Origin of the sequence: endosymbiont of Lamellibrachia barhami, from assembly GCF_011947365.2 — a bacterium.
GTDB lineage: Bacteria > Pseudomonadota > Gammaproteobacteria > Chromatiales > Chromatiaceae > QGON01.
Window position 1 is genome coordinate 3,001,094 of record NZ_JAAVSH020000001.1, and the last position, 55,288, is coordinate 3,056,381.

General features: G+C 54.8%; 48 protein-coding genes and 2 pseudogenes (1 of these 50 only partly in view). 38 read left to right on the top strand and 12 right to left on the bottom strand.

Annotated features, from left to right (window positions below):
* From G9Q73_RS13685 to G9Q73_RS13715, 7 genes are all read right to left on the bottom strand, one after another.
* Window positions 1-440: the start of an aspartate kinase gene (locus G9Q73_RS13685; RefSeq protein ID WP_177420269.1), read on the bottom strand. Its footprint begins 790 nt before the window's first position; the window shows 440 of its 1,230 coding nt (coding positions 1-440); it begins with the start codon at window positions 438-440; the stop codon falls past the left edge of the window.
* A 102-nt stretch (window positions 441-542) separates the two neighbouring features.
* On the bottom strand, window positions 543-3,170 hold the full coding sequence (gene alaS, locus G9Q73_RS13690; RefSeq protein ID WP_177421449.1) for an alanine--tRNA ligase: 2,628 nt from the start codon (window positions 3,168-3,170) through the stop codon (window positions 543-545).
* Window positions 3,171-3,614: 444 nt separating this feature from the next.
* Window positions 3,615-4,070, bottom strand: a complete 456-nt coding sequence (locus G9Q73_RS13695; protein ID WP_439654715.1) for a regulatory protein RecX — start codon at window positions 4,068-4,070, stop codon at window positions 3,615-3,617.
* Window positions 4,067-5,098, bottom strand: a complete 1,032-nt coding sequence (gene recA / locus G9Q73_RS13700; protein WP_177420270.1) for a recombinase RecA — start codon at window positions 5,096-5,098, stop codon at window positions 4,067-4,069. The genes G9Q73_RS13695 and recA overlap by 4 nt, the downstream gene beginning before the upstream one ends.
* Window positions 5,099-5,256: 158 nt before the next feature.
* A complete protein-coding gene (gene thpR, locus G9Q73_RS13705; RefSeq protein WP_177420271.1) occupies window positions 5,257-5,799 on the bottom strand; it encodes an RNA 2',3'-cyclic phosphodiesterase in 543 nt (180 codons plus the stop codon).
* On the bottom strand, window positions 5,792-6,298 hold the full coding sequence (pncC, locus tag G9Q73_RS13710; protein ID WP_177420272.1) for a nicotinamide-nucleotide amidase: 507 nt from the start codon (window positions 6,296-6,298) through the stop codon (window positions 5,792-5,794). The genes thpR and pncC overlap by 8 nt, the downstream gene beginning before the upstream one ends.
* A gap of 91 nt (window positions 6,299-6,389) precedes the next feature.
* Window positions 6,390-6,560: a hypothetical protein gene (locus G9Q73_RS13715; protein WP_177420273.1), complete on the bottom strand. Its 171-nt coding sequence runs from the start codon at window positions 6,558-6,560 to the stop codon at window positions 6,390-6,392.
* A 262-nt stretch (window positions 6,561-6,822) separates the two neighbouring features.
* Between G9Q73_RS13715 and G9Q73_RS13720 the strand changes: the two genes are divergently transcribed.
* Window positions 6,823-7,104, top strand: coding sequence for a cupin domain-containing protein (locus G9Q73_RS13720; protein ID WP_177420274.1), 282 nt, complete (start codon window positions 6,823-6,825; stop codon window positions 7,102-7,104).
* Window positions 7,105-7,757: 653 nt separating this feature from the next.
* Here the strand turns inward: G9Q73_RS13720 and G9Q73_RS13725 are convergent.
* Window positions 7,758-8,621 (bottom strand): DUF3553 domain-containing protein, encoded by an 864-nt coding sequence (locus G9Q73_RS13725; RefSeq protein ID WP_177420275.1) that lies wholly within the window; start codon window positions 8,619-8,621, stop codon window positions 7,758-7,760.
* Between the two features lie 347 nt (window positions 8,622-8,968).
* Here G9Q73_RS13725 and G9Q73_RS13730 point away from each other — a divergent pair, with 347 nt between their 5' ends.
* The 8 genes from G9Q73_RS13730 (at window position 8,969) to hyoA (ending at window position 20,301) form a co-directional block, all read left to right on the top strand.
* A complete protein-coding gene (locus G9Q73_RS13730; RefSeq protein ID WP_246345263.1) occupies window positions 8,969-9,274 on the top strand; it encodes an MBL fold metallo-hydrolase RNA specificity domain-containing protein in 306 nt (101 codons plus the stop codon).
* Between the two features lie 172 nt (window positions 9,275-9,446).
* A complete protein-coding gene (locus tag G9Q73_RS13735) occupies window positions 9,447-12,116 on the top strand; it encodes a cation-transporting P-type ATPase (protein WP_246345704.1) in 2,670 nt (889 codons plus the stop codon).
* Between the two features lie 79 nt (window positions 12,117-12,195).
* The gene (locus tag G9Q73_RS13740) at window positions 12,196-12,363 is read left to right on the top strand and encodes a hypothetical protein (protein WP_177420276.1); all 168 of its coding nucleotides are present in this window, start codon (window positions 12,196-12,198) and stop codon (window positions 12,361-12,363) included.
* 168 nt (window positions 12,364-12,531) lie between these two features.
* Window positions 12,532-14,247 (top strand): cation:proton antiporter domain-containing protein, encoded by a 1,716-nt coding sequence (locus tag G9Q73_RS13745; protein ID WP_177420277.1) that lies wholly within the window; start codon window positions 12,532-12,534, stop codon window positions 14,245-14,247.
* A 133-nt stretch (window positions 14,248-14,380) separates the two neighbouring features.
* The gene (locus G9Q73_RS13750) at window positions 14,381-14,584 is read left to right on the top strand and encodes a hypothetical protein (protein ID WP_177420278.1); all 204 of its coding nucleotides are present in this window, start codon (window positions 14,381-14,383) and stop codon (window positions 14,582-14,584) included.
* Between the two features lie 54 nt (window positions 14,585-14,638).
* The gene (locus tag G9Q73_RS13755; RefSeq protein WP_177420279.1) at window positions 14,639-15,001 is read left to right on the top strand and encodes a hypothetical protein; all 363 of its coding nucleotides are present in this window, start codon (window positions 14,639-14,641) and stop codon (window positions 14,999-15,001) included.
* 508 nt (window positions 15,002-15,509) lie between these two features.
* Window positions 15,510-15,680 (top strand): carbon storage regulator, encoded by a 171-nt coding sequence (locus G9Q73_RS13760; RefSeq protein WP_177420280.1) that lies wholly within the window; start codon window positions 15,510-15,512, stop codon window positions 15,678-15,680.
* A gap of 250 nt (window positions 15,681-15,930) precedes the next feature.
* A complete protein-coding gene (gene hyoA / locus G9Q73_RS13765) occupies window positions 15,931-20,301 on the top strand; it encodes an NACHT domain-containing antiphage protein HyoA (RefSeq protein WP_246345265.1) in 4,371 nt (1,456 codons plus the stop codon).
* Window positions 20,302-20,705: 404 nt separating this feature from the next.
* Here hyoA and G9Q73_RS19730 read toward each other — a convergent pair whose 3' ends face one another.
* Genes G9Q73_RS19730 through ftsY form a run of 3 tightly spaced genes read right to left on the bottom strand, consistent with a single transcriptional unit; the run spans window position 20,706 to window position 22,260 of the window.
* Window positions 20,706-20,945 (bottom strand): hypothetical protein, encoded by a 240-nt coding sequence (locus tag G9Q73_RS19730; RefSeq protein WP_246345267.1) that lies wholly within the window; start codon window positions 20,943-20,945, stop codon window positions 20,706-20,708.
* Window positions 20,946-20,995: 50 nt separating this feature from the next.
* Window positions 20,996-21,268, bottom strand: a complete 273-nt coding sequence (locus G9Q73_RS19735; protein ID WP_246345269.1) for an ATP-binding cassette domain-containing protein — start codon at window positions 21,266-21,268, stop codon at window positions 20,996-20,998.
* A gap of 5 nt (window positions 21,269-21,273) precedes the next feature.
* Window positions 21,274-22,260, bottom strand: a complete 987-nt coding sequence (gene ftsY / locus G9Q73_RS13775) for a signal recognition particle-docking protein FtsY (RefSeq protein WP_177420281.1) — start codon at window positions 22,258-22,260, stop codon at window positions 21,274-21,276.
* Between the two features lie 254 nt (window positions 22,261-22,514).
* Here ftsY and G9Q73_RS13780 point away from each other — a divergent pair, with 254 nt between their 5' ends.
* The 7 genes from G9Q73_RS13780 (at window position 22,515) to G9Q73_RS13810 (ending at window position 28,999) form a co-directional block, all read left to right on the top strand.
* Window positions 22,515-23,879 (top strand): M16 family metallopeptidase, encoded by a 1,365-nt coding sequence (locus tag G9Q73_RS13780; RefSeq protein WP_177420282.1) that lies wholly within the window; start codon window positions 22,515-22,517, stop codon window positions 23,877-23,879.
* Window positions 23,869-25,191: a M16 family metallopeptidase gene (locus tag G9Q73_RS13785; RefSeq protein WP_177420283.1), complete on the top strand. Its 1,323-nt coding sequence runs from the start codon at window positions 23,869-23,871 to the stop codon at window positions 25,189-25,191. The genes G9Q73_RS13780 and G9Q73_RS13785 overlap by 11 nt, the downstream gene beginning before the upstream one ends.
* Window positions 25,192-25,301: 110 nt before the next feature.
* On the top strand, window positions 25,302-25,877 hold the full coding sequence (gene rsmD / locus G9Q73_RS13790) for a 16S rRNA (guanine(966)-N(2))-methyltransferase RsmD (RefSeq protein WP_177420284.1): 576 nt from the start codon (window positions 25,302-25,304) through the stop codon (window positions 25,875-25,877).
* 79 nt (window positions 25,878-25,956) lie between these two features.
* The gene (gene coaD / locus G9Q73_RS13795; protein ID WP_177420285.1) at window positions 25,957-26,433 is read left to right on the top strand and encodes a pantetheine-phosphate adenylyltransferase; all 477 of its coding nucleotides are present in this window, start codon (window positions 25,957-25,959) and stop codon (window positions 26,431-26,433) included.
* 89 nt (window positions 26,434-26,522) lie between these two features.
* Window positions 26,523-26,777: a YfhL family 4Fe-4S dicluster ferredoxin gene (locus tag G9Q73_RS13800; RefSeq protein ID WP_177420286.1), complete on the top strand. Its 255-nt coding sequence runs from the start codon at window positions 26,523-26,525 to the stop codon at window positions 26,775-26,777.
* 28 nt (window positions 26,778-26,805) lie between these two features.
* Window positions 26,806-28,461 carry a gamma-glutamyltransferase gene (gene ggt / locus G9Q73_RS13805; protein WP_177420287.1) on the top strand — a complete coding sequence of 552 codons (1,656 nt, stop codon included), beginning with the start codon at window positions 26,806-26,808 and terminating at the stop codon, window positions 28,459-28,461.
* A gap of 238 nt (window positions 28,462-28,699) precedes the next feature.
* Window positions 28,700-28,999 carry an Lpp/OprI family alanine-zipper lipoprotein gene (locus G9Q73_RS13810; protein WP_177420288.1) on the top strand — a complete coding sequence of 100 codons (300 nt, stop codon included), beginning with the start codon at window positions 28,700-28,702 and terminating at the stop codon, window positions 28,997-28,999.
* 85 nt (window positions 29,000-29,084) lie between these two features.
* On the opposite strand, the gene G9Q73_RS13815 is transcribed toward G9Q73_RS13810, so the two are convergent.
* Complete coding sequence (locus G9Q73_RS13815; protein WP_177420289.1) at window positions 29,085-29,993, bottom strand: L,D-transpeptidase family protein; 909 nt, start codon at window positions 29,991-29,993, stop codon at window positions 29,085-29,087.
* 141 nt (window positions 29,994-30,134) lie between these two features.
* Here G9Q73_RS13815 and G9Q73_RS13820 point away from each other — a divergent pair, with 141 nt between their 5' ends.
* The 22 genes and pseudogenes from G9Q73_RS13820 to ychF all read left to right on the top strand — a co-directional run bounded on the left by G9Q73_RS13820 (window position 30,135) and on the right by ychF (window position 55,170).
* Window positions 30,135-32,264, top strand: a complete 2,130-nt coding sequence (locus G9Q73_RS13820; protein ID WP_177420290.1) for a transporter substrate-binding domain-containing protein — start codon at window positions 30,135-30,137, stop codon at window positions 32,262-32,264.
* A gap of 57 nt (window positions 32,265-32,321) precedes the next feature.
* Window positions 32,322-32,477, top strand: a complete 156-nt coding sequence (locus tag G9Q73_RS13825) for a hypothetical protein (RefSeq protein ID WP_177420291.1) — start codon at window positions 32,322-32,324, stop codon at window positions 32,475-32,477.
* Window positions 32,478-32,522: 45 nt separating this feature from the next.
* Window positions 32,523-34,298 (top strand): transporter substrate-binding domain-containing protein, encoded by a 1,776-nt coding sequence (locus G9Q73_RS13830; RefSeq protein ID WP_177420292.1) that lies wholly within the window; start codon window positions 32,523-32,525, stop codon window positions 34,296-34,298.
* Between the two features lie 6 nt (window positions 34,299-34,304).
* Window positions 34,305-35,120 carry an ATP-binding protein gene (locus G9Q73_RS20540; protein WP_369408959.1) on the top strand — a complete coding sequence of 272 codons (816 nt, stop codon included), beginning with the start codon at window positions 34,305-34,307 and terminating at the stop codon, window positions 35,118-35,120.
* Window positions 35,108-36,157 (top strand): response regulator, encoded by a 1,050-nt coding sequence (locus G9Q73_RS13840; protein WP_177420294.1) that lies wholly within the window; start codon window positions 35,108-35,110, stop codon window positions 36,155-36,157. The genes G9Q73_RS20540 and G9Q73_RS13840 overlap by 13 nt, the downstream gene beginning before the upstream one ends.
* Window positions 36,154-37,269, top strand: coding sequence for a response regulator (locus G9Q73_RS13845; RefSeq protein WP_369408899.1), 1,116 nt, complete (start codon window positions 36,154-36,156; stop codon window positions 37,267-37,269). Before G9Q73_RS13840 ends, G9Q73_RS13845 begins: the two co-directional genes overlap by 4 nt.
* 347 nt (window positions 37,270-37,616) lie before the next feature.
* Window positions 37,617-37,979, top strand: coding sequence for a response regulator (locus G9Q73_RS13850; protein ID WP_177420296.1), 363 nt, complete (start codon window positions 37,617-37,619; stop codon window positions 37,977-37,979).
* Between the two features lie 44 nt (window positions 37,980-38,023).
* Window positions 38,024-40,135: a chemotaxis protein CheA gene (locus G9Q73_RS13855; protein ID WP_177420297.1), complete on the top strand. Its 2,112-nt coding sequence runs from the start codon at window positions 38,024-38,026 to the stop codon at window positions 40,133-40,135.
* A gap of 15 nt (window positions 40,136-40,150) precedes the next feature.
* Entirely contained in the window at window positions 40,151-40,660 is a 510-nt protein-coding gene (locus G9Q73_RS13860) for a chemotaxis protein CheW (protein WP_177420298.1), read from the top strand.
* A 31-nt stretch (window positions 40,661-40,691) separates the two neighbouring features.
* Window positions 40,692-43,817 (top strand): methyl-accepting chemotaxis protein, encoded by a 3,126-nt coding sequence (locus tag G9Q73_RS13865; protein ID WP_177420299.1) that lies wholly within the window; start codon window positions 40,692-40,694, stop codon window positions 43,815-43,817.
* 41 nt (window positions 43,818-43,858) lie between these two features.
* Window positions 43,859-46,891: a methyl-accepting chemotaxis protein gene (locus G9Q73_RS13870; protein ID WP_177420300.1), complete on the top strand. Its 3,033-nt coding sequence runs from the start codon at window positions 43,859-43,861 to the stop codon at window positions 46,889-46,891.
* Between the two features lie 33 nt (window positions 46,892-46,924).
* Window positions 46,925-47,434: a chemotaxis protein CheW gene (locus tag G9Q73_RS13875; RefSeq protein WP_218649963.1), complete on the top strand. Its 510-nt coding sequence runs from the start codon at window positions 46,925-46,927 to the stop codon at window positions 47,432-47,434.
* Between the two features lie 47 nt (window positions 47,435-47,481).
* Window positions 47,482-48,240, top strand: coding sequence for a ParA family protein (locus tag G9Q73_RS13880; protein WP_177420301.1), 759 nt, complete (start codon window positions 47,482-47,484; stop codon window positions 48,238-48,240).
* Window positions 48,237-48,665, top strand: coding sequence for an STAS domain-containing protein (locus G9Q73_RS13885; protein WP_177420302.1), 429 nt, complete (start codon window positions 48,237-48,239; stop codon window positions 48,663-48,665). Before G9Q73_RS13880 ends, G9Q73_RS13885 begins: the two co-directional genes overlap by 4 nt.
* Before the next feature lie 24 nt (window positions 48,666-48,689).
* Entirely contained in the window at window positions 48,690-49,256 is a 567-nt protein-coding gene (locus G9Q73_RS13890; RefSeq protein WP_177420303.1) for a hypothetical protein, read from the top strand.
* Window positions 49,257-49,355: 99 nt separating this feature from the next.
* Entirely contained in the window at window positions 49,356-50,192 is an 837-nt protein-coding gene (locus G9Q73_RS13895; protein WP_177420304.1) for a CheR family methyltransferase, read from the top strand.
* Window positions 50,193-50,202: 10 nt separating this feature from the next.
* Entirely contained in the window at window positions 50,203-50,826 is a 624-nt protein-coding gene (cheD, locus tag G9Q73_RS13900; protein ID WP_177420305.1) for a chemoreceptor glutamine deamidase CheD, read from the top strand.
* Window positions 50,827-50,889: 63 nt separating this feature from the next.
* Window positions 50,890-51,960 (top strand): protein-glutamate methylesterase/protein-glutamine glutaminase, encoded by a 1,071-nt coding sequence (locus G9Q73_RS13905; RefSeq protein ID WP_177420306.1) that lies wholly within the window; start codon window positions 50,890-50,892, stop codon window positions 51,958-51,960.
* A 718-nt stretch (window positions 51,961-52,678) separates the two neighbouring features.
* Window positions 52,679-52,945, top strand: a pseudogene (locus tag G9Q73_RS20730) (methyl-accepting chemotaxis protein); the annotation flags it as partial.
* 423 nt (window positions 52,946-53,368) lie between these two features.
* Window positions 53,369-53,686 carry an STAS domain-containing protein gene (locus tag G9Q73_RS13915; RefSeq protein WP_218649964.1) on the top strand — a complete coding sequence of 106 codons (318 nt, stop codon included), beginning with the start codon at window positions 53,369-53,371 and terminating at the stop codon, window positions 53,684-53,686.
* Between the two features lie 109 nt (window positions 53,687-53,795).
* Window positions 53,796-54,011 (top strand): STAS domain-containing protein, encoded by a 216-nt coding sequence (locus tag G9Q73_RS19745; protein ID WP_369408960.1) that lies wholly within the window; start codon window positions 53,796-53,798, stop codon window positions 54,009-54,011.
* A 72-nt stretch (window positions 54,012-54,083) separates the two neighbouring features.
* A pseudogene (gene ychF / locus G9Q73_RS13925) lies at window positions 54,084-55,170 on the top strand (redox-regulated ATPase YchF).
* Window positions 55,171-55,288: the final 118 nt, after the last annotated feature.

Sequence of the window (55,288 nt, forward strand, 5' to 3'; positions counted from 1 at the left end):
GTCGTGATGTTGCCTTTATCGTCCACTCCCTGAAATCCGGCAATCACAACCACATGACCGGCATCAAGATCCGCTTTCACACGAGCGCTATCGATATCCTTGATCCGTGCCTTGTTGTGTGCGTTGTCCGTAAGAATTTGAACCTGGCCGCCGGTATAGGATCGGGCCTGGCAACCCACCTTATGCAGTGCCATGCAGAGCAGTGCAATGGTCACCTGCTCACCCGTCGAGACAAGCACATCCATCTCACGGGGTGAGGGAGATTCCTCGATCTCGTCGGCCAAACCAATCAGGCGATTGGTTTCTCCAGACATTGCAGAAACCACAACTACAATCTGATCACCACTTTCAGCTTTGGCCTTGATCTTTCCGGCTACTACCTGGATTCTTTCGATTGTACCGACAGAGGTACCGCCATATTTCTGGACAATCAGCGCCATATCTAAACAGTATACTTGGTGGAGTTGGCGTTACGGGTGGTACCCGCAACGGGAAAGTGCGTAATTAAACACGAAAATCACGTGGGTGAAAACCCACAGAAATCAAACGCCAGTCTTCTCACGCACCCATTTTTCGACTTGGGCCAATGCATCCGGCAGCGCTTCAGGATTATTACCACCGGCCTGCGCCATATCGGGACGCCCTCCGCCCTTGCCACCAACCTGCTCTGCCACCATCTTGATCAGATCACCAGCCTTCATCTTTCCGGTCAGATCCTTTGTGACGCCAGCGACCAGGGAGACCTTCTCCCCGCTCACAGTCGCCAGCACGATGACGGCCGAACTCAATTTGTTCTTCAGCTGATCCATGGTGTCGCGCAGAGACTTGGGATCGGCACCCTCAAGCTTGGCAGCAAGCACTTTCACCCCCCCGACTTCGATGGCGTCTGAGGCCAGATCACTACCGGCCGCACTCGCCAGCTTGGCCTTGAGCTGCTCCAGCTCTTTCTCCAGCTTGCGGTTGCGATCCAGAATATTTATGACCTTCTCTTCGATATCGTCGCGTCCTGATTTGACCAAGTCGGCCAGACGCTGAACCCGTTCCTCATCCGCCTCAACCCATTCGAGAGCACGCTGACCGGTGACGCCCTCGATGCGTCGCACGCCGGCGGCAATGCCGCTTTCGGAGGTGATCTTGCACAAACCGATATCACCCACCGCGTTGGCATGGGTGCCGCCACACAGTTCCGTGGAGAAATCCCCCATGCTCAGCACCCGAACCTCGTCGGTGTATTTCTCGCCAAACAGCGCCTTGGCACCGCTCTCTCGCGCATCATCAAGGGACATGATCTGCGTCTCGACGGGGTGATTGCGGCGGATCTGTTCATTGACCATCTGCTCGATCTCCTGCAGCTGCTCGCGGGAGATCGGCTCAAAATGGGAGAAGTCGAAACGCAGCCTCTCCGCATCAACCAGAGAACCCTTCTGCGCAACATGTTCACCCAGTACGGTATGCAGCGCCGAATGCAGCAAGTGTGTGGCAGAGTGGTTAAGCGCTGTCGCCTGGCGGGTAAAATCGTTGACCTGAGCCTTGACGGTATCACCAATGTGCAGCTCACCCTCCTCCAGCTTACCAATGTGGACAAACACACTACCCGCCTGCTTGCGGGTGTCATCCACCTCGAACAGGACGCCGTTGGCCTCGAGCACTCCCTGATCGCCCACCTGTCCACCAGACTCAGCATAGAACGGGGTCTGATCGAGAATGACCATTCCGGATTCACCCTGCGCGAGGGACTCGACGGACGCTCCGTCCCGCACCAGTGCAACAACATTGCCCTCGTCTTCGAGTTGTCCATAGCCAGTGAAAAGGGTCTCCGCATCCAGGCTAAGACTGAACTCCTGGTTGACTCCGAACTGGCTGGCGGCCCGGGCGCGCTCCCGTTGGGCCTCCATCTCACGACTGAAACCATCCATGTCGAGGGTCAGATCCCGCTCACGGGCAATATCGGCGGTAAGATCGGCAGGGAAGCCATAAGTGTCGTAAAGCTTGAAGACGGTCTCGCCGGGGATCACTGTGCTGTCGAGTCCGGCAATCACCTCCTCAAGGATCTTCATGCCCTGCTCAAGGGTTTCGGCGAAACGCTCCTCCTCTTGTTTCAGGACGCGTTTTACCTGACCTGCGGCCTGAACCAGTTCTGGATAGCTCTCTCCCATCTCGTTTACCAGCGGGTCGACCAGCTGGAAGAAAAAGGGATCGTTCTTACCCAGCATATAGCCATGGCGAATAGCGCGCCGGATGATGCGGCGCACCACAAAGCCACGTCCCTCGTTGGAGGGCATTACCCCATCCGCCACCAAAAAAGCGCAGGCGCGAATGTGGTCGGCAATCACCCGCAAAGATTTCTCTTCAAGATCGTTGCAGCCGGTGACCTTCCCCGCTGCCTTGATCAGGCTGGTGAATAGGTCTATTTCATAGTTGCTGTGAACATGCTGCAGCACAGCAGCCAAACGCTCCAGTCCCATACCGGTATCCACGGAGGGCTTGGGGAGCGGGGTCATGTTGCCATCGGCATCCCGGTTGTACTGCATGAATACCAGGTTCCAGATCTCAATATATCGGTCGCCGTCCTCTTCCTGGGTGCCGGGCGGGCCGCCCGAGATTCCCTCACCGTGGTCATAGAAGATTTCCGAACAGGGGCCGCAGGGACCGGTATCCCCCATCGACCAGAAGTTGTCGCTTTCGTAACGCTTGCCGGGCTTGTCACCGATACGGGTGAAACTGGCGGGATTGATACCGACCTCATTGAGCCAGATGTCCGCCGCCTCTTCATCCTCATCGTAGATGGTGACCCAGAGCCTTTCTGCAGGCAGACCGAGGGTTACCGTAAGGAACTCCCAGGCATATTTGATGGCATCCCGCTTGAAGTAGTCTCCAAAGCTGAAGTTGCCCAGCATTTCGAAGAAGGTGTGGTGACGTGCGGTGTAACCGACATTTTCCAGGTCATTGTGTTTGCCACCGGCACGAACACAGCGCTGGGAACTGGTAGCGCGGACATAATTGCGCTTTTCACGCCCAAGAAAGACATCCTTGAACTGCACCATACCCGCATTGGTAAAAAGCAGGGTCGGGTCGTTAATGGGTACCAATGGACTGCTGGCGACCACCTCGTGGCCGTGTTCAGCAAAATAGTCCAGGAAGGCCTTACGGATATCAGCGCTACTTTTCATTTCGGACAAGCAAAATCACCAGAAAAAAACAGCCGTTCAAGATACCAGAAAACAGACCAAAACACCCGCTTCCATGAATTTTTTCTGCCCCGCAAAAACATCGCAAAGCTGACACTCTTCCGACGGCAACTCACAAGGAAACAACCACTGAAGATATTAATGCACAACCAGCCAATTTAGCCCCGATCCATGTAGATTAGATCACCTAACCCAGGATAAACCACGCACACCATGGCGATTGCGCGCGCGGCGCACCCTATGAAAGCGCGATACCCTCAGATGATCCCGATGAAACTCATGCCTCAGAAATAGCACGGAATGTATTTATTATATTAATAAATATCATTAAGTTACAATGATAAGTTAATATATTGATTTAGTATAGGAATTGTTCAAACCCAGGAATTCCAGCTAACTGAGGCACCCAAAAAGTCCAAGCCAAGGTCAATCAAAATCAAACAGGAACTGTCGGATCAGCTCACCTGGAAAACCCCGGTATTCCAGAAAGCGCGCACGCCGAGACAGCTCCTTGCGGTCCTGAGCCGGCTCAGAACCATATTTGCGGTCGTGTACTCCTTTTAGCAGTTCCTGCCACTCACCGGAATAAACCTCCAAAAAGCCGGCAATCATGGCACCATCAATGCCCCGTTCCCTCAGTTCACGGCGAATGCGCACTGGCCCACTGCCACGGCCGACGCGCCACTCGATGTAGGACTCAGTAAATCGTGCATCACTCAGCAGTCCGGTCCGCTCTATGCCGTCGAGCACGACTTCGATAACGTCACCATCAAAGCCACGCCCACGCAGTTTATTGCACAATTGTCGGCGGGAGTGCTCTCGCGCAGCCAGCAGGCGGAGCGCTACCGCCTCAACTTCACCACTGTCCGAAAGGTCGTTCAGGCTTTGGCCTCAACCACTTTAATTTCCGTTTCCCGCTCTTGCGGCAGCAGCTCGTTGCGGATGCGTTCCTCAACATGATCGGCAATGTCCGGGTTGTCCTTCAGAAACTGCCGTACATTCTCCTTGCCCTGACCAATGCGGTCACCGTTATAGCTATACCAGGCTCCTGCCTTGTCAATAAGGTTCTGCTTAACCCCCAGATCGATGATCTCCCCTTCACGGGAGATACCCTCGCCATAGAGGATCTCGAAGTGTGCCAGCTTGAAGGGGGGGGCCACCTTATTCTTCACCACCTTGACCTTGGTTTCGTTGCCGACTATCTCGTCACCCTTCTTGATAGCGCCGATGCGGCGGATATCGAGACGTACCGAGGCGTAGAATTTGAGGGCATTGCCACCAGTGGTGGTCTCCGGGTTCCCAAACATGACACCGATCTTTATGCGAATCTGGTTGATGAAAATCACCAGGCAGTTGGTGCGCTTGATATTGGCAGTCAATTTTCGCAGGGCCTGGGACATCAAGCGTGCCTGCAGACCAACATGGGTATCACCCATCTCACCCTCAATCTCCGCCTTCGGGGTCAGGGCAGCCACCGAGTCTATCACCACCACGTCGACGGCGCCGGAGCGTACCAGCATGTCTGTGATCTCCAACGCCTGCTCGCCGGTATCGGGCTGGGAGACCAACAGCTCGTCAACATCTACACCCATTTTTCCCGCATAGTCCGGATCGAGGGCGTGCTCTGCATCAATAAAAGCGCAGGTTCCGCCCTGTTTCTGGGCCTCCGCCACTACTTGCAGGGCCAGCGTGGTCTTGCCGGAGGATTCCGGGCCGTAGATCTCGACTACACGTCCCTTTGGCAACCCGCCCACACCCAGTGCGATATCCAGATTGAGCGAACCTGTGGAGATCACACCAATATCACGGATAGCGCTGGCATCCCCCATACGCATGACAGAACCTTTGCCAAACTGTTTCTCGATCTGCCCCAGGGCCGCGCTGAGTGCTTTTGTGCGATTGTCGTCCATCCGGATTAACCTCTGTGGTGTTGTTCTGTAAGTACTGTACATTCATACAGTAGTTTTTGGAAGTAACAATTATCACACAGGTGCAGACTCAAATCATGAGTCCGCGGATCCAGCAACTTGAATCCCTCTCTGCGATCGAGGTGAGACGAACGCATTCATCAAGCGCTTGTCGAGTTTATCGCTCCCATCGGCCAGCGTCCGATGACCCGGTAACGGGATGGTGTATCGGGGCCATTACCGGATGCCGCCAGCACAAACTCCCGCGCCTCCCACTCGATGGTTGGCTCAAGCAGACCGGACTCGCCATGGCGCATCTTACGCAGCAAGGTGACATGAGGTTTGTAGGTTCGCTGTTCAGCTGCAAAACCACAGGCCTGTAATCCCTGTTTGAGATCAGCGACCAGATCATTCAAAACATCCGGAATCGTCTCCGGCCCACACCAGAGAATCCGTGGCCGGGACCAATAACCCACTCGATTCAGCGCCAGGGAGAAGCGCTCGACATCGACTGCATCCGCCACCGATTTCACACAAGGCAGCTGCTGCTCCGTCACTTTCCCCAAAAAGACCAGGGTCATGTGCAGGTCGTCAGGATGGTGCTGTCGTCCCCCCGCTTCACCAAACTGACGACCAGCCCGTACCAGCCGGTCCCGCACCTTTCGATCCGGCCAAAGCCCAAAAAAGAGTCGTTGATCAGCCATTCGCCGCAAGTACTTCGAGCAACTGTTCAAGTGCATAAAACACCGATTGGAGACGCACTGCTTCCCGATCCCCGAAAAAGTGTTCACGACTTACGACCGGCTCCTGCGGGCGCAGTTGCCAGGAGAAACAGACGGTGCCCACAGGCTTCTCCTCAGACCCGCCGCCCGGCCCCGCGATGCCACTAACGGCAAGCGCGACATCCGCACGGCTATGGGCGAGCGCCCCGTTCGTCATGGCGGCGACAACCTGTTCGCTCACCGCCCCCCACTGATCGATTGTAGAGGCATCAACACCCAGCATCTCCTGCTTGGCCATATTGCTGTAGGTAACAAAACCCCGGTCGAACCAGGCACTGCTGCCCGGAATATCGGTCAGCGCCTTGGCCACCCAGCCACCCGTGCAGGATTCTGCCAGAACCAGGGTTAAACCGTGCTGCTGCAGGCGCATGCCAACACCGCCGGCAAGTGAAACCAGTTTCAGATCGCTCTCAGAAGTCATTTTTTTCCTGCCAGTTCGACCGTCGCATCACAACAGCACAGATATCCTAACCTGCTTGGAGCAGATGCGTCGCACAGCGGGTTTCAACCCCCTACTGTTTTCTGACCGCCCAGATCAGCAGCGCACTGCCTGCGGCGAGAATCAGTACGATGATACCGGCTGCTTGCAGGGAGTGACCCTGGTTGACGAGTCCAGCGATGATCGCGTAGGCGAACATGAAGGTGGCGATAAAGAGGCCGAAGACGATGAATGCTTTCTGCATGGGTCGGGGCTGTGCTCTGGATGCGTGGGGTGGGAAGTATCCCGGTTGGCCGGACCACACTATAAAGTATCGGATCGGTTTAGCAACAGATCATCCGTCAAGCATCATTACCCTGATTGTAGACAGGCTACGGGATTGTTGCTCTGACCCCCGAACTTAATATTTGCCCGGACCGGGATAACTGGAGCCACCTGACGGCAACCCTCGATTCAGGTTAGACTTCCTTCCATCATAAATCACAAACAGACACCAACTAACGAATATGACACATCACACAATCCATTTTGAACACCGTCCCTCTGCGATGAAGTTGGAAATTACCGGTGTTTTTGACTGGCCAACTTGGGAAAAAGAGGTGTCCACATTCGAGTGGACCTATGACAAGAGCGAAACCTGCTATTTCCTGCGCGGCAAGGTCATAGTTACGCCGGAAGGCGGTGAACCCCAGGAGTTTGGACGCGGTGATCTGGTAACCTTTCCCGCCGGGATGAAGTGCACCTGGCAGATTCTCAAGGATGTGGAGAAACATTACAGTTTTGGGTGAGAAATAAAAGGTAATAGGTTAAGGGCGGCCGTGCTACCGGAAAGGCCGGGCTTCGTCGCCATGGCAGGGATCTAAAGAAATAGATTGACATCGTAATATGTCGGCACAGACTTTTTAGCCTTTAGCCTAACAAACAAGATCCCGCTCCCGTCTAAATTGAATTCCGGCGCCCAGATGACAACACCCACACCCTCCCCCAATCACACCCCGATGATGCAGCAGCAATTGCCCCTTGCTACGCAATGGCTAGAGAGCGGTATACCACACACCTACACTGCCACCTACACTAATAACCACCCTATACTTAGCCCTGTAATCACGATAATGGTAGTTCGAACCTGTCCCAGGGAGCCATACAGAATTTGGGCTTAGCGAGAAACCCCTAGGCCCTTTGTTTGAGAATAACATTCAGCAAAGAGAAACAGCGCCGACCTTCATTTTTTCACATATCTGGACTTCGTAAGCACTGGCAAAGCCCAGAAGCCCGCACCACCCAGGATTACCTATCACTCCGTAATAGGAATGTTAATCATTTAAGATGACAGAAGGTCCTCGATAAAGAGGCTAGGACAGAGTGTTTCTGCGCGCTCATAGCAAATTTCCCTGAAATGCAGAGAATTTTTATTAAATGCAATTATTTTCTTGTAAACGCTCTAGTAACTTTTTGGATCGATACACCACATGAAAGATTGAACATCGATCATATCCCTAGGCTCCAATTCCTTAATGGAATCAGAGAGTAGCTGTGAGAATTTCAGGAGGCAGCTGTAAGTTAACCAGTTGAGTTTGGGCTGATAATTTAGTTCAAAACGGATAATAGCCGCAGCATGCTGACTTATCATTGGTTTTAAGAACATGTGCTTATCTGGATGGCAGATGAATGGAAAATAACTGATGATAGTCCATTTTGCTGCTTCCATTTCTTGCAGGGTATTGGAGAAGTTGGTAAATCTCTCCTCCATCTCTTCATTTCCATAAAGAAGCTGGTAAAGGTCGTTTGCAAATCGCTCTTGTTGTTCTGCGGGTTTGAGGCCATCTTTCAGAGCCATTTTTTCATTAGGGAAAACAAGATTTGTCTTGTTGACTACGCGAAGAGATCGTTTACAGACCTGCTCATAATTTCCTGAGCTAAGCAAACCCTGGAAATCTTCCTTGTTGAGTAGTTCCTGCATCAGTTCATGGGCTTTGAGTTTATAGTCCCGCTCCTCTTTCAGATAATTTTCATCTTTGAACCCAAGGGGGAAAAGGCCTAGGAATCGCTCAACAGCAGCGGGTAATGAGAGGTGCTTGATACCTCCTGCTTTTGGAGTGATTGCCCGATTGTCCAGAAGCACATTCTTTGCCTCCTCACCCACAACTTTGATGGGTTGCACATATTCCAGGATGAGTGTCTTATCGCCTTCGTTTACGAAAAAGATACGGACTGCCTGACCATTACTATTCTCCAAAACTTCTCCCAGGCCCCAATCCGACTTGCTGGGGTGTTTTACCCGATCGCCTTTCTTATACTCCACCATTGATTCCTCCGTGGTTACTCTGCACTCCAATTCTACCCCAACTGGTGACTCATTATGTGAGCCTCTGTATCATGCACTTGGAAAGTCCATGGCAAATCTACGCTAACGCCTAACTCCCTGAATTCGCAATGAGTATACTGTCCCCTGAATTCGGCAGTCACTGCTGCCCAAGCTGCATTTTACGCGGTCGGCACAGGAGTCCATGCAGCTCAACCATATCCGTTCCGGCGCAGTCATTATCGTCGGCAGCGGTATGTGCAACGGCGGACGTATCAAAACCACCTCAAACACAATGTCTGGCGTAAGAACTGCCACTTCTGATCACCAGCTTCCAGGCACAGGATACGTTGGGGCGGGCTCTCGTCGCCCGGCATATCCGTCTCTGGGGCGAGACCATACGTGTGGCGGCGGTGCATACTGTCGGGAGTCTGTCTGCCCATGCGGATCAGGCCGGTCTCCTGAAGTGGTACTCAAGGATCAAGAATCGCCAGCCTGTTGTACTGGTGCATGGGGAGGAGCAGGCTGCCACTGGTCTGTCTAAGTGCCTGCAGGAGAGATTGGGAGCCCAGGTACGGGTGGCGCGGCCGGGAGAGGTTGTGAGTCTCTTGGGGGCCGGTGATTTTACTGTGAATAAGGGGAAATCAGATGAATGAGGATCTGGCCTGGCATTTTGATCTTGCTGTCGTCGAATGGCTGATTGTCCTTGTCATGCTTGCCGTTATGGGTCTTGTTGGCGCTGTCGTCACGCGCCGGACACTCAAGGCAGTTAAAGGTGTAGCCCGTCAACCCAGCAAATTGCCCGGTGATTCCAATCCCTGGCACGCGATGGATACTGTGCGGGTGTTTAGGGTTCTGGATGCAGACCCGGACGGTCTTGCTAAAGATGAAGTGAATCGCCGTCTCGGTGAATATGGACCGAACCGGCTGCCTGAGGCCAAGACACGCGGTCCGCTGGTACGTTTCTTTTATCAATTTCATAATCTATTGATCTATGTGTTGCTTGCTGCCAGTGGGGTCACCGCCCTGCTCGGGCATTGGGTGGATGCGGGTGTGATACTGGGTGTCGTCATCGTCAATGCGGTGATTGGTTTTGTACAGGAAGGCAAGGCGGAGAATGCCCTGAAGGCAATTCGCCAGATGTTATCACCGCGGGCAATGGTGCTGCGCGACGGGCAGCGCACCAGCATACCAGCCGATGAACTGGTGCCGGGAGATGTGGTGCTGATGCAGTCAGGCGACAAGGTTCCTGCGGATCTGCGTCTGTTCCGGATCAAGAGTCTGCAGATCCAGGAATCCGTGCTGACCGGCGAATCCGTCGCAGTGGAAAAGCACGTCGAGCCGGTGACAGACGATGCGGAGCTGGGAGATCGTCACAACATGGCGTACTCGGGCACACTCGTCACCTATGGACAGGGTAGTGGTGTTGTGGTTGCAACCGGCGCCGGTAGCGAGATCGGCCGGATCAGCACCATGCTGGCGCAGGTGGAGACGCTGACCACGCCGCTGCTGCGCCAGATGTCACATTTTGCCCGCTGGTTGACCGGAGTGATCATCGTGATTGCTGTGGTAACTCTCGCGTTTGGCATAGTGGTCCGGGATTACCCGGCTGCTGAGATGTTCCTTGCGGCGGTGGGTCTGGCGGTGGCCGCGATCCCGGAAGGCCTGCCCGCCATCATGACCATTACGCTGGCCATCGGCGTGCAGCGCATGGCACAGCGTCATGCCATCATCCGGCGCCTGCCGGCGGTCGAGACACTGGGTTCGGTGACGGTTATCTGTACCGACAAAACCGGCACCCTGACACGCAATGAGATGACGGTACAATCCGTTGCCACGGCCACCGGCCTGTTTGAGGTAACAGGCGTAGGCTACGACCCGCATGGAGGCTTCCTCTTCGGCGGCAAGGAGATCCTGCTGCAAGACTACCCCATCCTTGCCGAACTGACGCGCGCCTCCCTGTTGTGCAATGACGCTGCTTTACATGAGCGCCAGGGTGAATGGGTTCTGCAGGGCGACCCAACCGAAGGTGCGTTGCTGACTCTGGGTATCAAGGCCGGACTGGATGCGTCTTTTGAGCAGGATACGTGGCCGCGCACCGACGTAATTCCTTTCGAATCCCAACACCGCTTCATGGCCACGCTGCACCATGATCACAGCGGGCACGGTTTTGCCTACATCAAGGGTGCGCCGGAACGGCTGTTGGAGATGTGCGCCTTGCAGAGAACCCGTGGCGACGATACCCCGCTCGACCCCGGCTATTGGCAGCAGCAGATACATACCATGGCACGCAGGGGCCAGCGTGTACTTGCCATTGCCTATCAAGCCGTCGGGCATGATCACCGTGAACTGAAGTTTGCGGACCTGGAAACCGGTCTGAGCCTGCTGGGCGTTGTCGGCATGATCGACCCGCCGCGGGAAGACGCCACCCAAGCCGTGCGCCGCTGCCAGTCCGCCGGGATACAGGTGAAAATGATCACCGGTGATCATGCCGTGACGGCCGTCGCGATCGGCGCGCAAATGGGTATAGGTGACGGTGAAAAAGTACTGACCGGACAAGAAATAGAGTCCATGGATGAGGCCGCGTTACACGCCGTCGTCGATGAAGTGGACATCTTCGCACGCTCCAGTCCCGAACATAAACTGCGACTGGTCAAGGCAATGCAGGCCAATGGCCAGGTGGTCGCCATGACCGGCGACGGCGTGAACGATGCGCCTGCATTGAAGCGCGCCGATGTCGGCACGGCCATGGGCCAGAATGGCACCGAGGTCGCCAAGGAAGCCTCGGAGATGGTGTTGGCGGACGATAATTTCGCCTCGATCGCCCATGCTGTGGAAGAGGGGCGCACCGTCTATGACAACCTCAAAAAGGCTATCCTCTTCATTTTGCCCACCAACGGTGGCGAGGCGTTGACCATCATTGCCGCCATACTGCTCGGCCGCATGTTGCCGATCACCCCGGTGCAAATTCTCTGGGTCAACATGATTACCGCGGTTACCCTGGCGTTGACGCTGGCGTTCGAGCCGGCGGAACGGAATATCATGCAGCGCCCACCCCGCGACCCCCGTGAACCGCTGCTTACGGGCATGTTTATCTGGCGCATCATCTTTGTCTCACTCATCCTGGTAACAGGCACATTCGGTCTGTTTATCTGGGTGCGTGAACAGGGCGCCAGCATTGAACTGGCACGCACCGTCGCGGTGAATACGCTGGTCATGTTCGAGATCTTCTATCTGTTCAATTCCCGTTATATCAAGGCGAATGTGCTCAATCTCAATGGTTTGCTGGGAAACCGTTATGCACTGATTGCGGTCGGCATACTCCTTGTCTTCCAGCTCTGCTTTACCTACCTGGGCCCCATGCAGACCCTGTTCGGTACTGCGGCTATCGATGCCGCTATGTGGCTGCGCATCGTCCTGGTAGCATCTTCGGTGTTGTTTCTCGTTGAGCTGGAGAAGGCAATCATTCGGCGTTTGGACAGAAATAACAGCAGGTGACATAGGATAGGTTTTACAACATTTGCTTTTCGGACGGCACTGTTTGCCCTGCTTTGGTGGATTCTCACGGAAGGCGAATATGGTCAACCTGCTGCCGGGTACATTGAGTGCCGAGTTGAATGAAAAACACCTGCGCGTCCATGTTCTCTATCAGCCTGATGCTTTTGCCTCGGAGTTGACGCAGATCGAGGCGCGTGTGGCGATGCTGTTTGGGCTGAATCTGGTTCCTGATGGGAGTGAGGAGTGATATAGACGTTTCAATAACATACTTTTTGTCGCTGTGTGAGATCTTCACACCACGTTTCACTCCAAGCAGACATGAATCAGTTCTGGATCTACCCTGACGATGCGTCTTCTCCACTGTATTAGAGGGCCGGTATGATCTGAATAGGTTTTCCATTCAACCGAGGACAGCATGCACTTAGACAGTTTCATCGTATCCGCCTTGCTCCTGCTGGCCGTCACATCGGTGGCGGTCGCGCTTTTCCGCCACTTCGGCCTCGGCTCGGTGCTGGGGTTGCTCATCGCGGGCGTGGTGGTCGGCCCCCACTCCCCGGGCCCCTATGTGACGACCCATGTGGAGGACGTACGGCACTTCACTGAATTGGGGGTGGTGTTGCTGCTATTCGTGATCGGCCTTGAGATGAAACCAAGCCGTTTGTGGTCGTTGCGCAGGGACCTATTCGGTCTCGGTTCATTGCAGATCCTGCTGACCGGTCTCGCCATTACACTCTATGTGTCACTGGGCGTGGAATCCTGGAAAACGGCTCTGCTCATCGGCCTCACCCTGTCGCTCTCCTCCACCGCCTTCGTCATGCAACTGCTGCAAGAACGGGGGGAGTTCGCCAGCAGCCACGGCACCAGCACATTCGCGATCCTGTTGATGCAGGACCTCTCGGTGGTGCCGCTGCTTGCCCTGGTGCCGCTGCTATCCGACACCGCCGCCATCGCCGCCGGTATCCCGCTATGGGAACAGTTGCTCATCCTGGGCGGCATGTTCGTCGTCCTCGGGGTCTTCGGTCTTCGAGTGGTCCCTTTTGCCCTGGAGTGGCTGGCGCGCCACGACAACCGTGAGGCGTCTCTGCTGGTGGTATTGCTGGCGGTTTTCCTGGCAGCCTGGGCCATGCACCAGGCGGGACTCTCCATGGCGCTGGGCGCCTTCATCATGGGGATGCTGCTCTCCGGATCGCGCTACAACATGCAGATCCGTGCCCACATAGAGCCCTACAAAGGGCTGTTGATGAGCCTGTTTTTCGTCGCCGTGGGTATGTCCATCGACCTCGGGGTATTGTCCCAACGACCGCTCGAATTCCTTGGGCACACCGCTGTCCTGATCGGCATCAAGCTCATGGTGCTCCTTCCACTGGCGCTCGCCTTCGGATACTCCCGAGGCAATTCCGTGCGCATCACCTTCCTGCTTGCTCAGGCAGGCGAGTTCGGCTTCGTGCTGTTTGGTTCCGCCCTGGCGCTGAAGGTCATCGACGAGGGCACCTTCATCATGGCTGTGGGCGTGATTTCCCTGAGCATGCTGCTGACACCGCTGCTGGTGCGTATCGGCGACAGGCTGGCCTGCCGGCTTGAGGGCAAGTGCGATGGGGTCCAAGAGCTACCCACCGATATACGGGAAGTACCGGAGCGCCAAGTGTTGATCGGCGGTTACGGACGCATGGGGCACACCGTTGCCACGCTGCTACAGGCAAGCGGAATTCCCTTTGTCGCCTTTGACACCGACCCGGAACGGGTGGAGCAGGGTCGGGCCTATGGCCAAGCCGTGCTGTACGGAGACATCTCCGACCCCGAACTGCTCGCCGCCGCCCATGCGGAACGGGCCACCCTGGTCGTGCTCACCATCGACCACAGCGCCACCGCATTGCGCACGGTCTCCTACCTGCGAGACGCCTACCCCCAAGTGCCGGTCATCGTGCGCGCCCGCGACCTCGAAGCAAGCGCCCACCTTCTCCAGGCCGGAGCAACCCAGGCATTTCCGGAAACCATCGAAGCCAGCCTGCGCCTCGGTGCGGAAGCGCTCCAAATGGTCGGCGCACCGGTGGAAAACATCGAATTGCTGATGCAGGGCGTTAGAAGCAGGGGTTATGAACTGGTACGCGAACGGGCGGAGGACGGACGCTGAGTCGCCATAATCTTAACGATACATCCCTGAAGGTTTCAAGGAGATCAAGCAGGAGATCGGCAGCGCTCGTAGTCAGACACGTAACGCCCATGCCGTGAGCAATCACTTGAACTTCTGTATGATGACCGCTGCAGTGACCTGGATTTACGCTGATCGCATCAAAGCGGATCCGCAACGACGCCATGTGGTAAAGGGCCGAACCAGTTTTGCCTTCTCCGATGTGCGAAGACTGATTGCCAATGCCGCACTGTCAGAGGGTTTTCTTGGGCTTTGGCCCAGATTACGCAATCCCCGGCAAAATGCCTTCGTCTCGCTTCTGTTGCGTATGGTAGCTTGAGCGCCTGCTGATCAGGGGGGTAAGAATTTCAGTGAAACTTCAGTAAAAATATTGGTGGCTATCTTCCTGTCGGTTGGTTTTGTGCGAAACATCATTTTTGAGCTGCGCCAGCAATATCAAGCTAAGACAATCGAGGAAACATGTCTAGTTCCTGTTGCCAGGGACGGCAGTTTTTTCCATCCTGAGTTGCACCTGTCAAAAGGCTTCCAAATAGGAAAGCGTGGGCATGACCAGCGGTATGTATACACATTTGAAGAGGCCTTGGAGAAACTTCAGAATATGGATAAACCTCGCTGGCGCAGGCCAAGTGCGACCTCTGGTGTGTTTGGGACAGTCACCAGTGTCAGTTGGCGTGAGGTCAATCTGGCAGAGCTGGATTCAGTAGAGGGAAAGTCTGGTCAAGGAGCATCATCATGAATCAGCAAAAAATGATACGGCATGCGAAAATTCGGATTGCGACAACCCTTCAACCAGAATTCGACAACAATTTAACTTACTGATTTTTATGGATAGTTCAGCTCGCAAAGTCAGCAATAATAAGGACTTAGAGAAAACATCAAAATCCAATCACACCCCTATGATGCAGCAGTAATTACCCCTTAATGCACAAGGGGTATAGAGCGGCATGCCACACAACCTACACTGCTACCTACACTAATAATCACCCTATACTTAGTTCTGCAATCACGAAGATGGCAGTTCGAGCCTGTCCCGGGGAACCAAACGAAGACAAAGGGTTACAAGAAATCATAACCCCTTTTTTCTGCATGAAATTCGCCGCGTGGTCGATTTTTGCAGATTCGGCCCTCAAGCACCCACATGGAATTTCGCATAACTCCCCATGTATTAGGTATGATTCCAGCATGAATACATGGATGTTGAAAAACCACTCACCGATGACAAATCACAAACAAGGAGCAGGAGCATGTTGGTACTGACAAGAAGGATCGAAGAGGAGGTTATTTTGCAGGTCGGCGATATCGAGATCGTCGCCAGTCTGGAGGATCTTCACGGCAACCAAGCCAAGTTGGGATTTGATGCCCCACCTGAAGTGAAGATTTTACGGGCAGCGCTTTTGGAGAATGCTGATGAATAAAGGACTCGGCCCAAGCGATCGGAAAGGTTCAGTTCTTGTGTATTAGATTTAGTAGTTCGGATTTGACTTGGCAAACAGTGTCTGATCACAAATATCCGAGATCACCAATAGCGGATGCCCCCCAGACAGTCGACTGCTGGAAATAAAATGAATGCCGGACTCAGCATCGTCAAGGTACAATTATCAAATCGGGGGAAAGCCAATTCCCCCGCCATGTTGCGACGAAAGGCACACACTATACTCCTGATCCATGAATTTACCAGACAACCTGCCAACCAGAATCCATCGCAGTTTTCATGAGCTTTCGGACGAAGCGATCACAGCTAATGAGCAGACTTCCATTCTGACCCAGATGGGTTGGTCTGGGGCATTTGGGTGGGACGTGCTACTCACGTCCCAGCGTGTTTTGATCGTTTCAGAGGCTGGGGCGGGTAAGACCTACGAATGCCAGTCCAAGCAGACCGCGCTATGGAAGGCTGGCGAGGCCGCCTTTTATTTGGATCTTGCGGAGCTTTCCCGCAACAACCTGCATGATCTCCTGCTGGCCGAAGAGGAGGAACGCTTCGACGCCTGGCTCGCATCGCAATCCGACGTCGCTACCATCTTCCTCGATTCAATCGACGAATTGAAGCTAACGCTTGGGTCGTTTGAAGCAGCGCTAAAGCGCCTCAACAAGGCGATGATGGGGCAGCTCGGTCGTGTCAGGATCGTGATCACGACGCGACCGATTCCAGTCGATTATCGCCTGATCCAGCAGCTCCTGCCGATTCCCCAAAAGAACGAGCCGACTGCGAGCGATGAAGCCTTCGCCGACATCGTGATGAACAAACAGCACGACAACGAGAAGGACGATAAAACCACCAATGCTGTTCCGGAATGGCGGAATGTTGCGCTGATGCCGCTCTCGGATGATCAGATCCGGGAGATGGCAGCCCTTCAAGGAGTGACCGAAGCGGATGCACTGATTGAAGATATCCGCAAGCGCAACGCGGAGGATTTTGCCCGGCGGCTGCAAGACTTGATCGAGCTATGCACCGATTGGCGCGACCATCGTCGTATCCGCACCCACCACGAGCAGGTCGCACATAATATTACAAACAAGCTGAAGCCACGCACGGATCGAGCAGAAAAGGTGCAGCTCACAGAGGAGAAAGCGCTTGAAGGTGCCAGCCGCCTAGCACTCGCCGCACTGCTTACTCGCAAGCTCACCCTCCGTCACAGCGCGGAAGCCGACAAGGGCGGCGAGCCAGGAACTGCCTTGGACCCGGCGGCAATCTTACCCAACTGGTCAGCTAACGAGCGTGAGACTCTGTTGGAGAGGGCGCTATTCGGTTTTGCGAGCTATGGCCGAGTGCGGTTCCACCATCGATCGGTAATCGAGTATCTTGCGGCCCAGCGGCTGGTGAGCAAGCTGGACTGCGGCATGACGATGAAGGCGGTCAAACGCCTGCTGTTTGCCAAGACTCCGCAGGGTATCAAGGTCGTGAAGCCGTCGATGCGGCCAGTCGCTGCCTGGCTTGCTTTCTCCCAGCCGACCATCTTCTGTGAAGTACGTAATCGCGAGCCCAATGTCTTGCTTGATTATGCCGACCCGGAATCACTGACGCCACCGCAGCGCATTGATGCCTTGCGTACCTACGTCGAGCACTACGGTCAAGGTACCTGGCGCGGTATGCATGTTCCGCGCGTACAAGTTCACCGTTTCGCCTCGAATGAACTCGCCCCTGAAGTCCTGCGTCTGTGGAAATCAGGGATCGAGAATCCAGAAGTTCGGGAGCTACTTTTGGAACTCGTCGCAGCAGTCCCGATGCGGGACGGCGCCGACATCGCCTATTCAGTCGTCATGCAGGGCGATGCGGATAGTGGCGAGCGTATAGACGCGCTTGAAGCACTGATAAAGCTTAACGACTCTCGCCTTGAGGCGGTGACCCTCTCTATGGAGACCGATCCAGATATCTGGTCCAATCGGCTCCTTAAAGCCTCGATACAGAAGCTCTTCCCAACACATATCCCAGTTGAGCGCTTGTGCCACATTCTCTCGCAAGTCACCGAATCACCGCACAACGCACACGACCTAAACTGGTTCTGGACGCACTCGATTGCCGAAGGCGATATGACGCACAGCTACCTTGAAGAATTTTGCGCTGGGCTAACCAATCTTGTGACTGAGAGCGCTGAATGGAATAAGGAGCGGCATCACATAGTAACTCCAAGGCAACATCTCGTTGCCCCGCTTGCCGCTGTCTGTCTTCGCCAGCTGAAGGAAGGGGGCCCATCGGGCGTTGTAGTCAACTCAAGTGTTATGGCCTTACGGTTTGCCCGAGACGAATACAGTCACAACGAGCCGGCCTCCGACTTGCGGAAGACGCTTTCGCAGTTGCCGGCACCGGCGAGGGAAGCGGCATTTTGGGCCGATGATGCCTTCAATCAGAGTCTTCACTCGCAAGAAGATCCGTGGAACCGCCTCTACGAGGTCGGCTATCGCGGCGCAATCAGATTGAATGCCAGTCAGGACGCGAGCTGGATCCTGGCGAACCTCTCAGATCAGAAGCGGCCAATAGCTGAGCGCGCCATGATGCTCGAAACAGCGGTACGCCAAGTGTGGGACGGTCAAGGCGAATGGCGCGACTATGTTCTGACACTGAAGGACCGTGTTGCCGATTGCCCCACGCTCGCGGCGCGTATCGACGACCACCTCAATCCTGCCCCTGTAAACCGCGAACTTGCCCGCATGGAAGCACAGCATCAGAAGCGTTCGAAGCAGGCTAAACGCCGCCAAGCCAAGGATCATGCGAGCTGGATCTTGTTCTGGCGAGATGTGGCCAACAATCCGGAAACAGCTTTCAGTCCCGACCGAGCCGGAAATACCGCCTGGAACTTATGGCAAGCGATGGAACGCTCCGGCTTGGAAAGCCGCGCCTCCGGGTGGAACCGCCGTTTCATAGAGCAGCATTTCAGCAAAGAGATCGCCGATCGGCTACGCTCGGCGATGACGAGCATCTGGCGCGACGACCGGCCCACACTTCGCAGTGAGCGCCCTGAGGGCGAGAAGGGAACCTTCCTGATTCGCTGGCAGCTCGGTCTTGCGGCTATTGCAGCGGAAGCCGAAGACCCAAGCTGGGCGCGGAAGCTGCCTGTCGATGAAGCGAAATTAGCGGCTCGTTACGCGCCGATCGAATTGAATGGCTTCCCGTCTTGGCTTGAGAGCCTTGCTGAAGCGCATCCTACCGCCGTCGAAGATGTGCTCGGCCCGGAGCTCTTAATCGAACTAGACGAGATCGCCACCACCCATTCTCATTCTACTTCCTTGCAGAATATTAGTTATGCTGCCCCGCCCCTTGCTACCTTATTTTTTCCGAGACTCCGAGCCTGGTTCGATGAGAACGTACAACGCATTCGGGAGGGCGAGGATAACAATGGAGTGGCGGAGCGCCTCCGAAAGGTAGTCGACGTACTGTTGAAGTACGGGGACAATGAGACGCGTGAGCATATTCGCACGATGGCGGTGCAGCAGCTCGCTAGCGAACTTGATCCAGTCTTTGGGTATGTATGGCTTCCTATCCTGATGCGTTTGGATCCCGGCGCAGGGGCAGAACAACTCGAGCAGGGCTTGAGTGGTGTAGAACCCGAGCCACAAGGGCCGGGCGTGGTTTGGATTGCTCTACTGTTCGGAGATCGCCATAGCGGAGGGCTGATCGATCTCCGCAAACCCGAATTTACTCCGGCCTTGCTGCTTCGGCTTGTGTGTCTTGCTTATCGCTATGTGCGGCCTTCGGAAGACATCATTCATGAGAGCACCTACTCTCCTGGCAACCGAGATCATGCCCAGCAAGGGCGCGATGCCCTACTAAGTGCCCTCTTGGACGCAAAGGGCCCCGAAGGTTGGGAGGCGAAAATCGAAATGGCCGACAATCCGTTATTTGCGCATTTTCGCGATCGGGCCTTATTGCTTGCGCGCGAGAAGGCAGCCGAGGAATCCGATGGAGTGGCGCTCTCCGAGTCCGAGGTAATCGCTCTCGACCGCAACCGGGAAGCGCCCCCTGCCACCCGTGACGAGATGTTCGCGCTCCTGGTAGACCGCCTTGACGACCTAGACGATCTGTTGCTTCACGACGATTCACCGCGCGCTGCATGGGCTGGAATTTCCGACGAGAAAGTAATGCGCCGTGAAATCGCGCGCGAACTGCGCAATGCCGCTAACCACGCTTACACCGTCGATCAGGAGAGCGTGACGGCCGACGAGAAGGAAACCGACATCAGGTTGCGTTCCGCTATTTCTGATCAACAGGCAGTGATAGAGCTGAAGCTAGGTGATGGACGCACGGGTCGTGACTTGCGTGATACCGTCAAGGAGCAACTCGTGACTAAATACATGGCACCGGACACATGCCGTTCCGGGTGTCTGTTGGTCGCCGTATCCAAAGATCGCACTTGGGAGCACCCAGATTCCAACAAGCGCCTTAATGTTGCCGGGCTCAAAGCAATGCTTCAGGCGGAGGCGTCGAATATCGTTACCGAGATGGGATTGGCTCTGCTGCTCACCACTCGAGTACTTGATCTGCGGCCACGTCTTCCGACCGAGAAAGCGTCGGCGACGGTACAGAAGCGGGAGCTAGTTTAAAGCTGACCCAGGCGGACCAGCAATGCTGCTATGTTGCGGAGCGACTCCATCTCAAATCGACCATGTCAGTACACAGTAATTGCCATCCAGGATCACGGAATCACTATTCCAGACGGTTTGGCTTGCGCTTGAAAAGGTCAATACACTGACCCACTATAGGGTTTCGGGCAGATCACCGGGCAAGTGAGCACGCTGTTATTTTGGAACCGCGTACTCTTGCGCGAGTCCAGCTCCACTTTTCCCAGCGTAAGATGAATCATTGAATCCATGAGTCGGCAATACATGCTTGGACCCGACTCAGTCATAGAGCGCATCGTTAATCCACTTAATCATCGTCCATCACCTGAATGTTATTTTTTGCGCCACCAGCCAAAACCACGCTGCTTGAAAATGTGGAGAAATTTTCATTGCTCGACACTGAAAGAGCTACGCAAAGCTCGCATAATCATAAAAGGACTTTCAGCTCCCACACCACCCAGCCTGCTGCTGGAGATCAACGACGAACTGGCTTCACCGCGCGGGCGATGCCGACTCCGCTGCTGTTCTCCGCCGGAGAGGGTGATTGGCGCTGCCTTCTCTTTGTTCAGCAGCCCGACCTTATCCAGTGCGGTGCACGCGGCGGGAAAGATCTCCTTGTATCCCATGCCCGGAGACCACCAACGGCAGCACCACGTTATCGAAGATTCTGGTGCGGTCACAGCAGCCGGTGGTCCTGAAGATCTATCCCACCTCGCGCCGGTGGTAGGGAATCTGGCTGTTCTTCAGGCGGGTGAGGCTGCGGTCGTTGACGTGCACCTGGCTCGCTGGAGCGTTCCAGCAGGCCAATCAGTTTAAGCAGGGTACTCTTGCCTGCGCCTGAGTGGCCCGTGAGGAAGACCATCTCTCCCGCTTCGATACGAAAACTGACGCCGGCCAGGCCGGTATGTCCGCCGGGGTAGCGCTTGCTGACGTTATCGAAGTGAATCATCAGATCTATTGCTCGAACAGGGCGTCCACAAACTCTTCGGCATCGAACTCCTGCAGGTCTTCGATGGCCTCGCCGACGCCGATAAACCGGATCGGTACTTTCACCTTGTCGGCGATGGCGAAGATCACGCCGCCTTTTGCAGTGCCGTCCAGTTTGGTGATGACGATGCCGCTCAGTCCAACCGTCTTGTTGAACTGCACCGCCTGGTTGACCGCATTCTGTCCGGTACCCGCATCGACCACCAGCAGCACCTCGTGGGGCGAGGAGGGGTCTATCTTCTTCATTACCCGGGCGATCTTTGCCAGTTCGTCCATCAGATTGGCCTTGGTGTGGAGACGGCCGGCGGTGTCGGCAATCAGTACATCGACCTTTCTGGCTGTGGCGGCTTTAAGGGCGTCGAAGATGACAGACGCGGAGTCGGCGCCGGTGTGCTGGGCGATCACCGGTACCTCGTTGCGTTCGCCCCATGCCTGCAATTGCTCCACGGCTGCGGCGCGAAAGGTATCGCCTGCGGCAAGCATCACGCTCTCGCCATCCATCTGGAGCTTGCGCGCCAGCTTGCCGATGGTGGTGGTCTTGCCGGCGCCGTTGATGCCGACCATCAGCACCACCAGGGGTTTGTCCTGTTCAGCTTTTGCCTGCGGGGCCTCGTTGGCTTGCAGAATGTCGAGCAGCTGCGCCTTGAGAAGACGGCTCAGCGCCTCTGGGTCGGCAAGTTCTTTGCGTTTTACCCGCCCGGTCAGATCGTCGATGATGCGGCTGGTGGCATCGACGCCCACATCGGCGGTGAGCAGCAGGGTCTCCAGGTCCTCCAGCAGTTCATCATCGATGGTCTTGCGGCCCAGTACCAGGTCGGCCAGGCCGTCACTGAGGTTGTGGCGGGTGCGCGCAAGACGCTCTTTGAGACGGGAGAAGAGACCCTGTTTCTCTTGTGGTGACGGTTCGGGTATTGCCGCCTGCTCCGTTTTTTTCTTCTTTCCAAATCCGAACATGTAGAGGTTTTCCTGCTTGGTGTGAGGAACTCTATCGGTTCTCTGCACTCATAATTTTCTGTTTGGACAATCCCGGCAAGCTTTGGAACAATGCTGTCAGGATATTAGTCAACAAATACAAATGAAGTGCTGAACGGCTCCATGAGAGTTATTCGTCACTTTTTAAACGGACATTCTTACAAGCCGACAACTGCATGTAAAACGGATTTACCCTGTTTTGATCTGCTTTGGTGGCTGACACAGAGGTTTTTTTGATGAATCGACTGCTATTTGCGGTGGCCCTGACACTCTTCGTGAGTGCGTTCGCGGTACAGGCCCAGGTCCATGAGCACCAGCTGAAAAATGGTCTCAAGGTGATCGTAAAAGAGGACCATCGGGCGCCGATTGTGGTCTCCCAGGTTTGGTACAAGGTAGGTTCCAGCTACGAACATGGTGGCATAACGGGTGTCTCCCATGTGCTGGAACATATGATGTTCAAAGGGACTGAGAAGCACCCGCCGGGAGAGTTTTCCCGAATCATTGCCGCCAACGGCGGCAGCGAGAATGCCTTCACTGGCCGTGACTACACCGCCTATTTTCAGACCCTGTCGAAGGACCGGCTGCATGTCTCCTTTGAGTTGGAGGCGGACCGCATGCGCAATCTGACCCTACCGGCAGAAGAGTTTGCCAAAGAGGTTGAGGTGGTGAAGGAGGAGCGCCGCATGCGCACCGAGGACAAACCGCAGTCCCTCACCTATGAGCAGTTCAATGCGGGCGCCTATGAAGCCTCCCCCTACCGCATCCCTGTTATCGGCTGGATGTCGGATCTGGATGCGATGCAGGTGGAGGATCTGCGGGTCTGGTATCGCAAATGGTATGCCCCGAACAACGCCACTCTGGTGGTAGTGGGTGATGTTGAACCCAAGGCGGTATTCGCCTTGGCGGAAAAGCATTTTGGTCCATTGAAGGCGGAAAAGGTCGATCAGCCCAAACCCCGTGCCGAGCCGAAACAGCGCGGCATCAAACGTTTCGTGGTCAAGGCGCCGGCGCGGCAGCCCTACGTTCTGCTGGGCTTCAAAACGCCAGTGATCGGCAAGGCGGATGAGGCGTGGGAACCCTATGCGCTGGAGATGCTCTCCTATGTGCTGGACGGTGGCAGCAGCGCCCGGCTGACACGCAACATGATCCGGGGCAGCAAGAATGCTGCTGCGGTGGATGCGGACTACAGTGCCTTCTCCCGTCTGCCCGGTATGTTGATGCTGGATGCCACGCCGGTGCCGGGCAAGGATATCGCTAAAATCGAGGCGGAACTTCTGGCTGAGGTGGAGCGGTTCAAGACGGAACTGGTCAGTCAGGATGAGCTGGCCCGGGTGCGCAATCAGATTGTTGCGGCCAAGGTATTCGAGAAGGATTCGGTCTTCTATCAGGCGATGCTGATCGGCCGTCTGGAGACGGTGGGGCTCGACTGGCGGCTGGCGGATGAGTATGTGGATCATCTCAAGGCGGTCACTGCCGAGCAGGTCCAGCAGGTGGCCCGGAAGTATCTGATTGAAGACAATTTGAGTGTGGCGAAACTCGATCCCCAGCCGATGGATGGGGCGAAACAGCGTCGCGCTGCTGGAGGTCGACATGGAAAGTAAGTTTTTTTCGAAACTCATGCTGCTGGCACTGGGTTGGCTGCTCTCCGGCAGTCTGCTGGCAGGGCCGGTCATACAGACCTGGCAGACCGCAAACGGCGCCAAGGTGCTCTACGTTCCTGCCCCCGAGATACCGATGGTCGATGTGCGGGTTGTGTTCGATGCGGGTAGCGCCCGTGACGGGGGCAGTCTGGGTGTGACCTCTCTGACCAATACTCTGCTCACCGAAGGGGCGGGTGATTGGAGTGCAAATGAGATCTCCGAACGCTTGGAGAATGTAGGTTCCAGTCTGAGTACGGGTTCCCTGCGCGATATGGCCTGGGCATCGGTGCGCAGCCTCACCGAACAGAATGCATTGAATACCACACTGGATACCCTGGCGGCGGTGCTGGCTCAACCACGGTTCAACACGGAAGATCTGGAGCGGGAACGACAGGCAACCCTCGCCAGTCTGCTGCAGGATGAACAGTCGCCGGGCACTACCGGCAAGAAGCGGCTCTATCACCTGGTTTATGGCGACCACCCCTATGCGCCCGATTCGGAAGGCACCACCGCATCGGTGAAGGCGCTGACCCGCAAGGAGATTGTGGCCACCTACAAACGGCTCTATGTGGCGCGTAATGCACTGGTCGCCATTGTGGGGGCGGTGGATCGCGGGCAGGCGGAAGCGATGGCGGAACGGGTGGTCGGTGGATTGAAGCCGGGTGAACATTCGCCGAAGCTGCCGCCGGTCCCGGCACTGAAGGAAGCGGTGATGGAAACTATCGAGTTTCCCTCCACCCAATCCCATATCTACGTGGGCCAGCCGGGTATCCGGCGGGGTGACCCGGACTACTTTCCCCTCTATGTCGGCAACCACATCCTGGGTGGCAGCGGTCTGGTCTCACTGTTGAGTGAAGAGGTGCGGGAGAAGCGGGGACTCGCCTACAGTGTCTACAGCTATTTTCTGCTGATGCGCCAGCCTGGCCTGTTTCAACTGGGGTTGCAGACCAAGAACTCGCAAGCGCAGCAGGCATTGCAGATATTGACCGATACCCTGCTGCAGTTTGTCGAGGATGGGCCGACGAAATCGCAGTTGACCGCAGCCAAGCAGAACATCACCGGAGGATTTCCTCTGCGCATTTCATCCAACAGCAAGATCGTGGAATACCTGGCGGTGATCGGTTTCTACAACCTGCCTCTGGACTATCTCGACGCCTTTACCGGGAAAATCGAGGCGGTGACTGCGGACCAGATTCGCAGTGCGTTCCGTCGGCGGGTGCATCCGGATCGGATGGTGACGGTGAGGGTAGGGAAGGTGACAGATGACAGATGACAGATGACAGTGCGTAGGCCTGATCAAGCGTAGCGGATCGGGCATCGTTGAATTTCTGAACGAACGGGGTTGCCGGTTCCGCTACGCTTGAACCGGCCTACACTAAATCGATGCCAAAAAGATCCTTCAACCAGGTGCGTATTATCGGCGGTGTACATCGCGGCCGAAAACTCGATTTCCCTGACCTGCCTGGCCTGCGGCCTACCGGCGACCGGGTTCGTGAAACCCTCTTCAACTGGCTGCAGCCGCTGATTCCCGGGGCACGCTGCCTGGATCTTTTTGCAGGCAGTGGCGCACTGGGGCTGGAGGCGGCTTCACGGGGTGCCCGGGAGGTGGTGATGCTGGACTCTGCTGTCGCCGTTACGCGGCAACTTGAGGTCAATCGTTCTCTGCTGCAGTTGGACCGGCTTGAGATCTTCCGCGCCAATGCCCTTACATGGTTGGTGGAGCAGCGACCATCCCAGCCCTTCGACCTGGTCTTTCTCGATCCCCCCTTTGCCGATAACCTGCTGGCGGAGAGTTGCCGCCTGTTGCAGTCGCATGGCTGGCTGGCAGACAGTGCCCGGATCTATCTGGAGGACGATGCCGGGCGAGGACTTCCAGTGCTGCCGGAGGGGTGGGAGTTGCTCAAAGAGAAGAGAGCGGGGCAGGTCCGATATGGACTGGCACGCTTTTCACTTCCCTGAGTCGCGCCAGGTGACAAATATCATTCCTTTCATGGGTTTCTGCTACTATCATCTTATTTCGAAATAAAGGTCTGAAGTGATGCCGGTAGCTGTCTATCCAGGAACCTTCGACCCGATCACCAATGGCCACAGCGATCTGGTTGCGCGAGCGGCGAGGCTGTTCGATCGGGTGATACTGGCGGTGGCCGTAAATCCCGGCAAGAGTCCGGCCTTCGATCTGGAACAGCGGGTGGCGCTGGCAGAGACTGTGCTGGCGGATATCGACAATGTGGAGATCTGCGCCTTCGATAACCTGCTGGTTGAGTTTGTGCAGCAGCGCGGGGCGGATGTGATCCTGCGTGGTCTGCGTGCCGTTTCGGATTTTGAATATGAATTTCAGCTGGCTGGTATGAACCGGCGGCTGGCGCCCAAGGTGGAGACACTCTTCCTCACTCCGGCCGAGCAGTTTGCCTTTATCTCCTCGGGGCTGCTGCGGGAGATCGCCGCTCTGAAGGGTGATGTATCCGAATTTGTGCATCCTGAAGTCCAGGCTGCATTGCGAGTGCGTTATGGCTGACACCGATTGATCGGGAAGATCGATAGTGTTTTTCAGAGGCGAACTCGCTAGAATCCATTTCATTTTAATTAACCGCCAGGAGAAATAGAATGGCGTTGATCATTACCGATGAGTGTATCAACTGTGACGTTTGCGAACCCGAGTGCCCCAATGGCGCGATCACTCAGGGTGACGAGATCTATGAGATCGACCCCGATCTCTGCACCGAGTGTGTCGGACATTATGAAACGTCTCAGTGCGTCGAGGTCTGTCCGGTAGACTGTATCCCCATTGATCCAGAGCACATAGAGAGCCAGGAAGAACTCCACGCCAAGTATCTGAAGATCACCAGTGAGGCGGAATAGACCGCTGAACAGGCACTCGAAGGCTCCCTTGAGGAGCCTTTTTTTCTGCTTCTTCGTCGCTTTATCCAGCGTTGCTGCGGCGCTGGAGAAACCCTCTGCTGCGGCCATCGCCAGCGCCCATCCTTTGGCTACAGAGGCGGGACATCGCATACTCGATGCCGGTGGCAACGCCTTCGATGCAGCCGTGGCGGTGAGCGCTGTGCTGGCAGTGGTGGAACCTTACAGCTCCGGTATTGGTGGTGGTGGCTTTTGGCTGCTGCATCGGGCCAGGGACGGCTTCGAGGTCATGGTGGATGGACGTGAGCGGGCGCCGTTTGCCGCCCATCGTGATCTCTATCTCAATGAGTCCGGCAAGGTGAAACCGGGCCTCTCCATCAACGGCCCTCTGGCAGGCGGCATCCCCGGTGAACCGGCAGCGCTGGTGCATATCGCTGAAAAGTATGGCCGTTTGCTCCTCAAGACCTCTCTGGCTCCGGCGGTTCGGTTGGCGCGTGATGGCTTTCCGGTGGATGACTATTATCTGCGTATGGCGGGGTGGCGGCTCAAGGCATTACGCCAAGGCGGTGATGCCAAGAACATCTTTCTCAACGCCGGTGAATTGCCTGCTGCAGACGCCTTGTTGCGCCAGCCCGATCTGTCACGAACCTTGACTGCGCTGGCTGAGAAAGGACGGGAGGGTTTTTATCAGGGCGAAGTGGCATCCCGGCTGGTGGAGGGTGTCAGACAGGCCGGCGGGATCTGGACCCTGAAGGATCTGCAGGAGTACCGGATTGTTGAGCGGGAGCCGGTTCGGGGTGAATATCGGGGGTTGAAGATCACCAGTGCCGCTCTCCCCTCTTCCGGCGGTATCGTGCTGGTAAGCATGTTGAACATGCTGCAGGGATTGGGGCTGGAGTCAGCGGATGAGGCAACCCGAATCCATCTCATTATTGAGACGATGCGCCGCGCCTACCGTGACCGTGCCGACTACATGGGCGACCCGGATTTTGTGGATATCCCGGTCGGGGCCTTGATCCACCCCTGGTATGCGGCCGGGCTGGCGCGGGACATCCAACGCGACCGGGCAACTCCCAGCGTCGGTAATATCGGTGGTTCCGGTGAAGGCCGGGATACCACGCATTTCTCTATCCTCGACCGGGAGGGTAATCGGGTTTCGGCGACCTTGAGTATCAACTATCCTTTTGGCTCCGGCTTCATCCCACCGGGAACCGGTGTGTTGCTCAATGATGAGATGGATGATTTTTCAGCCCGGCCAGGGATGCCCAATGTCTACGGGCTGGTGGGGGGTGAAGCGAACGCCATCGCTCCGGGCAAGCGGATGCTCTCCAGTATGTCACCCACTTTTGTTGCAAGTGAGGAGGGGGTGGCGATACTCGGCACGCCGGGCGGGAGCCGCATCATCACCATGCTGTTGCTCGGAATTTTGGAGATTGCCGATGGAAAGGGACCGCAGGCGTGGGTGGATCGGCCGCGTTTTCACCACCAGTATCTGCCGGATCAGGTGCAGTTCGAACCCGGGGCGCTGGAAAATGGGGTGCGCACCAAGCTGTCTGCGATGGGTCATTCGCTGAAACCCCTGGATTCGTCCTATGGGAATATGCAAGCGGTCTACTGGAACCGCCGCAGTGGCGAGGTGACGGCGGCGAGCGATAGTCGAGGCATCGGTGAGGCGCAGGTGCGTTGATACCAAGCCATTCAGACTCACCAGTATCCCTCCACGATCAGGTCGTGAGTTTCGCGGCGGGGTGCTGCTCCTGCGCTCTGGTCGGGTATTGTTGGTGATAAGTAATCCATTTGTTGACTATCAACGGGTAAATTGCCCAAATATAGGGATTTCCCATTGAATTTAGAGAGAAAATAGCCCAAGCTCAGGCTGTAAACCTATTCAAAAGATTATTCCACGGAAACGAGAGATCAAGAGAATGAAGAAAACCACCACGATGATGAAAGCTGCTGCTCTGATTCTGACTCTGGGACTGGTTGCCGGTTGCGCAACCACTGCTGATGTTCAGTCGGCGCGTGATGCTGCTGCCAGGGCACAGGAGACCGCCGATGCCGCTATGAAGGCAGCTCGTGCTGCGGAGCTCGATGCCGCTTCTGCCCAAGGTTCTGCTGATGCTGCCATGAACAAGGCCGACGACGCCACCGCTGCTGCGAAAGAGTGCAACGAGCGTTGCAGTCGCATGTCAGAGAAGGGCATGGCCGACGCAATGGCCAAGTAAGCAGTTCGTTTTCGGACAGCTTCTCTGGAGCCGCAGGGTTGCAGAGTAAAAAACCCGGCTGGAGTGATCCAGGCCGGGTTTTTTGTTATTCCTCCCAGAGAGTGAGTTCTTTGGGAATGCCGTTTTGCTGCCCCCCGATCTCCTGCAACTCCTTCCAATCGGGCTTTCTTGAATCCTGACCGAGTTTATTGAGCATGGCGGCGACCAGGCCGGTGAAGTTTTGCCCCTTTTCCCCAAGCTCTTCACTTAGGGGCGGATAGACCTGTAAGAACAGTTTGCCATTCAACCAGCCCGCCTTGTAAGGCTGGTTGATAATGCGTACCGGCGTGCCTTTGGGAACTTCGGAGAAAAAGCTGGATATATCTTCAGGGTAGAGCCTTATGCAGCCGTGGCTGATCCGCAGACCCACGCCGTAGGGTTTATTGGTGCCGTGTAAGAGATAACCGGGCATGCCCAGGTAGAGGGCGTAACCGCCGAGGGGGTTGTCCGGACCGGGAGGGACGACCGGTGGCAGCGGATCGCCCTTCTCTTCATGTTCCTGGAGTATCGATTCCGGCACCACCCATGCCGGATCCTTCTTTTTCCTGATGATGCGGGTGTCGCCGGTTGGTGTGTTCCAACCCTCGCGGCCTATGCCCAGAGGAAAAGTCATCACCTCATTTCGTGCTTTGGGATAGTAGTAGAGCCGCATCTCAGCCAGGTTGATGACTACGCCGATACGGGATCCGGGGGGCAGGATATATTGCTGTGGAACCAGGATTTGGCTCCCCTCTTTCGGTAGCCAAGGGTCGATCTTCGGGTTGGCAATCCTGATCTGGCGGAAGCCAAGGTCATAATTTCGGGCGATATCAGACAAGGTGTCTTCATACCTGGCCTCCAGTTCGATCACCTCGCCCACGATGTCATCGCCGTTTTCCGGTAACGGCAGCGTCAGGGAAAAGACCAAGCCAGGATAGTGCAGAAGGGCTGTGAGCAACAGTAGGAATCGGGTCATTTTCAGTTGTCGAATGACGATGATGAATTCGGTTTGGTGCTATTCTACCCGAGATATATCGGTATTGGATCAGACGGGGTAGTTTCTGTATAAAATATCCATGTATCGATAAGAACCAAAATTGACGGGAGGATCGCCAGGATGCGTCCATGGATTGGTTTGGTATTCGGATTACTGCTGTTGAACCCCCTCTCGCTATTGGCCGAGAAGGATCATTCCCAAGCGTTGAGAATCGGCTACCGGCTGGATAGTGCGCCGGTGCAGTTCCGTAATGAGCGGGGCGAGGCTGATGGCGCGCTCATCGATCTCTGGCGTCTCTGGTCCGCTGAATCGGGTGTGCCCGTGCGGTTTGTCGGTGGTTACAATAAAGCGACGCAGGAGATGCTGGTCTCTGGCCAGATTGATGTGCTCGCCGGTCTGTTCGAGAGCAGCAAGCGGGCCGAACTGATGGATTTTTCCACGCCGATCCTCAGCAGTCCTTACTACCTGTTTTACTCTCCGGTTCTGGGTCACCTGCAGAGCATTGATGACCTGAAGGGGCTCCCGGTCGGGGTGACCCGGGGCAGCTTTCATGAACAATATCTGCGGGAGCACTATCCCGCGCTGACACTGAACCTCTACGATGGCTATCAGGATCTTTTCACGGCGGTGCTTGAGCAGAATGTTCGGGCTTTCGTTACTCAGCCGAGTTACCTGCAGCGCTATCTGAAGAAAATTGATTCGCCGGTAATGTTCGGCAGACTGCGTCAACCGCTCTATATCCGTGCCTACAAGGCGGCGGTGGCGAAGGGTGATGTGACTCTGCTGGAGTCGGCCAACCGCTACCTCGATGAACTGCAGATTGAGGACCGCGCCGCCATTAGTCAGCGCTGGTTTGGTGTCACCGATCCTGCAGCGGATCAACCGGCAGGACTTGATTTCACTGCGCAGGAGCAGACCTGGTTGTCGGCTCACCCGAACATTCCGATCCTTGTGGATGGTGACTGGCCGCCGGTCGATTTTCTCGATGACGCGGGACGTCATCAGGGCATCGCTGCTGATTATATTCGGCGCATTGGTGAATTGCTGGGAGTGACCTTCGAGATCCAGGTGGAAGCCGATTTCAAGGTCATGCTGGAGAGCGTCAAAAACGGCCGCGCCAAGATTGCCGCCAGCATCGTCAATACTCCGGAACGGGCGCGCGATCTCGATTTCAGCGCCCCCTTTTTCGAAATCCTCAAAGTTATAGTGACCCGCAGTGAAAGTGCAGGTATCCACAATCTTGCAGATCTTGCCGGCAAGACAGTGGTGGTCGAGGATGGCGTCTTCACCATGCGGCAGTTGCAGCAGAATCATCCACAAATCCAGCTCAAGCCGGTGCCGACCACGGCAGATGCCCTGAGAGCGGTCTCCTGGGGGAATGCTGACGCCTACATTGGGAATCGCGCGGCGGCCCAGTGGCTGATACAGCAGGAGCAGCTGCTGAATCTGGTCTATCGGGGGGACGGCGAAACCGGTCCTGCAGGTCTGAGTTTCGCCGTCCACCGCGAACCGGAATGGGCGCCACTCTCCGGCCTCATCGACAAGGCGCTGGCCGCCATTAGCGTTGATGAAAAGCAGCAGATCATGCAGAAGTGGCTGGGGGTGAAGGCAGAAATTAAAGTGCCTGCACGGCAGCTAAATCTGACTCAGCAGGAAAAACAGTGGCTGGACGAGCATCCCAAGATTCGCCTCGGCATCGATTCCGCCTGGCCGCCGATTGAAATGATGGATGACAAGGGTCAACATCAAGGCATCACTGCGGACTATATGAAAATATTTGCTGAGAGCCTCGGTCTGGATGTTTCGGTCTCCCCTGAATTGAACTGGTTTCAAGTACTGGAAAGAGCAAAACGCCTTGAAATCGATCTGCTGCCCGCTCTTGTGGAGACAGAGGCTCGTCGGGAGTATCTGAATTTCACCGAACCCTATCTTGATTTTTCCTTTGTCATATTCGACCGTGAACGGGCGCCGTTCGTTGGGGGGTTGGAAGACAGCTCTTTAACTTTGACATCACCAGCGGCGTACCGAGACATACTCAGATTGCGGTTTGGTAATTGTCCACGGAGATACCGCCTGACCGCTTTCTCGTATCACGATGCAGCGCCAATACATATAGAGGTCGCTGTAGTTATCCACATCCGCAGGCTCTCAGCCTTCTTGAAGAACTCAGTCAGATCACTGGCCACCTGGCGGCGGACTTCGGGACGATCTCGATTTCGCTTCCCCTTTTCCGGAAATCCTCAAAGTTAAAGTGACCCACCGGTAAAGTGCAGGTATCACAAATCTTGCAGATCTTGCCGGCCAGTGGTGAGTCGGGATGGCGTCTTCACCATGCGGCAGTTGCAGCAGAATCATCCACAAATCCAGCTCGAAGCCGGTGTGCCGACCACGGCAGATGCTGAAAGCGGTCTCCTGGGGAATGCGGCGCCTACATTGGGAATCAGCGCGGCGGCCAGTGGCTGATACAGCAGGAACGCTTCTGCTGAATCTGGTCTATCGGGGGACGGCTTGAAACCGGTCCTGCAGGGTGCAAGTTTCGCCGTCACCGCGAACCGAATGGGCGCCACTCTCGGCCTCATCGACGAGCGCTGGCCACCATTAGCGTTGATGAAAAGCAGCAAGATCTGCATGCAGAAGTGGCTGGGGGTGAAGGCAGAAATTAAAGTGCCTGCACGGCAGCTGAATCTGACTCAGCAGGAAAAACAGTGGCTGGACGAACATCCTAAGATTCGCCTCGGCATCGATTCCGCCTGGCCGCCGATTGAAATGATGGATGACAAGGGCCAACATCAAGGCATCACTGCGGACTATATGAAAATATTTGGCGAGAGCCTTGGTCTGGATGTTTCGGTCTTCCCTGAATTGAACTGGTTTCAAGTACTGGAAAGAGCAAAACGCCTTGAAATCGATCTGCTGCCCGCTCTTGTGGAGACAGAGGCTCGTCGGGAGTATCTGAATTTCACCGAACCCTATCTTGATTTTTCCTTTGTCATATTCGACCGTGAACGGGCGCCGTTCGTTGGGGGGTTGGAAGACTTGGTGGGAAAACGAGTTGCCGTGGAACGGGGTTATGTGACCCAGGAGTATCTCGAACGGGATTATCCGCAGCTACAACTGGTATTGGTGGAAAATACCCAGGCGGGCTTGGAAAGTCTCTCTCTCGGGCAGGTCGATGCCTATGTCGGCAACCTGGCGGTGGGCAGTTTTATCATCAATCGTGAAGGACTGGGCAACATCAAGGTAGCGGCGCCGACGCCCTACGATTACGCGCTCAGTATCGGTGTGCGCAAGGATTGGCCGGAACTGGTGCCGATTCTGCAGAAGGTGCTGGATAGTCTGACGCCTGAGGAACGTACGGCAATACGGCAGAAATGGCTCTCTATTCGTTATGAGCTGCAGGTTGACTACACGCTGTTGTGGCAAGTGATAGCTGTTGCTGTCGTGATGCTTGCGTTTGTCCTGCTCTGGCTATTTCAGGCGCGAAGACGGCAACGAATACTGCAGCGTAGCGAAGAGCAGTTAAAAACGATCCTCAATACCATTCCCCTGGCGATCGTGGTCAGTGATTTGAAGGGCAGGATCCTGGTCGCCAATCCCCACTCTTCCTCTGAGATTGAAACGGATGGTCGCAGCCTGGTGGGCCGTAACATGGCCGAGTTCTATCTGCATGCTGAAGATCGGGATTCAGTGATCGCAGAGATCAGGGAACATGGCCGTATCCTGGGGCGGAATCTGCGTTTCCGTACGGATAAGGGTCACATCATAGACGGGCTGCTCTCGGCCATACCGATCCGTTTTGGCGACAGGATTGCCAACCTCGGCATCCTGGTCAATCTCACTGAGCGGGTGAAGATGGAGCGAGAGTTGGCTGAGGCAAAAAAACAGGCCGAAGTGGCGAGTCGATTCAAGAGTGATTTTCTCGCCAACATGAGCCACGAGATCCGCACCCCCATGAATGCCATCATCGGTATGAGCCACTTGACCCTGCAGACCGACCTCACCGCAAAACAGTTCGATTATGTGGAGAAGATACGTTTTTCTGCCCACAATCTGCTCGGCATCATCAACGACATCCTTGATTTCTCCAAGATCGAGGCGGGCAAACTGGATATCGAAGAGACCAACTTCAATCTGGATGATGTGCTGGAGAATCTTGCCGGCATGGTCAATATGAAAGCCGAAGAGAAGGGGCTGGAGATACTCTTCAAAAGGGATGTCACAGCGCCCAGCGCCCTTATTGGAGACCCACTGCGATTGGGGCAGATTCTGCTGAATCTGGTGTAAAACGCAATCAAGTTCACCCGTCAGGGAGAGGTGATTGTCGGCGTGGAACTGGTGAAGCAACACCGCAAACATCTGCGGCTGAGATTCTCCGTTACCGATACAGGCATAGGTATAGATGAGGAACGCATTCCTCATCTGTTTGATGCCTTTGTGCAGGCGGACAGTTCAACCACTCGGGAGCATGGAGGCACTGGCCTGGGGTTGAGCATCTGCCGGCAGCTGGTTGGTCTGATGGGGGGCGATATCTCTGTCGAGAGCAAGGTGGATGCAGGTAGCCGATTCCAGTTCATACTCGATTTTGGTCGCCAGGAGGGAGTTTCAAGCCGGTTATTTGAACCCGACCCGGATCTGCGCAACATGCGGGTTTTGCTGGTGGATGACAACCCGGCGGCACAGAATATCCTGCGGGAGATGCTGGCCTCGTTCTCATTCGACGTGGATGTCGTGGGATCGGCAGCGGCGGCCTATGAGAGACTGCTGGAAGCCGGTGCACGGGAGTTGCCGGAGCCGCTCCCATACGATCTCGTGGTGATGGATTGGCGAATGCCGGAAATCAATGGCATCGATGCGACGCGTCATATAAAAAATCATCTGGAGTTGATAGAGCAGCCGCGTTTTATCCTGATTACCGCCTTTGGGCGGGAAGAGGTGTTGCAGCAAGCGGAAATGATCGGCTTCGATGGCGTGCTGATCAAACCCATCAACCCCTCCACGTTTTTCGACACCATTGTGTCGGTATTTCGCAATGAGCGGGGGGGCTGCGCGTCAGATCTTCGATTGCATCTGAGGTCAAACGACTCAAAGGCAAGGTGCTGCTGGTAGAGGACAACAGCATCAATCAGCAGGTGGCGAGGGAATTGCTGGAGAGTTTTGGACTGCTGGTGGTGATTGCTGAAGATGGTGCGGTTGCTGTTCAGCAGGTGCAGGAGACGGATTTTGATTTGGTTTTTATGGATGTGCAGATGCCTGTGATGGATGGATATGCGGCGACCAGCGCCATCCGTGCCAAGCCGGAGTTCGAGAAATTACCGATCATTGCCATGACAGCCCATGCAATGGTTGGGGATCGCGAACGTTGTCTGGCGGCAGGCATGGATGACTATCTGTCGAAGCCGATCAATCCGGAAGCGCTGTTTGCGATGCTAAAGCGATGGCTCGATGGTGAGGTTCAGCAGCAACAGGAAATGTTCTCTGACGGTGCTGACGAGGGTATCACCCTACCCGAGCAGCTGCCGGGTATCGAGCTGGCGTGGGGGCTGCAACGGGTAGGCGGAAATCGTGTTTTATACATCAAACTCCTGGGAGATTTTCAGCGCAAGTACCAGCGATGTTGCAAAGTATTGACTGACTATCTGGAGGCTGGGGACACAGTCTCCTCCAGACGCTATGTCCATACCCTTCAGGGGGTTGCAGGCAATATCGGCGCCAAAGAGTTGCAGGGGGCGGCAAGGAAGCTGGAAGAGTCGATTCGACAGGATGACATTCAGCATCAACCACCACTCATTGAACAGTTGTGTGAGTCCGCCAATACGGTTTTTGAAGGGTTGGCTTCTTGCGTGAGTCAGTGGGAGAAGGCGGGGCAGGAGATTGAGGCCGGGCAGGAAAAAGGATTTATCTCCATCTCAGAGATAGGGGGTATACTGCGGAAAATGTTCCGTCTGCTGCAAGAGGGGGATTCGGAAGCGGGTCTGTTGTTGCAGCCAATGGCAGCCTTTGCCCGCACAGAGCCGGAGATAGCGAGACAGATCGATTCACTGCGCGGGCAGATCGATGACTATGAATTCGATGAGGCACTGGTTACCTTGAACCAGATCGCTGGATGGTTGGAGATCCCTTTACACAGAGAGCGAGTAGAGTGAGTGAGTCAAAACCCAGAATTCTGATCGTTGACGACGAGAGTTTCTACCTCGATGTGCTGGTAAACCTGTTGAATGGAGAGTATCGGCTCTCGATTGCCAAAGATGGTGAGCAGGCGCTGAAACGGGCTGGCAGCGCCACTCCCCCCGATCTTATTTTGCTCGATGTACTCATGCCGCAGATGGACGGTTACGAGGTCTGCCACCGCCTCAAGGCTGACGAACGAACGGCCAACATCCCAGTGGTCTTTCTTACCGTAAAAGGTGAGGTGGATGACGAGATCCGGGGGTTCGAGCTGGGCGCTGTGGATTACATCACCAAGCCTATGAGTCCGCCGATCGTGCGCTCAAGGGTCAAGACCCATCTGGCACTCGCCCAAGCGCGTCATGTGCTGGAGAATCAAAACCAGGTGTTGGAACAGCGTATCCGCGAACGCACCATGGAGATCTCCCGAACCCAGGATGTGGCTATCTTCTGCATGGCCTCCCTGGCGGAGACACGGGACAACGAAACAGGCAACCACATTCGTCGTACCCAGCACTATATACGACTGCTTTCAGAGTATCTCAAGGATCATCCCAGATTTCGGGCGCATCTCAATGACGCGACCATTGACCTGCTGTTCAAGTCGGCGCCATTGCACGATATCGGTAAGGTCGGTGTGCCGGACCGGATTCTGCTCAAGCCCACCTCGCTCGATCCCGATGAGTGGGAGGAGATGAAGCGCCACTCCCAATATGGCTATGACGCCCTGTTACGGGCCGAAGAGGAGTTGGGCAGTTCCAGCTTTCTGCGGGTGGCCAGAGAGATTGCGCTGACACATCATGAACATTGGGACGGCAGTGGTTATCCGGCAGGGTTGCGAGGGGATGATATTCCGGTGGCTGGACGCCTTATGGCGCTGGCGGATGTCTACGATGCGCTGATCAGTCGCCGGATATATAAAGCGCCATATTCCCATGAGTCTGCGGTGGAAATCATTCTGCAGGAGCGTGGCGCCCATTTCGATCCAGCGGCGGTGGATGCGTTTGAACATCTGCAGGATGAGTTTCAACGGATAGCGCAGGAGTTTTCCGATCGGGAGTCGAGAGTGTTTCCCCCGGCATCGCAATAGAAACTGTAGAAGGCTGGTTCAAGCGCAGCGGAACCGGCAATCCTAAATACTCTGCCAAATCCTGAATGCCCGATCCGCTCCGCTTGATCCGGCCTGCGTCTGACATGTGCTAAAAAGCCAGCCCCCCCCCGGATTCTTTCCCCTTCCTTCGAAGGACGCAGCGAGCCGTTTTCGTCCACCGGCAGCTGAAAAAACTTTTCAATATCCTCCTAAAGAAAGATCTTCCCAGGCCGATAGCCTGCATGAACCCAAGGTGTTGCCGGGACGGATTTCTGTCCTAAATTGCCGGAAATAAAGGTAATTCAAGGTAACCCGGAAAATTTTTATGCCTATCCAGGAGAAACAGCATGGCAAGCATTCTTGCAGTTGATGATTCGGCCTCCATGCGCCAGATGGTGTCCTTTACCTTGAAAGGTGCAGGATTTGATGTTGTTGAAGCGGTCGATGGTGTCGATGCCTTGAGCAAAGCCAAAGGCCAGAGCTTCAATCTCGTTATTACGGACGTCAACATGCCAAACATGGATGGAATCAGCCTGATCAAGGAGCTTAGGGGCCTGCCGGCTTTCAAATTCACGCCTCTTTTGATGCTGACCACCGAGTCAGGAAACGATAAAAAACAGCAGGGAAAGATGGCGGGGGCGACGGGTTGGATCGTCAAGCCTTTCAATCCGGATCAGTTGCTTGCGACGGTTAAGAAGGTATTGGGCTAAGCGCCCGTGTCAGTAATCACCGTCAACAAGCGGGAGGGGTTTTCATGTCAATAGACATGGCGCAATTCCATCAGGTCTTCTTCGAAGAGAGTTTTGAAGGCCTCGATATCATGGAGTCCGGGTTGCTTAATATGGATCCGGGAACCGTAGATGATGAGGAGATCAACTCGATCTTCCGTGCCGCTCATTCCATCAAGGGAGGCAGCGGCACCTTCGGATTCAACGATATCTCCAGTTTCACCCATATCATGGAGACGCTGCTGGACGAGATGCGGGATGGCCGCCGTCCGGTTACCCCCGAGGCTGTCGATGTCTTGCTTCGGTCGGTGGATGTGCTGCGTGACATGTTGGCCGCCACCAGTGATGACGGTGAGGTGGATGAGGAGAGGGTTCAGGAGCAGAAGGCTGAACTGGAACAGATCCTCAACGGCAAGTCCGGTGAGGTTGCGACAGATGTCGCTGCAGCCGATGCGACGGCGCAGCCGGTTGAGGGTGCCGAGATCAAGCCAATCGGCTGGCATATCGTATTCCGTCCCCTTCCCCATATGCTGCGTACCGGAAACGATCCGCTGCGCATCATTCGTGAACTGGCGGAGCTGGGTGATCTCAAGTCCGAAGGTGACATCAGCGCCCTGCCGGCGCTCTCAAGTTATGAGCCGGAAGACAGTTATCTCTCCTGGGATCTGCATCTTCACGGTGATGTGGAGAAACAGGCAATCGACGATATCTTCGACTGGGTCGAGGATGATTGCGAATTGATTATTATGCCGATACTGCCTGAGGGTGAACCTGAGGTGGCAACGGTTTCTGCGACAGCGGCGCCCGCAGCCAGTGAACCGGAGGCGCCAGTCGTGCAGGCAGCGCCACCACCGGTGGAGCGACGTAGTAAGAAAGATCGGCGTTCCAGTAAGGATCGCCGCACCAATAATCGTCGTCAGTCTGGTGGCAGCAGTGGCGGCGGTTCCATTCGTGTCGAAATTTCCAAGATCGATGCCCTCATCAATATGGTCGGTGAACTGGTCATCACCCAGTCGATGTTGAGCATGCTGGGTGAGGATTTCGAAATGGACAGGCTGGAACGTCTCAATGACGGCCTGGCACAGCTTGAGCGTCACACCCGTGAATTGCAGGAGAGTGTGATGCAGGTGCGCATGTTGCCCATCAGTTTCACCTTCAGCCGCTTTCCCCGGTTGGTGCATGATCTGAGCAGCAAACTTGGCAAGAAGATCGAACTGAAGATGACCGGCGAGAACACCGAGGTGGACAAGACGGTGATCGAAAAGATCGGTGATCCGCTGGTGCATCTGGTGCGTAACAGCCTCGATCACGGCATCGAGATGCCCGAAGAGCGGCTTGCCGCAGGTAAGCCGGAGACCGGAACTATCAATCTCAGCGCCTCCCATAAAGGGGGCAATATCGTCATCGAGATCCGCGACGATGGCCAAGGCCTGAATCGTGACAAGATCGAAGAGAAGGCGATCGAAAAAGAGATCATCGATGAAGATCACAACCTCACCGATCAGCAGATATATGAGTTGATCTTTGCCGCAGGCTTCTCCACCGCAGACGTGGTGAGCGATGTCTCCGGCCGTGGTGTCGGCATGGATGTGGTGCGCAGAAACATCAATGAACTGGGGGGCAACATCGAGATCGAGTCCGATCCCGGCAAGGGCTCCGCAATCATTATTCGTCTGCCGCTGACGCTGGCCATTCTCGATGGCCAGACCGTTACCGTGGCGGATGAGACCTACATCGTGCCCCTGGTCTCCATTATCGAATCGATCCAGGTGAAGGCGGATCAGATCAACCGGGTGGCGGGCAAGGGCGAGACCTTCAAACTGCGGGACGAGTTTCTGCCTATCCTGCGCCTGCATAAACTTTTCGGTATCGAAAACCCCAATGCCTCAAGTTTGGAAGAGGGACTGTTGGTGGTTGTGGAAGGTGATGGCCGTCACTGCGGCCTCTTCGTGGATGACCTGCTTGGACAGCAGCAGGTGGTGATCAAATCTCTGGAGGCCAACTACCAGCGTGTGGATGGTATCTCCGGTGCGACCATCCTTGGTGACGGTTCGGTGGCCCTGATCCTGGATATCCCCGGCCTGCTGCGTTTGGCGTCCGAGACCGGCGCGGACAGCGCAGCGAAACAGACTGCCTGATAGAGAGACATTGAGATGAATGAACCTCAAGCAAAGATTGAAGCGGCACTGGAGAGCCAGGGCGATGAGTACCTGACCTTCCGACTCGGTGAAGAGGACTACGGTGTCGATATCCTGCGGGTGCAGGAGATTCGCGGATGGGAAGCGGCTACCCGCATTCCCAACTCGCCAGAATATGTAAAGGGCGTGGTCAATATGCGTGGCTCCATTGTCCCGATCTTCGACATGCGGCAGCGATTGGGGATGGAGGTGCGTCCCTACAATAAAAATACCGTGGTCATCGTGCTACGGGTAAAGAACGATAGAGGTGAGCGCAATATGGGCGTGGTGGTGGATGAGGTCTCCGATGTCCTCAGTACCCAGAGAGACCGCATCCGCAATACACCGGAATTCGGCGGCGGCATTGCAACCGATTATATCTCCGGTCTGGCGGATGCCGACGACAAGATGATCATGCTCCTGGATGTGGACAAGTTACTCAACCAGGGTCAACAGACAGAATCAGAGAATGAGGACGCCGCTTGAAGCGGGTCACGGATATAGCGGGAGATAGACAGTGAAGATTAACCAGCCAGTGACAAATAACGAGAATGTGATGAAGGATGGTTCCATCCTGGCATCCCGTACTAATCTAAAAGGTATCTTGACTTACGCCAACAGGGCGTTCATAGAGATCAGCGGATTTGAAGAACATGAACTGATTGGTAAAAACCACAATGTGGTGCGCCATCCCGATATGCCGCCAGAGGCCTTCGAAGATCTCTGGTTCACGGTAAAGCAGGACAAGCCCTGGGTGGGAATCGTTAAGAATCGCTGCAAAAACGGCGATTTCTACTGGGTCAAGGCGACCGTATCGCCGGTGGTCAAAAATGGTCAGGTCGTCGAGTACATGTCAGTGCGTACCAAACCAACCCGTGAGCAGGTTGCCGGGGCCGAGACACTCTATCGCGATATCAATGCAGGCAAGGCCTCTTTGAAAAAGAGGCGTTTGAGTCGTTGGTACTCCAAACTGCGGGACGCTTCCATTGTCATGCGTTTGAGTGTGGCGATTGCACTGCTGACTTCCGTCATTGTCGGTGTGTTGGTCGCTGGCGGTCTTTGGGGTGTCTCAAATATCGTTGATCAGGCAGAAAACCGGGAACTCGCCAAGGTCTATCAGAGTGTTACCGATGGGCTGGCGGCTGAGAGTCGATTGGCTACTGCGATGGCGACGCTGGTGGCGAACATGCCGGAGGCTCAGAAAGCCTTCGCTGAACAAAACCGTGATCGTCTGCTGGAGCTGTTCCGCAGCGCCTATCTCAAACTGCGTACCGACTACGGTGTACGCCAATTCCAGTTCCACAATCCGCCAGCTCTCTCCTTTGTGCGTATCCATAAACCCGAGAAGTTTGGCGATGATCTCTCCTCGTTCCGCCATACGGTGGTTAAGACCAATAACGACCGAAGTGTCATTACCGGTCTGGAAGTCGGCGTGGCCGGTCTTGGCATCCGGGGCGTTGTTCCTATGTTTGATGGTGACAAACATACCGGTTCTGTCGAGTTTGGCATGTCGTTCGGTCAACCTTTCTTTGATGCCTTCAAGGTGAAGAATGGTGTGGATGTGGCGCTCTATCTCGATCGAAACGGCAAGATGGACAAGTTCGCCTCAACCCTGGGTGAACCCCTGCAAGTCACTGATGCTGAGGTGAAGCAAGTATTGGGGGGTGAATCGATCTCCAGGCAACTCGACTATCAGGGCAAGCCATTGGCAGTGCTGTTTGGCCCCGTGGCGGACTACTCCAATAACACGATCGGTATCCTCGAGATCGCCATGGACCGGTCGCAATTTCTCGATCAGATGACAACGATCCGCAACCAGGCGTTGGTCCTGGGTGTCATTGCGCTATTGTCCGGTCTGCTGATTGCATGGCTGATTGCCCGTTCGATAGCCAGGCCGATCCGCCATGCAGCGGAGATTGCACGTAGCATCGCCTATGGTGAATACGACAACGACGTTGTCATCGAACGTAATGACGAGACAGGCTATCTGCTCAACTCCATGTTGACGATGCAGTCTCGCCTGGGTTACGACCTGCATGAGGTGGTGGAGGCTGCTACCGAGAATCTGCGCATCAAGACGGCGCTCGATAACAGCTCAACCAGTATCACTGTTTCGGACAAAAATAACACACTGATCTTTATGAACAGGACGGCCCATGCTCAGTTTGACCAGCTGGGTGAGAATCTCAGCAGTCAGGGCAAATCGTTTAATACAGATGATTTAATCGGTACCAGCCTGGCCGATTTCTTTCCCGATGAAACTCTGGCGGAGATGTATCGGAGCCAGTTGACCGATACCCGCACCAGCCGTTTCGATGCCTGGGGTCATAACTTCAAACTGATCACCAGTCCGATTAATGATAGCGATGGAGATTATCAGGGGCGTGTAACCCAGTGGATAGAGATTACCGAAGAGCTGAAGGTTGAAAAAGAGATCGACAGTATCGTGATGGCCGCCAAAGAGGGCGACCTTACACAACGTATCTCCATGGAGGGCAAGAGCGGTTTCTTTGCGGATCTGGGGCGGGGTATCAATGAACTGATCGAGGCTACCAGTGATGTTTTTGGTGATATTGCCAGCGCCATGCAGAGCATGGCTGCGGGTGATCTGACCAACCCCATCCGCCGTGATTACGCCGGTACTTATGGTGAGGTGAAAAACAACGTCAATGAGACCATCGCCAATCTGGAGGAGACGGTTGTCAAACTGCGGGAGTCCGCCGATGTCATCACCACGGCTGCAGGAGAGATCTCTTCCGGCAACAACAATCTGTCGGCGCGTACCGAACAGCAGGCGAGCAGTCTGGAAGAGACGGCCTCCAGCATGGAAGAGCTGACGAGTACTGTACGTAACAACGCCGATAACGCCCAGCAGGCGAACCAGCTGGCAAGCAGTGCCAGGCAGACGGCCGAACATGGCGGCGATGTGGTAAGTCGTGCAGTGCAGGCAATGGATGCCATCAATACCTCAAGCAACAAGATTGCCGAGATCATCGGTGTCATCGACGAGATCGCCTTCCAGACCAATCTGCTGGCCCTGAATGCCTCAGTCGAGGCGGCCCGTGCGGGTGAGCAGGGCAGGGGGTTTGCCGTGGTCGCCACCGAAGTGCGCAATCTTGCAGGCCGCAGTGCCACGGCGGCGAAAGAGATCAAAGAGTTGATTCAGGACAGTGCGGGCAAGGTGAAGAACGGCGCGGAACTGGTGAATGAGTCGGGTGAGACCCTGCAGGAGATCGTTACCAGCGTGAAGAAAGTGGGCGACATCATCTCCGAGATCGCCGCCGCCAGCCAGGAACAGTCTGCGGGCATCGATCAGGTTAATCAGGCGGTCACCAGTATGGATGAAGTGACCCAGCAAAACGCTGCCCTGGCAGAACAGACTTCGGCGGCTGCCGCCTCCATGAGCGAAAAGGCTCAGGATATGGATGGCATGATGAACTTCTTCAAGGTGAGTGGCGGCCGCCGTATGACTGCCGCAAGAGAGCCGACAGCACGCACGAAACCTGTGGCTGTGGTTAGGAGAGCGACGCCAGCACCCAAGCCTGTACCGAGTGTTAAACCTGCAGCGCAGGCAGCGGCCAGCAGCGTTACCCCAATCACTCCGGTAGCGCAGGGTGAAGGGGATGAGTGGGAAGAGTTCTGATTGTGTGGGTATGGGAATTACCTGTTGAGAGAATCAGCTGAATGAAGATAAACGAACCGAATACCGGAAAAGAGATCCCCATGCCAGACGATATGATTATCGTCTCCAGGACCGATCTCAAGGGCATGATCACCTATGCCGACAGTGCATTTGTGGAGATGGCGGGGTTCAGTGAAGCCGAATTGATCGGCAAGAACCACAATATCATCCGCCATCCCGATGTGCCTGCCGCAGCGTTCCAGGATCTATGGGTAACCATACAGGCTGGAAGACCCTGGACCGGTATCGTAAAAAACCGTGCTAAGAACGGCGACCACTATTGGGTAAAGGCCAATGTGATTCCAATCTTTGAGCATGGGCAAGTCAAAGAGTATATGTCGGTGCGCACCAAACCCACTCAGGACGAGGTGCGGGGTGCCGAGTCACTCTATGCCGCGATCAACGGTGGCTCCTTCAAGGGTGACGGATTTTTGGTTCGCAAGTTCAAGTCGCTGTTTAACCTGCCGTTGCTGAAGAAGTTCTATCTGGTGATGGTGTTTATGGCGCTCAGTTTTCTGCTGTCCGGCCTGGTTGCCTGGTTACCGATGCATGAGGCTGAAGCGCAGTGGCACGGATATCAGACAGAGGTCGCCGAAAGACAGTCTCTGTTATCGGAGATGAAGTCCCAGTTTGGTTATGGCGGGGCGATCCACAACTTCAAGAACTATGTGCTTCGGGGTGCGCAGAAGTATGCGGATCGTTTCAAAACCAACCATCAGTCTCTGCTAGTCGCGCTGGATCAGTATGGCCGCTTGAAAGGGCTGACGGAGGATGAGCGTACGGCGTTGGCAGCTATTCGCAGTGTTGCGGATAACTATCGGGTTATGCTCGACAAGATTCAACCGATGGTGGTGGGGCAGGCGTCTGCCGGCGCCATCGACAAGGTGGTGAAGGTCAGCGATAAACCTGCGCTGGAGGGTTTCGGTCTACTCAATGCCGCATATGAAAAGATGACGACTGCCCGCACCCGGACGTTGGGAGAGACCATCGGTTTCGGCAAGTTCATTTCATCGGCCATGCCGCCGGCAGGCTTCGTAATCCTGGCGCTGTTTTTCTATCTGGCCCTGCAGCGTGGCGTGCTGAAACCGTTACAGGCCTCACAGGGCTATTTGCGACGCATCGCTGAGGGACACTATGCCGATGATATCGAACTTCGTCGCGGGGATGAGATTGGGGATCTCTATCGTGGCATCAAGTCGATGCAGACGAAGCTGGGCTATGACGTGAACGAAGCGCGTGAACGGGCCGACAGCGCCGCCCGTATCGAAACTGCGCTGGATAATGTCTCCAGCTGCGTGATGATGGCCGATAACGATCGCAACATCTTCTATATGAACAAAGCAGTCAAGACGCTGTTTAAAGAGGCGGAAGAGGATATCCGCAAAGATCTTACGGAGTTCGATGCCGATCGTTTGATGGGCGCCAGTATCGATGCATTCCACAAACACCCCGGGCACCAGGCGAAGATGCTTGCAACCCTCTCCCAGACTCATCAGTCAGAGTTGGTGGTGGGTGGCCGCACCATGCGTATCGTGGCCAATCCGGTTATCGCGGAAGATGGTAAGCGTCTGGGTACGGCGGTGGAGTGGAGTGATCGTACCGAAGAGGTGGCAGTCGAGGATGAGCTGGAGAATATCGTGGCCGCCACCCTGCATGGTGACTTGTCGCAACGGGTCAAACTGGAAAACAAGACGGGTTTTTTCAAGCATCTGGGGCAGGGCATCAATGCTTTGATCGACCAGATCAGCAGTGTCTTCAATGATGTTGCCGTGACGATGCAGCGGGTCTCCAACGGAGATCTGAGTGAGCGGATCAATAGCCAATACAGTGGCACTTTTGGAGAGGTGAAGGATAACGTCAATGAGACCATGGAAAATCTGCGCAGCATAATTACAGAGCTGCGGGATTCGATGGATGTGGTGCGAACGGCTTCAGGTGAAATTTCATCAGGTAATAACAGCCTCTCCAGCCGTACCGAGCAACAGGCCAGCAGTCTCGAAGAGACCGCCTCCAGTATGGAAGAGTTGACTGGCACTGTACGTAACAATGCTGACAATGCCCAGCAGGCAAACCAGCTTGCAGAAAGCGCCGGAAAAACCGCAGAGAAAGGTGGTGAGGTGGTACAGCGGGCAGTGTCGGCAATGGATGAAATCAATGAGGCCAGCAACAGGATTGCTGAGATTATCGGCGTGATCGACGAGATCGCTTTCCAAACCAATCTGCTGGCGCTGAATGCCTCTGTCGAGGCAGCCAGGGCAGGTGAACAGGGACGGGGTTTTGCCGTGGTCGCCACCGAGGTGCGTAACCTTGCCGGCCGCAGTGCGACTGCCGCTAAAGAGATCAAGGCGTTGATTCAGGACAGCGCGCACAAAGTACAAGTCGGTTCTGAGTTGGTCAATGAATCCGGTAAGACCCTTGGTGAGATCGTTATCGGCGTCAAGAAGGTGGGAGACATCGTTTCGGAGATTGCCGCCTCGAGTCAGGAGCAGGCGACGGGTATAGATCAGGTCAACCAGACGGTGACCAGCATGGATGAGATGACTCAGCAGAATGCCGCGCTGGCGGAACAGACCTCTGCCGCTGCCTCATCCATGAGGGATAAGGCCCAGGAGATGGATGGTCTGATGAATTTCTTCAACCTCGATATTAAAGCGCAGGAAGAGGTAACTCACAGCGTGAATCATGCCGACTTCGACTTTCATGCAGCCAGAGCGGCTCACCTCTCATGGAAAATGCGGCTACGGGAGTTTCTCGATGGCAATAAAAGCATGAGCAATGATGAGGCGGTATCCCATCGTGATTGCGCGCTGGGAAAATGGCTCTACGGTTTTGCCATGGCAGAGTATGGCCATATTCATCAGATGCAGGAGATGGAACGGTTGCATGAAGAGATGCACGGCATCATCAAGGGTGTGGTATCGCTGAAGAATGCCGGATCCGTGGTTGAGGCTGAAGAAGCCTATAGTGGCATCGGGCCGCTATCACAACAGATCGTGCATCTACTCAAACAGGTAGAGGATCAAGTGGATGGTTGATCGATCGACACAAAAGGTTATCAGGAGAGTGAAATGACCCCGGCTGAAACAATAGTGAGTGAAGCAGAAACATCTGCCGGAGTGGGTGGTCAGTATCTCAGCTTCACGCTCGGTGGAGAGGATTATGGTGTGGACATCCTGCGGGTGCAGGAGATCAAGGGTTGGGAGACGGTGCGTCCGCTTCCCGATACGCCGGACTATGTAAAAGGTGTGCTGGATCTGCGCGGAGAGATTGTGCCGATTATCGATCTGCGAACCCGTCTCAAGCTTGATCATGCCGAATATACACCGACTACGGTAACCATTGTATTGACTGTGGAGAGTGAGCGCGGGCAGAACTTTGTCGGCATTGTTGTTGACGGTGTTTCAGATGTGCTCGATGTGCCGGGAGATGATGTACGAGCCGCGCCTGATCTGGGTGCCCACATCAATACAAAATACATCACAGGCATGGTCATCCAGGGTGAGCGCATGGTTGTGCTGCTGGATGTCGACAAGCTCTTTAATCCTGACGAGTTGGGATTGCCGGTGAATGTCGGTTGAGTTTTGTGCCGTGAAGGCGAAAAGATGGGATAGGAGTGTTTTGATTCATGCGCAGGATTGCAGTCATCAACCAGAAAGGTGGGGTGGGAAAGACCACGATTACCGCCAATCTGGGGCATGCACTGGCCCTGCTCGGGCATCGTGTCACTGTGATCGATCTGGATCCGCAGGGTCAGCTGGCTGCGAGTTTCGGTATCTTCCGGCCACCTTCAAAAGGTATCGACCAAGTACTTCTGGATGGGTTGGATATCGAATCCGTCCGAGTCAGTGCCAGGGATCTGGTGACATTGATACCTGCGGGAAACAGGTTGCACAAAGTGGAAGAGTTGCACGAAGGCGGTGCAGCGCGCGCGCGCTTGTTACAGACTGCGCTGCAGGGAAAGCTGCAGGATCAGGCCTTCGTGCTTTATGACTGCCCACCCTCTTCCGGGATGTTGGTGGCGAATGCAGTATTTGCGGCAGATGAGGTGTTGATACCGGTCAGTGGAGACTATATCTCTCTCAACGGGCTGGCAAAAATGATGGCGACACTGAAAAAATTTGAGCCCTTTTTGGAAAAACCCCTGCAGCAGTGGATTGAGCTGAGTCGTTTGATTCCGCGTCGGCGGCTTGCCAAAGAGGTACAGGCAAAAGTGCTTGAACATTTTCCGGGACGCGTGTTGGCGACGCCGATTCGTGAGGCGGCGGTGATGGCAGAGTGCCCAGGCGCGGGGCGGACGATCTTTGAATACAGAGGTTCAAGTCGCTCGGCAAAAGAATTCAACTTACTCGCACAGGATGTAGTCGAGAGGAGAACCATGCAATGACGACACGGAAAAAAAGTAGTGACCCGGTGATGAATCATGACCCACTTCAGGGAATGGAAACGTCAGCGGAGCCGGCGGATGACAGGGCGGGATTGAATACTACTTCCCCTGCCGTTGAAGCAACAGTACTTGATGCCAAAGAGAATGTTGTGACATTGGGCGAAAGCCTGACCATTCAGGATGTGGCCGGTATGCTGGAAACATTAAGACGATTGCTTGAGCTGGGCGGCACTGTGACCTTGAATGCAGGGGAACTCGACCAGGTGGATGGTGCAGGCATTCAACTGTTATGTACCTTCGTTAAAGAGGCAGTGAATCAACATATCGAAGTGAAGTGGGTCGCAACAGCTGAGAAGCTGCAATCCGCAGCTGAATTGTTGGGGTTGGCTGAAGTCTTGAATCTGTCAATAAAACAGGCGGCATGAATAGCTGGGGATTGGAGAAACCTGATGAATAACACATCAATAGCGCCATCGACGGCGAAGCAACCTGATCTTGATTGGAGTCAGGTGCGGGAAACAATGCGTATGATTAATCTTGCAGTTGCACAGATCGATATGGCGATGCGGGAGGGCGAGGAATCGATTCAAACACTCAGTGACTCTTTTACCTCGATGATCACCAGTGTGAGTGCCATTGCGCAGACCGCCGGTCAGTTACAGTGCCGGGATGAAAATGCCGGGGTGATAGCCATAATCGAGCAGGAAGGGGCGGATGTATCAGCCAAGATGCAGGCAAGCATCATGGCATTCCAGTTTTACGATAAACTTTCGCAGCGGCTCTCCCATGTGAACCATGCACTTGAGGCGTTGGGGGAGTTGGTGGGTGATCAGGACAGACTCTATAACCCCAGTGAGTGGAGCGGTCTGCAAGGGAAAATCAGGGCGCGCTACAGCATGCGTGAAGAACAGGAGATGTTTGACGCCTTGTTGTCAGGGGCCACCATAGAACAGGCGCTACAGATAGGGATTGAGGCGATGCATAAGGCAGAAGACGTTGATATCGAGCTGTTTTAAAGCGCCAATGATCTGTTGACCAAGATATCGTAGGCCGGTTCAAGCGTAGCGGAACCGGCAATCCATATGCTCTCTACATTGATGAAGGACCAAACAATAATGCGCGACAGAGAGTTTGAGTTTACCCGTACGGACTTTGAGTTTTTGCGCGGCATTACGAACCAGCGTACCGGCATAGTTGTCTCCGATGATAAATTCGATATGTTCTATTCTCGGCTATCGCGGCGGGTACGTAAACTGGGGATGGCAACCTTCAGTGAATATTGCGACCTGATTCGTGCTAACCAGGATGGAGATGAAATGGTGGAGTTGATCAACTCCATCACGACCAACCTCACTGCATTTTTTCGCGAAAACCACCACTTTGAATATCTTGCCAATACAGTGATTCCGGAATTGCTGGCGAAAAATTCCGCCGAGCGGAATATCCGTATCTGGTCTGCCGGTTGTTCTACCGGCGAAGAACCCTATTCACTCTCCATTACCTTGAATGAAGTCCTGGCACAGGTTGCAGGATGGGACGTGAAAGTACTCGCTACCGATATTGACTCCAATGTACTTGCCCGTGCTGCGAGTGGTGTCTATCCGATGGAAAGGGTAAATGGATTGGACAAAGCGCGCCTGCGGCGTTGGTTTCAGAAGGGCAAAGGGGAGCATGGCGGCAAGGCGAGATTGAAGCCTGAGGTTTGCAGACTGATCGAGTTTGGCCAACTGAACCTGATGCAGCAATGGTCGATTGATTTGCCCCAGGATGTGATCTTCTGCCGCAACGTAATTATCTATTTTGATAAGGAGTCAAAGATTAAGTTGATTGAGCGTTATGCCGATAACCTGAAAGTGGGCGGCTATCTTTTTATTGGACACTCTGAATCACTGTTCAAACTCACAGATCGTTTTGAATTGATAGGCAAGACAATCTATCGAAAGGTGAAATAGCAGGGACAAGATGCAAAAGGAACTGACCAATTCTCTGCCGGGGTTTGAGGCGATCAACCGGTATTGGGATCGAAATCATAAGATGCCGGCGGCCAAGATTCTGCCGGGAGAATATTATGTGACGACCAATGACGAGATCATCACCACAGTACTGGGTTCCTGCGTGTCGGCGTGTATTTGGGATACTGTTTTCGGTATCGGTGGTATGAATCATTTCATGCTGCCTCTGAGTGACAGCGGTTCCTGGGGGGGCAGTGATCTTGTGAGCACATCCACCCGGTATGGGAACTACGCCATGGAGCATATGATCAATGACATTTTGCGTCACGGTGGGCACCGTCCCAATCTGTCCGTGAAGATCTTTGGAGGTGGCAAGATTATCAGCGGAATGTCCGATGTTGGAGAGAAAAACATTCGGTTCATCCGCGAATATATTGCGCAGGAACAGTTAAATATTTTGGGTGAGGATGTCGGTGATATCTACCCCAGAAAGGTCGTTTTCTATCCCGCCAGTGGCAGGGTGAGAATAAAGAAACTCAAACATATGCACAACGATACAGTAGTCAAGCGCGAGGTTGCCTATCAGCACGATATCGAAGAAGCACCTGTGATGGGTGAGGTGGAGCTTTTCTGATGTGTGATGAATGGGATCTGTTTACAAACGAGACGGTTTGGCTGTAGTGATGGAAGAAAAATCATGATCAAGGTTCTGGTAGTGGATGATTCAGCACTGGTGCGCCAGTTGTTGACATCAATCCTGAGTGAAGATCCTGGGATCGAAGTGGTCGGAAGTGCCGCCGATCCTTTTGTGGCACGTGACAAGATCAAAAAGCTGAACCCGGACGTTTTGACGCTTGATGTTGAGATGCCGCGCATGGACGGTGTTACATTTCTCGGCAATCTGATGCGTCTGCGTCCGATGCCGGTGGTGATGGTCTCCACCCTGACAGAACAAGGTGCCGATGTGACGCTGCGTGCACTCGAGGCGGGTGCAGTGGACTTCGTTTCCAAGCCGAAACTGGATGTGGCTCACGAGTTGCCCGAGTATGCGGAAGAGATCATCGGCAAAGTCAAGACGGCGGCCAAGGCCAGGGTACGGGCGCTGGAACGGCGACCAGCCAAAAAAATCAGTGTCAGCGAAAAATTGAGTGCCGATGCAGTGCTTTCCAAGCCTGTGATGAAAAAACATTTCCGTACCACCGATAGAATCATCGGTATCGGTTCATCCACCGGAGGCACGGAGGCGATCAAGGACGTGCTGCGTGATCTGCCGCCGGATATGCCGGGTATCGTGATATCACAGCATATTCCCGAGGCCTTCAGTGGTCCGTTTGCCCAGCGGGTCAACAGCATTACTGCTCTGACCGTGCTCGAAGCCTCTAATGGTCAACAGGTTCTGCCCGGACATGTCTATATCGCTCCGGGTAACCGCCATCTCATCATACAGCGGGATGGTGCGCGATATATCTGCAAGCTGAACGATGGCCCTCCGGTCAATCGTCACAAACCCTCGGTGGATGTCATGTTTCGCTCTCTTTCCCAGAACGCCGGCGCCAACGCCATTGCCGTTATGTTGACCGGTATGGGGGATGACGGGGCTGCAGGGATGGGAGAGATGAGACAGGCAGGCTCTCCAACCATCGCACAGGATGAGAGGACGAGCGTTGTTTGGGGCATGCCGGGGGAGGCCGTGAAGCGGGGTTTTGTGGAGGAAGTTCTTTCGTTAAATAAGATCGGCAAACGCCTGCAGGAGTTGAGTTCAGAGTAGTGTCCGGGATGATATTCTGCTGAACGATAGCAAAAAGAGGCTAAGGTTTTTTCCGGTCTCGCCGATAAGTGGTAAAGAGCCCGGCAAGTCAAACCAGCTGCAACGGGTTGCATGTTTTGAAACTGGACATTGTAGAGTGAAAGCTGAATATCTGAAAACCCATTGGATACCCTATCTGGCAAGCGTAGTGCTGTTTGTCGCCGTACTGGCGCTGGGTTCAGGCTGGTTTGAAGCGGGTGCTCTTCTGACGCTGATTGCCTTATGGGGGGTACAGCACCACCGGCTCTATCAAGATGACCGGAACAAGGCGCGAGCCCTGAGCGCAACTGAAGGTGGATCAGCATTTGCTGCAGAAATGCAGGGGTTGGCGGATGATCTGCAAACCGGCGTCGGTGGTTTGACGGGGTTTCTGGAGCATGAGCTGAGCCAGATTCAAGCGCTGGTTGGCGATGCCGTCGGTACCCTGCAAAGCAGTTTCAATGGCATAAACGATCAATCCCAGGCCCAGTTGGACATGGTTCATGCGATGCTGGCCAATGTCGCGGACAATATCGAAAATGAGAGTGGGCAGGTGTCCTTTGCGGAATTTGCCCAGGAGACGGACAGGGTTCTGCAGTTTTTTGTCACTCATGTTGTGGAGATCAGCCAAAACACCATGTATATGGTGGAAACCATCGAGGATATGGCAACCCAGATGGATAAGGCCGATGCGCTGCTGGACGATGTCAAGATGATTGCCGATCAGACCAACCTGCTGGCGCTGAATGCCGCCATAGAAGCGGCTCGTGCCGGAGAGGCTGGGCGCGGGTTTGCGGTGGTGGCCGACGAGGTGCGCAAGCTCTCACAGCGCTCGAACCGTTTCAACGAAGAGATACGTGAGGTCATTGTCGGCTCACGCGATAGTATTTCCGAGGCCAAAGAATCGGTGGCAAAGCTTGCCTCCAAGGATATGACTTTTGCGATTCAGTCCAAATCCAAGGTTGATGAGATGATGGAGCAGATCGGCCAGATGAATGAAAGCACGGCTTTGAATCTCTCTCAGGTCTCCGAGATGTCGGGCCGGATCAACTACCTGGTGGGCGACGCGGTACGCTCGCTGCAGTTTGAAGACATAGTTCGGCAATTGGTAGGTTATAGCGAACACCATATTGAGCGACTGAATGAGATTTTCAGGCGTGTACAGTCCAGCATTGATGGCATGATGCAGGATCCGGCTGGCAATGCTGAGACATTTGCAGTGAAAATGGGGCAGTTGCGGGTCATGGTTCATGAAGAGTTCTCGCAGGAACAGGCACATAAGCCGGTGGATCAGACATCCATGGATGAGGGTGAGGTGGAGTTGTTTTAATGTTGGTGGGGCCGAGTAGTAGGTCCGCCGGCTGACAGATGTATTTGTTGGAAAGTTATTATGATTATTGCAAAAAAATCAGGTGATGGACGGCTTGTCCGGATATCGATCGGGGGGCGGTTTGATTTTTCGCAGTTTGCGGGCTTTCGCGATGCCTACACGAAAGAGGATGCCCCTTTCTGTCGTTTTGAGATCGATCTGTCGAATACCTCCTACATGGATAGTTCCGCCTTGGGCATGTTGCTGGTGCTGCGCGAGCGTGCGGGTGGACCTAAAGCGGATATTACGCTCATTGGCTTCAATGATGATATCGAGCAGATTCTGAACGTCTCGCGTTTTGAAAATCTTTTTAAACTCAAAAGACCCCAAGCAGCTTAGACCGGGTTACAGGAGGACATATGTCGATCAGCAAGTCTATTTCAAGTGACGGTTCAAAGGTGACGATTGCGTTGCCGGAAGGTTTGATTTTTCAACTCACCAGGATTTCATCAAGGCCTACAAAGAACAGCCAAAAGGTGAGAAAGAATATATCGTGGATCTCTCCCATGCGGAATATATGGACAGCTCCGCGATGGGGATGTTGCTGCAGTTGCGGGAGCATAGCAGCAAAAAACCGGGCAGTGTGGTGCTGGTAAATGGTAATGAAGCGATCCAGGATATCCTGAGAATTGCCAACTTTTCCGCCTTGTTCACTATCCAGTAATTTCAATCCGACTGGAAACCCGTTGAATCTTTCCGGTATCCTTGGCGCAATTTTTTAGCGGGATATCAGACCATGGGATTTAAATGCGGCATCGTGGGCCTGCCGAATGTCGGCAAGTCCACCCTCTTCAATGCACTGACCAAAGCGACTATTGCAGCGGAAAACTATCCGTTCTGCACTATCGATCCCAATGTAGGGGTGGTTCCGCTGCCTGACTCACGGCTCGATGTGATTGCCGAAATCGTCAAGCCGCAGAACATTCTTCCCACCACAATGCAATTCGTCGATATTGCCGGCCTGGTTGCCGGAGCCTCCAAGGGTGAAGGGTTGGGAAATAAATTCCTGGCAAATATCCGCGAGACCGACGCCATCGCCCAAGTCGTGCGCTGTTTTGAGAATGACGACGTGGTCCATGTCGCCGGTAAGATCAACCCATTGGCGGATATTGAGGTGATCAATACAGAGTTGGCGCTGGCCGACCTCGAATCCGTTGAGAAGGCGTTGGACAAGACTGCCCGCCAGGCGAAGACCGGAGATAAAAAAATAGTGGCGCGTAAGGCACTCTTGGAGCGCGTTCGTGATCACCTGGATGAAGGCAGTGCGGTACGCACCATGACACTTTCGGACGATGAGTTGCTGGAACTGCGGGATCTGTTTCTCCTCACCATCAAGCCGGTGTTCTACATCGCCAACGTCGATGAAGAGGGCTTCGAGAACAATCCGCATCTGGACAGTGTTCGTGAGATTGCAGAAGCTGAGGGCGCCGATGTGGTGCCGGTCTGTGCTGCCATCGAAGCGGAGATTGTAGAGCTGGACGAGGAAGACCGGGAGGCGTTTCTGACGGATTTGGGCCTGGATGAGCCGGGACTGAATCGGGTGGTGCGGGCTGGCTATCATCTCCTGGGGCTGGAGACCTACTTCACCGCAGGTGAAAAAGAGGTGCGGGCCTGGACCATCTCTGTCAGTGCGACGGCGCCCCAGGCGGCCGGCGTGATTCACACCGACTTTGAGCGGGGTTTCATACGCGCCGAGGTCGTTGCCTACGACGATTTTGTCGAGTTCCGGGGCGAACAGGGCGCCAGAGATGCCGGGCGGCTGCGCTCGGAAGGCAAAAGAGGTAATAATGGTCAAGGATGGGGATGTCATCCCGCTGTTTTAATAATCCTGATAATGCCACGATTTGACATGATTTGGTTGCATCAGTATTCTTCCGTGCCTTCGCAGTGTTCTGCGGCAATAAGTGTAAGGTAGCTCTCTGGTAGCAATGCATTAACCGT

Excerpts from the sequence above, each read along its gene's own strand:
- alaS (WP_177421449.1), bottom strand. The coding sequence starts at position 3,170 with ATGAAAAGTAGCGCTGATATCCGTAAGGCCTTCCTGGACTATTTTGCT.
- recA (WP_177420270.1), bottom strand. The coding sequence starts at position 5,098 with ATGGACGACAATCGCACAAAAGCACTCAGCGCGGCCCTGGGGCAGATC.
- thpR (WP_177420271.1), bottom strand. The coding sequence starts at position 5,799 with ATGGCTGATCAACGACTCTTTTTTGGGCTTTGGCCGGATCGAAAGGTG.
- pncC (WP_177420272.1), bottom strand. The coding sequence starts at position 6,298 with ATGACTTCTGAGAGCGATCTGAAACTGGTTTCACTTGCCGGCGGTGTT.
- G9Q73_RS13715 (WP_177420273.1), bottom strand. The coding sequence starts at position 6,560 with ATGCAGAAAGCATTCATCGTCTTCGGCCTCTTTATCGCCACCTTCATG.
- G9Q73_RS13720 (WP_177420274.1), top strand. The coding sequence starts at position 6,823 with ATGACACATCACACAATCCATTTTGAACACCGTCCCTCTGCGATGAAG.
- G9Q73_RS13725 (WP_177420275.1), bottom strand. The coding sequence starts at position 8,621 with ATGGTGGAGTATAAGAAAGGCGATCGGGTAAAACACCCCAGCAAGTCG.
- G9Q73_RS13735 (WP_246345704.1), top strand. The coding sequence starts at position 9,447 with ATGGATACTGTGCGGGTGTTTAGGGTTCTGGATGCAGACCCGGACGGT.
- G9Q73_RS13740 (WP_177420276.1), top strand. The coding sequence starts at position 12,196 with ATGGTCAACCTGCTGCCGGGTACATTGAGTGCCGAGTTGAATGAAAAA.
- G9Q73_RS13745 (WP_177420277.1), top strand. The coding sequence starts at position 12,532 with ATGCACTTAGACAGTTTCATCGTATCCGCCTTGCTCCTGCTGGCCGTC.
- G9Q73_RS13760 (WP_177420280.1), top strand. The coding sequence starts at position 15,510 with ATGTTGGTACTGACAAGAAGGATCGAAGAGGAGGTTATTTTGCAGGTC.
- hyoA (WP_246345265.1), top strand. The coding sequence starts at position 15,931 with ATGAATTTACCAGACAACCTGCCAACCAGAATCCATCGCAGTTTTCAT.
- G9Q73_RS19730 (WP_246345267.1), bottom strand. The coding sequence starts at position 20,945 with ATGGGATACAAGGAGATCTTTCCCGCCGCGTGCACCGCACTGGATAAG.
- G9Q73_RS19735 (WP_246345269.1), bottom strand. The coding sequence starts at position 21,268 with ATGATTCACTTCGATAACGTCAGCAAGCGCTACCCCGGCGGACATACC.
- ftsY (WP_177420281.1), bottom strand. The coding sequence starts at position 22,260 with ATGTTCGGATTTGGAAAGAAGAAAAAAACGGAGCAGGCGGCAATACCC.
- G9Q73_RS13780 (WP_177420282.1), top strand. The coding sequence starts at position 22,515 with ATGAATCGACTGCTATTTGCGGTGGCCCTGACACTCTTCGTGAGTGCG.
- G9Q73_RS13785 (WP_177420283.1), top strand. The coding sequence starts at position 23,869 with ATGGAAAGTAAGTTTTTTTCGAAACTCATGCTGCTGGCACTGGGTTGG.
- rsmD (WP_177420284.1), top strand. The coding sequence starts at position 25,302 with ATGCCAAAAAGATCCTTCAACCAGGTGCGTATTATCGGCGGTGTACAT.
- coaD (WP_177420285.1), top strand. The coding sequence starts at position 25,957 with ATGCCGGTAGCTGTCTATCCAGGAACCTTCGACCCGATCACCAATGGC.
- G9Q73_RS13800 (WP_177420286.1), top strand. The coding sequence starts at position 26,523 with ATGGCGTTGATCATTACCGATGAGTGTATCAACTGTGACGTTTGCGAA.
- G9Q73_RS13810 (WP_177420288.1), top strand. The coding sequence starts at position 28,700 with ATGAAGAAAACCACCACGATGATGAAAGCTGCTGCTCTGATTCTGACT.
- G9Q73_RS13815 (WP_177420289.1), bottom strand. The coding sequence starts at position 29,993 with ATGACCCGATTCCTACTGTTGCTCACAGCCCTTCTGCACTATCCTGGC.
- G9Q73_RS13820 (WP_177420290.1), top strand. The coding sequence starts at position 30,135 with ATGCGTCCATGGATTGGTTTGGTATTCGGATTACTGCTGTTGAACCCC.
- G9Q73_RS13850 (WP_177420296.1), top strand. The coding sequence starts at position 37,617 with ATGGCAAGCATTCTTGCAGTTGATGATTCGGCCTCCATGCGCCAGATG.
- G9Q73_RS13855 (WP_177420297.1), top strand. The coding sequence starts at position 38,024 with ATGTCAATAGACATGGCGCAATTCCATCAGGTCTTCTTCGAAGAGAGT.
- G9Q73_RS13860 (WP_177420298.1), top strand. The coding sequence starts at position 40,151 with ATGAATGAACCTCAAGCAAAGATTGAAGCGGCACTGGAGAGCCAGGGC.
- G9Q73_RS13870 (WP_177420300.1), top strand. The coding sequence starts at position 43,859 with ATGAAGATAAACGAACCGAATACCGGAAAAGAGATCCCCATGCCAGAC.
- G9Q73_RS13875 (WP_218649963.1), top strand. The coding sequence starts at position 46,925 with ATGACCCCGGCTGAAACAATAGTGAGTGAAGCAGAAACATCTGCCGGA.
- G9Q73_RS13880 (WP_177420301.1), top strand. The coding sequence starts at position 47,482 with ATGCGCAGGATTGCAGTCATCAACCAGAAAGGTGGGGTGGGAAAGACC.
- G9Q73_RS13885 (WP_177420302.1), top strand. The coding sequence starts at position 48,237 with ATGACGACACGGAAAAAAAGTAGTGACCCGGTGATGAATCATGACCCA.
- G9Q73_RS13890 (WP_177420303.1), top strand. The coding sequence starts at position 48,690 with ATGAATAACACATCAATAGCGCCATCGACGGCGAAGCAACCTGATCTT.
- G9Q73_RS13895 (WP_177420304.1), top strand. The coding sequence starts at position 49,356 with ATGCGCGACAGAGAGTTTGAGTTTACCCGTACGGACTTTGAGTTTTTG.
- cheD (WP_177420305.1), top strand. The coding sequence starts at position 50,203 with ATGCAAAAGGAACTGACCAATTCTCTGCCGGGGTTTGAGGCGATCAAC.
- G9Q73_RS13905 (WP_177420306.1), top strand. The coding sequence starts at position 50,890 with ATGATCAAGGTTCTGGTAGTGGATGATTCAGCACTGGTGCGCCAGTTG.
- G9Q73_RS13915 (WP_218649964.1), top strand. The coding sequence starts at position 53,369 with ATGATTATTGCAAAAAAATCAGGTGATGGACGGCTTGTCCGGATATCG.